This window comes from Pseudoalteromonas luteoviolacea CPMOR-1, assembly GCF_001625685.1.
In the GTDB taxonomy this organism is placed as follows: domain Bacteria; phylum Pseudomonadota; class Gammaproteobacteria; order Enterobacterales; family Alteromonadaceae; genus Pseudoalteromonas; species Pseudoalteromonas luteoviolacea_K.
In genome coordinates, this window is sequence record NZ_AUYC01000014.1 from 230,687 (window position 1) to 288,357 (window position 57,671).

Sequence of the window (57,671 nt, forward strand, 5' to 3'; positions counted from 1 at the left end):
ATGCCGTTGCAGCCGGCCGTACAAAAAATTGAACAAGCGTTTACTGCACTGCAAACCATGGCGTTTATCAGTATTGCTGCCGAAGTAATTATCTTAACTTTATTGTTTGCCTATTTTCATCGCAAAAATAAAGCTTACGTCAAGCATCTCAAAGACATCTCAGATAGCTTAGCGCGGGAAAAGGTTCGTTATGAAACCTTGGTTGATCGCATTCCCTCAATCGTATACCGCTGTAAGAATGACAAATACTGGACCATGATGTATTTAAATGGTGCCATTGAAGCGGCGACAGGGTACTTGGCTGAGGATTTCATTCAGAATAAAGCGCTGGCATTTGCTGACATTATCTATCCCGATGATCAGGGTATGGTATGGCAGGTTATCCAAGATGAGCTCGAGTCAACGGGGCGGTTTAAAGTAATTTATCGAATCATCCATCGTGTCGATGGGATCCGTTGGATGATTGAACGAGGCGGTTATAGTGAAGACAAAGAGAGTATCGAAGGCGTGATCACCGATATTACTGAATTGAAAGAAGCAGAGCAAAAATTAAAAATATCCAATATGACGCTCGATGAAAAAGTGGCCTTGAAAACCACGGAGTTACAGGTAGCCAACCTAGAGCTCACAGAAAAAACTGACAAGTTACAAACTTCATTGCAGGTATTGCAGCAGACGCAGAATGAGCTGGTGGAAGCGGAAAAAATGGCTTCAATGACGAGCATGGTTGTCGGCATGGCACACGAAATTAATACACCACTTGGTAATATTGCAACCGCTGAGTCTGTGATCTACTCAAAGTTAGAAGGCTTGCAGCAGGCTATAAATACAGGGCAGCTTAAAAAATCTGAACTGATAAATACGCTGGATGTGGTCGAGCAAAGTTTGCGCTCAAATCACACCAGTCTGGAGAAATTACTAGGATTAAGTGAAAAGTTTCAGAGCTTAGATTATCGACATGAAGTGGATACCGATCGTGTAGCATTTTCATTATCTGAACTCTGTGGTCAAATCATGGAAAAATACACGCAGCAATTTGCATTAAACAACATTGAATACAGCTTGAGTATAGATCCTGAAATTACTTTATATGGTCCTGCTGAAGCCATGGATGAAGTATTGAGCAAGTTAATAGATAACTCTATCAAATATGGCTTTGTTGAATCTCGTGGTGGCCGCATTGAGATATTGGCTCAGTTTAATGAAAGTGAAGAACAGCTGATGCAACTGACTTATAGCGATAATGGTTGCGGTATTGAACCTGCAGTGGCGAGCCATATTTTTATACCGTTTGCAGCTCAAGCGCTTGGCTCAGGCAGTAGTGGGCTTGGCTTGTCTCGAGTGTATAACATCATCAAAAATGAGTTTGCTGGCAAAATTGAACTGCAAACAAGCGCGCAATCAGGCACTCATTTTGTTATCCATTGCCCTGTCAAATGAGTTTCTGACCTGTAATATTTGATTATTCAAAAATAAATACCCAGATTTTTGTCACAGTTTTCTTCTTGAAAGTGGCTTTATATATAACGACAGTTGGAGGGAAAAGTTATGATAAAGTCAAAGGCATGCGCGCCTGTTTTGATTCAAGGAGAAAATACGATGGATATTGAAAATCAGCTTATTCAATTAGTGGAGAGTGCAAAAGCTGGCGACAAACAAGCATTTTCTGATTTGGTTGAGCAGCTTTCGGGCGTGGTCAGTAGTATCGCATTGGCAATCACCAAAGATGTTGCACACAGTGAGGATGTGAGTCAGAAGGTGTTCATTAAGGCATGGCATAAGCTGGAGGAGCTAAAAAGTAACGCCAGTATTTTACCTTGGATCAGGCAGTTAACGCGCTACACAGCCATCAACCACCTCCGTGATCAAGGAGCTGTGTCACACAAACTGGTGAGTTCAGCTCAGGCCGAACAGGTTTTACAACAGTTGGTTGATGGGGCAAGTCAGTTAGATGATATGCTGATTAGGAAGCAGCAATCAGCACTGTTGTACCATTTCTTAGAGAAGTTACCTGATGAGAGTAAAGAGGCTGTTTTACTTTATTATCGCGAAGGCCAAAGTACAGCGCACGTGAGTGCCTTATTAGGGGTAAGTGAAAGCACGCTGAGAAAGCGTTTAGAGCGTGTCCGTTCCCAACTGAAGAGCCAAATGATGGCAAACTATGGCAAGCTGATTTTAGCGACTGCTCCTGTTGGGCTGTCATCGCTGGTCTTATCCCTTGCCGTGACCTCCTCGCCGGTGGCTGCGGCGACGCTCAGTGCTGCGACACAATCTCAAGCATCATGGTTATGGAAGTTAATAAGTATGCTCGGTGGGGCTGCAGCTGGTGGGGCGATGGCCCTACTTGCAAATGATATCAGTGCCAAAAGAGCACTTAAGCACTTTGATGACCCAGATGTGGTTAAAAGGTTACATCGTGCCCGAAGAGTAACCAATGCATGGATCATTGTCAGTGCGCTGCTGATGGTACTGGCTTATCAATTTAGCGCAGGCTGGCTATTTCCTACCTTAAGTTATTTATTTTTGTTAATTGGTGTGACTCGGTTTACAGTGATCATGGCGGTCGCAAATAAGCAGCGTATCATCGAGCAGGCGCAAGGTGACGACCTTGCTTATAGGCAACTCTCAAAGCAAAATAAATATGGGTTTTTAGGTTGGAGCTTTGGCGTACTTGGAGGCACGGCCGGGTTACTCTGGGGGTTTGAATTGAGTGGTCGTTTTGCACAGTGGATATAATATTTTGAGTCAGCCAGCTTGAACATTGTATATAAAAGCCGTTTTATCGATAATGCGGCTTTTGGTTTTTTAGCAAGCCCAATAACAGTTTTGCCTTAAACTTAATGTGAGTGCTTAATCATTTAGGAGAGCAGTTTAAAATCGATGTTGTGTAATATGTTTATGCTTTTCAATGAGCGTAATTTATTTTCATGTACAATTCGTATTCACGCACATTCGCTACATAATTAAGGCAATCATAATGATTTTAGATTTTAAGGAATTATCTCCAAATCATGTTTACCATACACTGACTCAAACAGTGGTGCCTAGACCAATTGCTTGGGTATTATCAAAAACAGCAAAGGGCACACTCAATTTAGCGCCTTTCTCTTATTTTACTGCGATCAGCTCAGATCCGGCTATCCTCATGTATGCCGTTGGTCAAAAGCCTACAGGTGAATATAAGGATTCAGTGGTCAATGTTGAGGCGACACAAGAGTTGGTGATCCACATTGCTGACAGCACGTTAGCGCACGAAGTAACGCAATCTGCGGCGTCATTACCCAACGATGAGTCTGAACTGGACCTACTGGATTTGTCTTTAGTTGAATTTCCAGGATCGGCGTTGCCAAGATTAGAAAAAGCCAAAGTGGCATTTGCTTGTAAGCTGCACAAAGTGGTCGAGATGGGGGAGTTGCCAATGAAGTTAGTCTTTGTGGAAGTCAAGCATGCTTACATCGATGACAAGATTATGCAGGTTGACGAAAAAGGTCGCAGTAAAATCGATGCATTAAAGTTAGATCCATTAGCGCGGTTAGGTGGTGCTGAGTTTGCAAGTTTGGGTGAAGTGTTTAAATCTGCACGGCCAAAATAGCCGTGCAGTTAGAAGGGCGCTGGGTCGCCCTTAATTTTGGATTATTAAAAGTTAACGGTCACTTCAGGAGAACAAAGATCACCTGCTTGGCATAACTTATAGGTATAACTTGTTGCAGCTGCATTGCGAGAATAATCACGGTACTTACCTGTGTTATTCACAATATCGATTAATTCATCATTACGATAAATAGAGACTTGCTCAGCTGACGAGCCACTCCAACGTAATTCCACACGGATTGAGCCTAAACGTGTTTTATTCGCTCTGACGACTTCCAGTTGTGGGCTATCAGAACTCACAGACACAGTTTGTGTACTACTATGTGTGTGACCTTGGCTGTCAGTAACGGTCAATGTCACATCATAATCACCAGAGGCGGCAAAAGTATGTAATGGGTTTTGTTGGTCGCTGGTGCTACCGTCACCAAAGTCCCACGATGTGCTCACAATATCATCATTTACATCGGAGCTCGTGTCTGTGAAGGTGACATTTAGTCCGTCGCGTGTGAACTCAAATCCTGCTACAGGAGGTTGTTCTGAGACTTCACCAATACCTGTTAGAGTAACAGACCAGTTATTTAACGTACCTGTATCAACAGCTGCATTGTCCACGACTTTTAAAGTCCACTCACCTGTAGCTACTTCTCCATTGAATGCATCAGAAGCGAAATTGCCGATGATATCATCTGTACCACCACCGCTGAGGTTGTGAAGCGTTGCAACCGTGCCACTTGGCGATGTGAGTGTGACTAACAAGTCACCAATATAGGTATGGCTAATATTCAATGCTGTGTTTGAACCAAAGATAGTGATAGGGTCGACAATATTGATTTTTGATATCGCCCCTTCTGGCGCATTGTCAGGAATATCAATGCTTGTTGTATTCTCATAGGTAAAGTCGCGTAGCCCTTGTGGTAGTACTGAAAGCGATACTTGCTTTTGTTGGCTAAGCTGACCTGATGTAGCGTTTACTGTGAAGTTGTAAGCGCCCCATTGCGTTTCTGCTGTGGTTGGCACGCTCAGCACTGCAGTTTCACCAGGTGTCACCGTCGTTTTTGAAAGTGTGACGCCATTTAGGTCACCAGCTGCTGTGAGTGCAATTTCACCCTGCCAGTTTGCGATAGAGTTAAATGTTAACTGGTAGGTCGCGGTTTCGCCTGCGGTAATTTGTTGTGAAACAGGCGTTGCAATGACTCTGAACCCAGGCTCCGGATCTGCGTCAATAAGCGCTTGATGTACGTCTAAGCGTTTGCCAGATACAGTCTTGCCTTCTAAATCTGCAATCGGTTTACCAGATTGCATCAAGAGGTTTTTAAGTTCTAATGTTGTTAGACTTGGGTTCACTGCTAATGCTAAGGCTGCGGCACCTGCGACATGCGGTGTTGCCATAGACGTACCAGAAAACGAGGAATACCCGCCACCAGGTACCGTAGAAAGTACATCACTGCCCGGCGCACCTAAATCGACAGATTGAAGACCCCACTGAGAGAACGAAGACATGTTATCTGTATGAGTGGTCGAAGCAACCGCTAGAACACTGTCATGATCATAGCTTGATGGGTAGCCCGGTGATACGTCATTGTCTCTAGCGCTGTTACCTGCTGCTGCGACAAACAAAATACCTGCTTGTTCACTCGCAGTGATCGAATCATATAAAGCTTGGCTAAAGCCGCCGCCACCCCAGCTGTTATTTAAAACACTCACATTGTGGCCTGAATTTTTTAAACCCACCATGTAATCGATACATTTGATTGCATCAGCCGTTGAGCCACTGCCTGAAGAGTTCAAGAATTTACAACCAACAATAGAGACTTCGTGGTTAACACCGACAACCCCTGTGGTATTGTTGCCCGTTGCACCAATCGTCCCAGATACGTGCGTACCGTGACCTTGGTCATCCATTGGATCACCGCTATCAGTGATGGCATTGATACCATAGACGTCATCAACGTATCCGTTCCCATCATTATCGACGCCATCTCCTGCGATTTCACCAGGGTTTATCCACATATTTGCCGTGAGATCTGGGTGTGTATAGTCAACACCAGTATCGATAACGCCAACGATGACATCACGAGAACCGACACTGATATCCCACGCTTCAGGTGCATTGATGTCTGCATCGTTTGTACCACCTGTTTGGCCTGTATTATTCAGACCCCAAAGTTGATCAAATAGGCTGTCATCAGGGATGGCCATCGCTTTGACCATGTAGTTTGGTTCTACATAAGCAACGGCTGGGTGGTCTTCAAGTAACTTAATGGCTTCTTTAGGCGATACTGCACTAAGATCAAATTTTGCTAAGCGGCCTTTTAAAACATGATTGTAGTTATCATCTTTCTCGTCAGCATTACTGTCTGAGATACGTGCTTTTACAAGCTGACGAGCTTGCGCACGTTGCGCAATGCTTGCGTTGTCTTTGAATACAACGAGTACACTGTTATCAACTGTCTTTGTCGTAGATTGAATTTGCACAGCCGCTTGAGAAGAAAAGGCGAGCAAAGGCGTTAGCGCCAGAGTTAAAGCTGTAAGTTTTGTTTTCATCATTCTTCCAATATTAGTTGTTCTAAGTCTTCAGAAGTTGGGCGTATATGCACAACTGCTAATTTATTAGAGCTTCTATTTTAGAACTGATGACGGCATCGTTTTGGCAACGGATATCAACTTAGTATAGAGGGAGACCTGACATCAAATTGAAATGAGTTCATATCATGAATTTCATCTCTTTTTGTGACCTTTTGATGTGTTTAATTGGTTTTTCTCATGCTTTTTTTGTATTTGTCATATGGGGTGGGCTGACTTTTATGCGCTTTTTTTACTCATACTTTTTTTGTATACGATAGGGGGTAAATAGAATTTATGGAGCAGGTAATTGGTAAAGCTATGATAAATATGAATTTAATTATTCAATAAAATTTCTCATTTATCTTCATTAAATTGCAAATTAGAGTTAATACGTGACTCGCTTCAAAGTCTACGCAGTATAGTAAAAGTTAATACTGCACTAGATCAAAAAGCGACTAAACAATAATTAAAGAACTTCTAAATAAGAACAGGACGCATCATTAATTATTCTCAACTTATATTTGTTGAGAATAAAAACTTGGTTTTTACGTACCTTTTTTATTGTATGTTCTTTATTTAAATTTGAGTTTATTTGTCTTGGCAACGATGGGTTTACTCAGTGTTAATTTGAATAAAGTGACAGCTATATAGGTACTAATTCAAAATAAAAATGCTTAAACACTAAGGAGAAAAGTGTGAAGTTTTCTAAATCATTAATTAGCTGTGCGCTTGCTTTAGCTTTCACTCAATCAGTTGCTGCGCAAACGGTTGAGCAGACCAATAAAGTTCAATCTACTTCTAACCTAAGTCAATTAGAAAGAGGTTTAACGACAGGTAACTCGTTAACCGTGACTCAAAACTCTGTAGTGGGCGGCAATACGCTAGTCAGCTTTCAAGAAGGTACCAGCAACCAAGCTGACGTCACAACGACTGGTAGCTTTAACGAAACAACAACAAATCAAACCGGTACGAGCCACGCAATTGTAGTGACTACAACGGGTGACAACAATATTCAGAGCTATGTGCAAGAGGGCGACTCACATGGAGCAGAGACTGTAATTGCGGGTAATAGTAACCAAGTTGCTATTGCACAAAGTGGTGAAGGCTACTTCGGCATTAATAACGAAGTTGTAAATGCTATCAATGGTGATGAAAATGACGTACGTGTCTCTCAAACTACCGGCGGTCATTGGATGTACAATAAAAACATGCAAGGCAACCAAAATGCGGTTACAGCGACGCAATCTGGACAGTGGCATGAAGTACACCTAAACAATGTTTCTGGTGATCAGAACGCATTTTCGATAGATCAAAACGGCATCTACAGTACGGTCACGCTGGAAACGGTTGCTGGCAATGATAACGATATTGAAATATCTCAAATTGGTGATGAACACCGTATCGAAGTTTTACAGGTCACTGGCGATGATAATGACATCGATTTAGAGATGAGCGAAGGCAGTGAAAGTGCCATTAAAATTGCGGGTATCGTAGGCAGTGATAATGATCTGCGAGTTGACCAAGAAGGCAGCCGGAATGAGTTTGAAAGCGGTCTTTTCCAAGGCGATGATAATGATGTGACCGTCACGCAAAAGGGCGATGACTCATCAGTTGCTGTTGACCTTGAAGGTGACAACAACGCAGTCACAGTTGCACAGCAAGTGGTTAATCAAGATTCAGGGTTTAACTCGGTGTATGTTGGCCTTGCCGGTGACAATAATGAAGTTACCATGATGCAACTTGGTGAAGAAAATGATGCGCATGTGGCATTTTTTAACGGCGATGATAACGATGTAGATTTGGTTCAAAATGGCATTCAAAATGAATTCTTACTACAAACATCTGAACCAGATCCGAGCATAGAGTCAAATAACAATGACATTTCTGTTGTTCAAAATGATATCGGTAATAGCGCGGCTGTCACAATGGGGTATGTGGTTGCGAGTTCTGACAACCAAATTGATATTGCACAAGCTGGAGAGCTCAACGTGATCGATTTATTGCTAGAAGGCAGCAATAACTCAATCGACTTGGCGCAAGATGGCAATAATAACTTTGTAGCAGGTATTGAGTCTGGCGGCTTCATCGTTGCGGGTAATGATAATGTTGTCTCTATCAGTCAAACGGGTAATGGCAACTTGGTTGAGGGCGGTGTGTCTGGCAACGCTCAAACTTTGCATATTACGCAGATTGGTGACAATAACGTTGCGACCATCACGCAGCAATAGCAGGAGGGGGCTTTGCCCCCTTATCACAATGAAGTATATATTTTGCTTGACGATATTACTGGTACTGCATAACCACGCTGTTGCAAAAACACCCCCAGATCATGGCGAAGTTGAATTGAGCGGTCTTGTTATGGACCAAAGTATTAGTCGCTTTGGATACCAATTTTATTATGATTTCTCGCAACTTTGGCGAGAGGTACCGAATACTTCAGGAGTGAACATCACAATCAAAGAAACAGTATTACCCAGAGCGGGTACGAGGCTGGATGTGCGAATGAACCGCCGTTTGGTTTACAGTACCGCAATGGGGCGTCGAGGAGGTCCGATGGATGAGCGAGTCGAGGCGGCATTATTTGCAGTAATGGATGCCATGGCTAGCGATCGTTACCAGCAACGATCTCCAGATTTAGCTGAAAGTGGATGGTAGTAATGAAAACAATAATATTAACCTATTTATCTTTTTTCACGTTGAGCGCATCAGCAACTGAAATTGTATATAAGCCCATTAATCCCTCATTTGGTGGTAACCCATTAAACGCCAGTATGTTGCTCAATAAAGCCAATGCACAAAATATGCATCGAGCGCCAATTATTGAAAAGTCATATGGAGAGCGTTTTCAAGAATCATTAGAACGCACTTATCTTAATCGTATGGTCAGAGAGATTTCAGATATGGCATTTGGTGATGATGTGGAGGACAGTATTTTTAATGAAGACTCGACATTTACCAGTGGTGACTACGAAATTCAGGTGATCACCAGCACACCAGACTCCATCACAGTACAGATTAAACATATTGATAATGGAGATACTACCATCATAGAAGTACCGAGGTTTGGTTAATGTATAAAGTCGTCGTATTATGGTTTTTTGTATTATTAAGCGGGTGTAGTCGTATTGGTGCAGTGCTGCCTCCAGAGCAAAGTTTGCCAGTGCCACTCGAGCAAAGTCATGAATTCTCTTCTTTAAAAGCGCTTCCAGAGCCAATTGGCAAGATCCCCGTTGCCGTATATTCATTTCGAGATCAAACTGGTCAATACAAGCCAAAAGATAATGTAAGCTCTTTTTCAACAGCGGTCACACAGGGAGCAAACTCTATATTAATCCAAGCTTTGCATGAGACTGATTGGTTTATTCCCGTAGAGCGAGAGGGATTACAAAACTTATTAACTGAGCGCAAAATTACGCGAGCTGCCATGAGCGATGAACAAAAGAAATCGTCGAAATTGCCGCCTTTGACCATGGCAAAAATTATCTTCGAAGGTGGGATCATCAGTTATGATTCTAATGTCAAAACTGGGGGCTTAGGCATGGAGTATTTTGGTATTGGCGCATCAGAGTTATATCGAGAAGATGTGATTTCAATCTATATGCGCGCAGTCGATGTTCGTACAGGACAAGTCTTACTGTCTGTGGCTACGACCAAAACAGTTCTGTCAATGGAAATGAGAGCGGGTTTTTTCCGTTATGTGAGTTACAAGCGTCTTGCTGAAGCTGAAGCCGGTTTTAGTGAAAATGAGCCAATGCATATTTGTGTCACGCAGGCGATTGAAAAAGCACTAACGATGTTAGTCACTCAGGGTATCGAGAGGGGCGTGTGGGCAGCCAAAGATCAAGTAGCAGCCCAGCAAAGCAAAACTTAATGTCGGTGCAGAGATACAGGCACGGAGTTAAGTGGAATATGTTTTTGTGCCCAATTAGCCAACTCAATACGATTTCTTGAGTTGGTTTTTTTAAAGGCGCTATAAATATGTGTCTTAACTGTGTGGCTGCTGATGTTCAAAGAATCGGCAATGTCGTCATTTTTTGCACCGCTGGCAAGCAGTTTAATGACCGATTTTTCTCTGGCTGTGAGTGATGCAAGTTCTGTATCTTGCACATCCAGAGATTGAGGACGTGATATATTGGGGAGTTGTTGGATTAATTCATCAAACGCCTGTGATATTGAAGTACGACAGAACCATAACTCGCCATTAAGTACACGCTGGATCCCTTTAAAAATATTTTCAGCAGAAGTGTTTTGATATATGACGCCTTTTATTCGGGCTAACAATGCTGTTTGTTCATTGACTAAATTAGGTTGCGCATTAAAAAGTAATACGTTTTGTTGAGCGGCTAATGCGCTGACTTCTGCACTGAGTAAGTCTTTGCATTCGCGGTGACTTATATCAACCAAATATAAGTTGAATTGATCACGCGTTGTGATGTCGGGCAAGCGTGTATCTATTTTGATTTGGCTGCAGGTTGCCTCGAGAATTTTAACAAATCTCACAAATTCAATATTTTGTGTGTCGGTTTGATTGTGAGTTAAAACAAATAGACTAACTTCCTTGTTGCTAGCTTGAATCGCTTTCATATTATGCGACGACCTCTTATTGTTCCCATTACCTTAAATATACATATTTTTCACAATAAGTTTAGCTTTAATTTTCAATTTATTTTAATAGTATCATTAGTTAGTTATAAAGTATTATTCAATTGTGGCAGGTCAGGGCATGGTTTTCTGGTGTTAAACGCATGACAAAGCCGCATATATATGCGGCCCAAAAAAGTTTAATTAATGCATGAGTTTAATGATATAGCCTTGACCATGCGCACGTTCTATACCCATTTTTCTCAAAATAAAAGCGGTAGCAGTTATCGTCATAATTTGAATTACCCACATCGATCCGATAGCCGCTAATATAGGCGTTATGTAATGACACAAACCTACCATTATATAGAAGAGAAAAGTGTACATGTGGCCCGCTAGATTGACCGCCTTGGCATAAAGCCATATTGCGATTATTGGCGTAGCGCCCTAACCAATCTCCAGCAGAGATATAATCCCCAGTACTGTATTGTAGGTTATCCATATGATAGTACTGGGTAGCGTAACCACTTGAGTGAGTAACGCGTATATTACATGCAGAGTAACGTGTCACCCTGCCACCATGAGAGGCTTGTACCCAAGGCGTATTTGAGCCCCAACCACCCGAACCATTATTAAAATCTAACGACGAATAGGGGTAGCCAGAACCTGTATGTGAGTGTGCACCACCACTAAACCAAGCATATCCTGAAGGCCATGGTAAGTTCATTGAAAAGTTTACTTGTGGTGTGGCATTTGATGGTTTAAAGCTGACACCATGTGGAGCAAATAAGTTGATTGAGAATAATAGCCGATATTGATTTGCCAACTCGGCAAGCTTGGCAGAACCACCTAGCAGGCTTGATAACGCCGCCGTTGCCGCATTGCTCTGTTTCGATTTTTCATTGGTCGTATGATATTCAAAGGCGTAAAAGCGCTGGTTGAGTTTCAGTGCCACATCTTTTAGTTGCTCAGTAAATCCGATTTTATCTGTTAAACCTGCAAAAGGCGCGATGAGGGCGGCTTTACTCGGTGTGCTTATGAGTTGGCTCGATAGCTCCATTATTGCTAGTAGCAGCCGAGGGTTGATACTGGTGTGCCCAGCCCAGTGTAAAATCGCTTCTTCAAATTCAACTAAGTGGGGGGCGGTGTTGTATAAAACTGTTTGCCAGTCTTCGTCTACGAGTGCGTTATTTAAAATAAACTGTGACTCGTCTACTTGGATCAATGGATTTAACGCCAGGTGCTGCAAATGTTGTTGGTTGAAATGAAAGGGCTCGATATCAAGATGTTGGCCTTCAGCTTGCGCTGTTTTGGATAAAAATAATAGCGCGGGCAGCGCTGTGGTCATTATCGTTAAATATGGTTTCATGTTGTATCCTCTTGATTGTTTTTTGTACTACCTTTGCCTGTATATCGAGAAGTAATAAAAATGTAAAATAAGTGCTTTTGCACTAAAGGGCAGGGTTTGTACAAGAAAAAGTACAAAAAGAAGACATCATAAAAAATGTCGCAATAATCGTTTGATGATAGAAGCAAGCATCTTAATAGGAAGATGCTTGCTTTATAGAGAGGTTATTGATCTAATTGTCCAGTTAAGCGCAAGTACTTGTCTGCCAAAGTATCTAGGCTTTCTAAGTGATTAGGGTCTGGCTTAATACAATCTATGGGGCACACGCTGACACAGGTAGGTTGGTCATAATGCCCCACGCATTCAGTGCACTTTTCTGGGTCAATTTCATACACTTTACTACCCATATAAATCGCCTGATTTGGGCATTCAGGGTCACACATATCACAGTTGATGCATTTACTGGTGATGAGCAATGCCATGTTTATGCCTTTTTAAATGGATTTCTGGTGTCTTCATTGTTGCCTAAGTTGCGCATTAAAATCGCGTGGTCTAGGTTAATGTTCTCTGGCAATGGAATTTGCACTATATGTCCCGAGCCTTTGGCATCTGCAATGGCTTCACCTTTTTGGTTTTCCATATGTTCTAAGTTAAACGCTATATTTCCTTGTGGGGTCATGAGCTCTAAGCTGTGGCCAGTACAGAACTTATTTTTCACATCAATGTCTACCAAGCCATTATTATTTCGGCCTAAAACTTCGCCAACAAATTGCTGTTTGTCAGAAATAGAATGGCCATATTCATAGTTTTGATAATCCTGATGTGCATGGCGCTTCAAGAAGCCTTCGGTATAACCGCGGTGAGCAAGGTTTTCCAATGTACGCATTAGGTTCGGATCAAATGGCTTACCTGCGACGGCATCATCAATGGCTTTGCGATATACTTGAGCTGTTCTGGCAACGTAATAGAATGATTTTGTCCTTCCTTCAATCTTTAAGCTGTGTACGCCCATTTTGGTGAGTTGCTCAACGTATTGCACCGCGCGAAGATCTTTAGAGTTCATGATATATGTGCCGTGCTCATCTTCAAATGCAGGCATATACTCACCTGGGCGACCTTGCTCTTCTAGCATGAACACTTGATCGGTTGGTTGCCCCTCACCCAGCGTTGGGATCACCGCTTTTGGGTCAACTTTATGAACGACATCACCTAATTCGGTTTCTTGTCCTTGTTTGACATCATAGCTCCAGCGGCAAGCATTTGTGCAGGTTCCTTGGTTTGGGTCGCGTTTATTTATATAGCCGGATAGTAAGCAGCGGCCAGAATAAGCCATACATAGTGCGCCATGCACAAAGACTTCTAATTCCGTTTTCGGACACAAAGTGCGAATTTCTGCGATCTCTTCGAGTGAGAGCTCGCGAGACAAGATAACACGCTCGATCCCTTGATTCGCCCAAAATTGCACCGAAGCATAATTGACCGCATTGGCTTGAACAGAAAGGTGGATAGGCATATCAGGCCATTTTTCACGAACTAACATAATTAATCCAGGATCTGACATGATTAAAGCGTCAGGCTTCATGGCAATGACCGGTTCTATATCCCTTAAATAGGTTTTTACCTTGCTGTTGTGCGGTGCAATATTCGACACCACATAGAGCTTTTTATTTTGCTGATGGGCTTCGTTTATGCCGATCTCAAGGTTCGCTAAATCAAATTCATTGTTGCGCACACGCAAACTGTATCTTGGCTGTCCGGCATAAACCGCATCTGCGCCATACGCAAAAGCGTAACGCATATTCTTTAAACTGCCTGCTGGTGATAATAGCTCTGGTACAAACATTTCTAGACCTCATACATTGAACTGGGTACAAGCCAGCTGTTGGGGGAATTAAAAAGCGGCGCAGTATAAGTGAGATCGGAAAGCGGGATTTTGATGTAGATCAGAGTTATCTCAGGGCAACTCACGGTGTATTTTAACAAGGGTGTGGGCTTTTACGTCTAAAGCGCGTATAATTCGCGCCCGTAAATATCAACAATTATTATTGGAGCTAAAAAGATGGCTTTAGAGCGTACTTTTTCAATCGTTAAGCCTGATGCGGTAGCTAAAAACCACATCGGTGCAATCTACAACCGTTTCGAGTCTGCTGGTCTTAAGATCGTTGCTTCTAAAATGGTTCACCTTTCTCAAGAGAAAGCTGAAGGTTTCTACGCAGAGCACAAAGAGCGTCCTTTCTTCGGTGCACTAGTTGAGTTCATGACTTCTGGTCCAGTAATGGTTCAGGTTCTTGAAGGTGAAGACGCAGTTCGTAAGAACCGTGAAATCATGGGTGCTACTAACCCTGCAGAAGCACTAGCTGGTACTCTACGTGCTGACTACGCTGACAGCATCGACGAAAACGCAGTACACGGTTCAGACGCGACTGAATCAGCTGCTCGCGAAATCGCTTACTTCTTCAGCGACGAAGAAATCTGCCCACGTACTCGTTAATTTCGAGTTGAGCAGATTAAAAAGGGCTCTCGGGCCCTTTTTTAATCTCTCTAATACGTATTGATCGTTTTGAAAAGCAATTGGGGTGTTTTTGAAAGCGATTACATCATTGCGATGTTTGATTGATTTTTGTACAATTGCGCGCTTTTATTTATGTTGTTCAATCCGTCACCTGAACTGAGGTTGTTTCATGGCCACGACTGAGAAAAAAATTAACCTATTAGATTTAAACCGCGAGGGGATGCGCGAGTTATTTGCTTCATTTGGCGAAAAGCCATTCCGCGCCGATCAGGTGATGAAGTGGATGTATCACTTTGGGATCGATAACTTTGATGATATGAGCAATATCAATAAAAAGTTGCGTGCTAAATTGCAGAGCCAGTGCGAAATCAAAGCGCCTGAAATTTCAGTAAAGCAAGTCGCAAGTGATGGCACGATTAAGTACGCAATGATCCTTGAAGGTGGCCAAGAAGTTGAAACTGTTTGGATCCCAGAAAAGGACCGTGCCACTTTATGTGTATCATCTCAGGTTGGGTGTGCGCTTGAATGTACTTTCTGCTCTACCGCTCAGCAAGGCTTTAACCGTAATTTAAAGGTCTCTGAAATAATAGGGCAGGTATGGCGTGTCGCAACGGACATTGGTTTGCATGATGGCGATAGCACCAAGCGACCCATTACCAATGTTGTAATGATGGGCATGGGTGAGCCATTGTTAAACATCAATAACGTTGTACCTGCGATGGAATTGATGATGGATGACTGGGCGTTTGGCTTGTCTAAGCGTCGAGTCACTCTAAGTACATCTGGGGTAGTACCAGCATTAGATATCTTGAAAGAGAAAATTGACGTTGCTTTGGCGATTTCCCTTCATGCGCCAAATAACCCACTGCGTGATGAGTTGGTACCGATCAACAAGAAATACCCGATAGAAGAGTTTTTAGCTGCGTGTCGCCGTTATATCGATGGTTCGAAGGCAAACAAAGATGTCACCATTGAGTACGTGATGCTGCAAGGTGTGAATGACAGCACAGATCATGCACACGAGTTGGTGCAAGTATTGAAGGGTACACCGTCGAAAATTAACTTGATCCCATTCAACCCGTTCCCGGGGAATGAATACGGTCGCTCGAGCAATAGCAGAATCGATCGCTTCTCTAAAGTGTTACAGGCTGCAGGCCTAACTTGTATAGTTCGACGTACACGCGGTGACGATATTGATGCTGCTTGCGGTCAATTAGTCGGTGATGTTGTTGATAGAACCAAACGTGTGGTCAGAAAGCAGCAAAACCAAGATAATTCGATAGCAGTAAAAGTAGGCTAAAAAATAGATGAAACACAGTGGCATTCAGGTAAGATAGAGCCACTGTGTCTTAGCAAAAAGGTGGTCAATGCCTGCTTTAAAGGATGGTTTACTCTCTCAGTTAGCGTTTTGTACACCTCGGCGTTTGCTGAGCGGTATTTGTGGAGTCGCAATATTAGCGAGTTTAACTGGCTGTGTAACGGAAACGCGTTATGCAAATAACAACAAGCCAGTGGTGCAAAAAAAGACCAACAACCAAGATGCGGCTAAAACTCGTATTGCCCTTGCTTTACAATATCTTAATGCGGGTAATAATACCCAAGCGAAATACAACCTCGATAGGGCTTTGAATTTAGCGCCCAAACTGCCTGAAAGCCACTATGCGCTAGCTTATTATTTTGAGCAAGTTGGCGAAAATGAAAAAGCACAAAGCGCGTACATTAGCGCTCTAAAATATGGCCCGAATGATCCCAACACACGCAACAACTATGGCGCTTTTTTATGTCGTGTAGGCGATTATGATGCGGCGACGGAACAGTTTTTTAAGGCCATCGATATTCCCAGTTATTTGCGTGTTGCAGAGAGCTACGAAAATCTCGCCTTGTGTGCATTGCGTCAAGACAACTTTGACCTCGCGCTAGATTATTTGAAACGTGCTTTAGACCATAACTCGCAGCGCCAATCTGTACTGATTTTGATGGCCAGCGTGTTTTATGCAAAAAGTGAATTACACCGAGCTGAAGATGTATTAAAGGTCTATGCCAATAAAGGGTTTGTATCAGCACGAGGGATGCTGCTTGAACATTTATTGTCGGCCAGAATGGGTCGCTTGCAATATGCCCAAGAACTAGAGACGTTACTGTTACAAACTTATCCAAGTTCTGTTGAAGCACGTTTGGTACTAAATAACACGCTACAGCTGAGTGAATTTGAGCAATTGAAAGAGCAGTATCGCACTGCGCAGCTTAATAAAATCACCAAAATTGATGACAATAGAATGGTGGCGGATCCGCAAATTAAGATTAAGCGTAAAGTGCCTGACGTAAGGCAAAGTGTCGCACGTAAAACACTCTCAGAAACTGCAAGCCAAAAGCCGACCGCTTCTCGTTCTTTGTTGTCAAAAACAAAACGTATTGCACCTGAGGCGTCAGAGTTGAGCGAAAATGATAGACAGGATGGTGTTCAACGACGCGCGGTTAATGAGGACGTTACATTCACCGATGGTTCACTCGCAGTAAGTACAGTACCACTTCGTGAAAGTCGAACAGAAGATAAGGTTGTGCTTACTGAACAATCAGCAGAACCCAAAGTACGTTTTTCAACGACGGATAAGAAAGTTGCTGCTGAACAAGTGGTATTCCATCAAGTCGACCCGAGTGAGATAACGTTTTCTGAAGTGCCACAAGTGAGTCGCCTTGCGTTTGATAACTCTGGGCGCATGCTGAATGAAGAAATATTGCTTCCGAAGGTGCCGACACACCGTATTGAAATGGGTGAAAACCTATTCAGTGTGTCAGTAAAATATAATATTAAGCTCGAAAAGTTGCTAAAATGGAATGCGCTAGAGAAATCGGATCAACTTTCAATTGGGCAAGTTGTCTTTTTAAATGATCCTAATACGACACATGCAATCGTAAAGGGTGAATCATTGTTTGATATTGCCATAAAGCACAAGTTATTAATTGATGATTTGATGCGCTGGAACAGATTAACACCTGATGTTGCCCTTACACCTGGGCGACGCATTTTAATAGTAGACCCCAATAACTATATTTTATGAATCTAGAAGAGAATGAAACGACGACCGAGCTATTGTCGCTTGGTCAGACCTTAGCGAAAGCGAGAGCAGATCAGAGTCTAAGCTTTGAGGATATCGCTACCCGTTTAAAATTAAATCATAGCCAAATAACGAAACTAGAGAATGATGAATATCAAACTTTAGGGCCTGAGACGTTCGTAAGGGGTTACATCAAAAGCTATAGTGCTCTGTTAGGGCTTGATAGTGAGCAAGTCCTTGCTCTGTACCAGACTCCAGATGTGCCGGAGCAAAAGCGTAATATGAAAAGCTTTTCTCGACGTACAGAGAAAGAAGCGAATGATAACCGATTGATGGTTGTCAGTTACTTGGTGCTTATTGTATTTGTAGGTTTATCACTATTTTGGTGGTGGCAAACGGCAAGCAAGTCCGACACTGGTGAAGAGATCAGCGGCTTGAGTGAAGCCATTGCAACGCAAAACTCGACAGCGGCGCCTAGTTCTAAGAGCTCTGCTGCACAGGTGACAGAGCAAGCAAATACAGAGCAAGCCATAGAGACCATAACCAGCCAGCCAGCTGAAGCGATGGCATCGACTTCGCCTGCTGATGAGAATCCAACGTCAGCATCAGCAGCTAGTGATGTGCAACAAATCGCTGAGCCGAGCAGTAGCGCGGTTAATACGCTGACTAATGACGTCGTTAATGCACCAGAACAAAACTCAGAGGTCGCTGCACAATCTGAGTCTCAAAATGCACCCGTGGCACCGACTTTTAGTAAAGTGGTGATGTATTTTGAACAAGATAGTTGGGTAGAGATCTTTGATGCAACCCAAGAGCGTGTTGCGTTTGGTGTTAAAAAAGCAGGTTATACCATGACAGTAACAGGGCAAGCGCCGTTTTCTGTTGTGCTAGGAAAACACCAAGTGGTGAATATTGAATTGGATGGTCAACCAATTGATATTTCAGGGTTACCACGAAACCGTTTAGCAAAATTTAAATTACCGTTAGTAGAGTAGTCGTCATGTTTTCAGAATCTCCCATAAAACGAAGAAAATCCACGCGTATTAACGTTGGTAATGTCCCCATTGGAGATGGCGCTCCAATTGCAGTGCAATCTATGACCAATACGGATACTTTGGATGTAGATGCAACGGTTGCGCAAATCCGCGCTATTCAAGATGCCGGTGCGGATATTGTGCGTGTATCTGTGCCGACAATGGATGCTGCAGAAGCATTCAAAAATATTAAAGAACAAGTTGATATTCCACTCGTCGCGGATATTCATTTTGATTATCGTATTGCTTTAAAAGTGGCGCAATATGGCGTAGATTGCTTGCGAATCAACCCCGGAAACATCGGTAGTGAAGACCGAATAAGAGCGGTTGTTGACGCTGCACAGGAACGTAACATTCCAATTCGCATAGGGGTAAATGGCGGTTCACTTGAACGCGATTTACAAGAGAAATATGGCGAGCCGACACCTGAAGCATTACTAGAGTCAGCAATGCGTCATGTGGAAATTCTACAGCGATTGAACTTCGACCAATTCAAAGTCTCAGTCAAAGCATCAGATGTTTTTTTGGCTGTCGGTGCCTATCGCCTATTGGCCAAAGAAATTGATCAACCACTTCACTTGGGTATCACTGAAGCCGGTGGCTTTAGAGCAGGGTCTGTAAAGTCTGCGGTTGGATTAGGGATGTTACTTGCTGAGGGGATTGGTGATACATTGCGTGTATCACTGGCAGCAGATCCAGTACAAGAGATTAAAGTTGGCTTTGATATATTAAAGTCTTTGCGGATCCGCTCTCGTGGTATCAACTTTATCGCTTGCCCCAGTTGCTCAAGGCAAGAGTTTGATGTAGTTAACACCATGAATCAGCTGGAAGAAAGGTTAGAAGACATCATTTCACCGATTACCGTTTCTGTTATTGGTTGTGTTGTAAACGGACCTGGTGAAGCTCTGGTAAGTGACCTTGGTTTAGCGGGAGCAAATCGTCGCTCAGGCCTATATATCAATGGTGAGCGCCAAAAAACGCGAATTGACAACGATAACATCGTTGAACAATTAGAAGAGCAAGTACGAGATTACGTTGCTAAAAAAGAAGCTCAACCGAGCATAGATGTCAAAATTATCGAAGAATAGGTCTCTTTGAGACCGATTTAATTCGTTTACGTTTTAAGCGAGCTGGGTATAATAGACGCATTTTATCGTACCGTATTCAGGGTTTTGTTGTATCCTGCGCTTGTATTTTTAAGAAAAGAATAGATAAAAATTAGGAATTTCAGTGGCAAAGCAAATAAAGGCAATTCGTGGCATGAAAGATTGCCTGCCGGGCACGACTCAGATCTGGCAAAAAGTTGAAGCGACATTAAGAGATACGATGGGCGCATTTGGATATCAGGAAATTCGTTTTCCTACCGTTGAATCAACAGATTTGTTTAAGCGCTCTATCGGTGAAGTGACCGATATCGTTGAAAAAGAAATGTATACCTTTGAAGACCGCAACGGTGATTCACTGACTTTGCGTCCAGAAGGGACTGCTGTATGTGTGAGAGCTGGTTTGGAAGGTGGATTACTGTATAACCAAGAGCAAAGACTTTGGTATATGGGTCCAATGTTCCGCCGTGAGCGTCCACAAAAAGGTCGCTATCGTCAATTTCACCAATTTGGTGTTGAGACTTTTGGTATTGCGACTGCTGATATTGACGCTGAAGTCATTATTATGACTGCGCGACTTTGGAAGTCTTTTGGCATTTCAGAACATGTCAGATTGGAACTTAACTCATTGGGTTCTAACGAAGCGCGTGCGGCATACAAAGACATTTTAGTTGCTTATCTAGAGCAGCATAAAGACAAGTTAGATGAAGACTCACTGCGCCGTATGTATACTAATCCGCTTCGTGTTCTTGATAGTAAGAACCCAGAAGTGCAAGCTGTGGTTGCAGCTGCGCCTAAGCTGTCAGAGCACTTAGATGAAGAATCGGTTCAACATTTTGCAAATTTATGTGAACGTTTAGACGCGGCTGGCGTCGAATATCAAGTTAATGATAACTTGGTACGCGGGTTAGATTACTATAACCGCACTGTTTTTGAGTGGGTTACTGACAGTCTTGGCGCACAGGGGACGGTATGTGCCGGTGGTCGCTACGATGGTTTAGTTGATCAACTTGGTGGTAAAGGCACGCCTGCTGTTGGTTTTGCGATGGGTATGGAGCGTTTAATCTTATTGCTAGAAGAATTGAACAGTGTTGGTGAAATTCGTCGTAATGTAGATGTCTATGTTGCAGCGATGGGTGATGCTGCGAGTATCAAAGCGCCAGCAATTGCAGAAGAACTTCGCGACAGTGTGCCTGGGCTGAGGGTTCAAGTACATGCCGGTGGTGGTAACTTTAAGAAACAATTAAAGCGTGCAGATAATAGTGGAGCGGTTGTAGCGCTTATCTTTGGTGAAGATGAGATAGCAAACAATGCAGTGACAATTAAGTATTTACGCGAACAAAAAGAACAATTGACTTTACCTATGACTGAAGCGCACGCCGTTTTAGCACAATTGGTAGGGTAAGAGGTTAGAATGGAAATTTATTCAACAGAAGAACAACAAGCTGAAGCGATAAAGAATTTTTTTAGAGAAAACGGGACTTCATTAGTTTTAGGTGCTGTTTTAGCTCTAGGTGGTTTATACGGTTGGAAGGCGTATAACCAAAATCAAATTACATCAGCTGAAGCCAGCTCGGAAGCTTTCAACACATTAGTTGAAAGCGGTGAAGTATTGTCAAAAAGTGATGCGTTTTTAGCGGATAATGCAGATTCTAACTATGCAGTACTTGCGGCATTTGTCGCTGCAAAAGAAGCCGTTGATGGTGGCGAGTTAGCACAAGCTGCAACAAAACTTCAGTTTGTAGTGGATACTGTTAAAAATCCTGAATTGAAAGCAACGGCTTTACTCCGCTTAGCACGTATTCAAGCGGCACAGGGCGAGTCAGATAAAGCATTAAGTACGCTATCTCAGTCTGTTCCTGCGGGATTTACTGCTCAAATTGCTGAAGTAAAAGGCGATATTTATTTGTCTCAAGGTGAAAAAGATAAGGCGCGTGAACAATATCAAGCTGCAATCGATGCAGAAGGTGCAGAAAACAACGCGCTACTGCAAATAAAGCTGGATGACTTGGCAATCGCATCAAACTAAGGAGTAGCCATGAAGAAGTTGACAATGGCCTCACTGGCATTGTGTATGGCATCGTTAATGGGGTGTTCATCGAGTGATGACGAAGAGGAGTTAGTACTGCCTGAGATCGTTAATCAATTTGAACCTCAAACAGTTTGGCAAGAGTCTCTTGGTGATGGTGTTGAGCATTATTTCTCACGTCTGATACCCACAGCGCATGATGACCGCGTTTTTGCTGCAGAGCGAAAGGGCCTTGTGGCTGCTTACAATGCGGAAGATGGCGAGCAAATATGGGAAATTGATACTCGTAAAGACACTTCGATTTGGCCTTGGGCTGATGATGATTCTGCTAAGCTATCCGGTGGTATCTTACAAGCTTACGGTAAGGTATATATCGGTTCAGAGCACGGTGAAGTGATTGCATTGGATCGCGAAACCGGCGAGGTGGTTTGGCGCAAGTCTGTACCAGGTGAAGCGCTGTCGTCTCCAAGTGCTGGTGATGGTTTAGTATATGTCAACTTAGGCTCAGGAAAATTACTGGCTTTACACCCAGATACAGGTGAAGAGCGATGGAGTTATGAGCAGGAAGTACCAGCACTGACGTTACGTGGTCTGAGTTCTCCTACTTCTGCCAATGGTGGTGTTTTGGTTGGTGAAGAAAGTGGTAAGCTAAGTGTACTTATTGCAGAGAGCGGATTTACGGCTTGGAGCACGGACGTTGCCCTCGCTGAAGGCGCATCTGAGTTTGAACGTTTGGTCGATGTTGATACAAAACCAATAGTATCCGGTGCGTATGTTTACACGATAGCGTATAATGGCAAGCTTGCCGCTATTGATGTGCGCAACGGGAGTGTTGTTTGGGATCGTGAGTACAGTAGTTATCGTGATTTAGCGATTGAACTCAATACTATTTACTTGGTAGATAGTGATGGTGTGCTCTATGCTCTAGATAAAGACTCAGGTACTGAGCGCTGGAGTCAAGCTGGCCTGAGAGGCTGGTATTTAACAGCGCCTGCTGTTGCTGGTAATTACGTTGTCGTTGGTGATCAGGAAGGTAACCTGCATTGGCTCGATAAGAAAACCGGTGACTTGGTGTCTCGTCAAGAATTTGATGATTCAGGCTTTTTTGTAGAACCCATCGTGGTTGATGATAAGTTGATTGTATATACCCGAGATGGTGAGATCAGCGCGATAAGAATCCCTTAATCATCCCTGACGAAAAGGTTTTTGTAAGGCTTCGCACTGCGAAGCCTTTTGTTGTTTAATGAAGAGGTAGTCTATGCTTCCTGTGATCGCTCTGGTAGGGCGACCAAATGTGGGCAAATCCACATTATTTAATCGTTTAACGCGTACTCGTGACGCACTTGTCGCCGACTTTCCTGGTCTAACTCGTGACCGTAAATATGGTCAGGCTGACTATGATGGTTATGAGTTTATTGTTGTTGATACCGGCGGTATTGATGGCAGTGAAGAAGGCATTGAAACGGAGATGGCTGAGCAGTCGCTGTTGGCGATTGAAGAAGCTGATGTTGTGCTATTTTTGGTAGACGCGCGGGCAGGTATGACCGCGGCTGATCAAGCTATTGCACAACACTTAAGGAAGCAAGAAAAGAAAAGTTTCATTGTTGCCAATAAAACAGACGGCATAGACGCTGATTCTAGCTGTGCTGAGTTTTATCAACTTGCATTAGGTGACATTCATCAAATTGCAGCTGCTCATGGTCGTGGTGTAACGCAATTATTGGACGCGACGCTGGGTCCTACGATTGCGGAACTCGCTCAGCAAGAAGATGAGATAACACAGGACGATGACAGCATTGCAGAGCTTTACCTAGAAGGCGAGGAAGCGCCTGAAGAAGGAAAAACTGGTTTTGAAGATAAACCAGTAAAGCTTGCTATAATTGGTCGCCCGAACGTTGGTAAGTCAACACTTACAAACCGTATTTTGGGAGAGGAGCGTGTTATTGTATATGATATGCCAGGTACTACTCGCGACTCTATTTATATCCCGATGACGCGTAACGATCGTGAATATGTATTAATTGATACCGCGGGTGTTCGTAAGCGCAAAAAAGTCAGTGATGTGGTTGAAAAGTTTTCAGTGATAAAAACATTGAAAGCCATTGAAGATGCGAATGTTATTCTATTGGTGGTAGATGCGCGAGAGGGGATCTCTGATCAAGACTTAAGCCTTCTTGGTTTTGCTTTAAATTCAGGGCGCTCATTGGTAATTGCAGTAAACAAGTGGGATGGCTTAGATAATTACGTCAAAGAACGGATAAAATCTGAACTAGATCGCCGTTTAGGCTTTATCGACTTTGCTCGCTTACACTTTATTTCTGCATTGCACGGTACTGGGGTTGGCCATTTATTTGAGTCAGTTGATGAGGCATATGAGTCTGCAACCAAGCGTGTGAGTACAGCAATGCTGAGACGTATTATGGATATGGCTCAAGCGGATCACCAACCGCCACTCGTACGTGGACGTCGAGTGAAGCTTAAATATGCGCATGCCGGTGGATATAACCCGCCAAGGATTGTTATCCACGGTAACCAGGTACATGACTTACCAGATAGCTATAAACGTTACCTAATGAACTATTATCGTAAAGCACTTAACATCATGGGTACTCCGATAAAAATTGAGTTCAGAGAGGGTGATAACCCTTATTCAGGTAGAACAAATAAGATGACATTATCGCAAAAACGCAAATTGAGAGCGTTTACCAAAGAACAGCGAAATAAATCTTAATCGTGGCGCGTTATGCGCCACTTTCATTTTTAGTTATATTTGCTTTTCATATCAAAACTTTCCATACCTTAGTCTGACGTCAAATTTGGTACACTGTACTATGTTACGCTTTGTAATGATTGATTTTGCCACGGGCTTTACGCTGCTCATTAATTATGCTTTATTAGTTATATTATTGTTTAACTTATTGTAGTGATGCATTTTCTTAAAACAGTCATTTATGTTGATGATGTCGAAGAGGTTTTAGATTTTTATTTTCAAGCTTTTGGATTGAGCGCACACTCAGTGACTGAAAATGGCGATTATGGTGAACTAAATACCGGTACTGTATTACTTGCTTTTGCAACACACCCGGTTGCACAATCCCAGTTTAAGCAAAACTACATACGCTCTCAACCAAAGCAGCCTGCTTTAGGGTTTGAATTGACGTTAGGCTGTGAAAATGTGTCGAGCTGTTATGATAGGGCTGTGGCAGCAGGCGCAGAGCCTTTGTCAGCACCTTGTCAAAAAGGCGCCCATATACAAGCATATGTGCGCGCAATAGAAGGAACGTTGATTGCGTTAGTCAGCGAGTGCGCGAGCTAGGCTGACAGGCTCGATCTCTACGCAAACATTGTCATCATTCCAGTTGATACCGACAAGTGCGCTGTCGTCTCTTAAGTCTTCAACCCATTCATCGAGAAATGAGTCTAAATCAATTGCGATGGGCTTAAACTCATCCCACTCATCTTTACACTGTGCTTTCGCTGCTGCTTCATCGCCCCACAGTAGTAAAACATCTGACTCTTCAAATTGATTTGATTCAACAATGACAAAACCGCCATCTTCCGCGCCTAATGCCCATAATTGCTCACTTTGCTTAACCACAGTGACAAAATTGACCACTTCAGATTCTAATTCAAGATCATTCATATTATTTACCAGTAAAAAATTAACTGCGAGGATCCGTTTCTTTGGCAAGTGTGTGTTGTTGCCATGTTTCCAGATGATTTAGTAAGCCATTAAGGTGGCTAATATCTGCAAGGTCTCTGAATCGGATCCAATCTAACAAGCAGTATAAACTGATCTGCAAATACTCGCAGTTCAAAAATACATCTGTTGTACATTGCTTATCTAAATAAGCCAATGTTTCAGTTATTCGTTCGCGTTGCAAATTAAAAAACAAAACATCCGCTTGGGTATCAAAGCCAGAGCGATCTCCTAAGAGCATCTCCACCAGAGAATCATTGCATGCGTTAATGGTGGTAAGTAAATTTTCTTGCTCCCAGTTTAAATGTGGTAGAGAAAATTTATCTTGTAGGTATCTAGCGATTACATTTGAGTCACAAATCGCTTGTTCTGCACTGATTAAAAAAGGGATTTTTCGTGCAGGGTTGTGTTTGATGAGGATTTCTCTGTCGTGTTCATTAAAAATATCGATGGCTTTATATTCAATGCAAAGGTGGTGAATACCACAGTAGATTCTTAACCTTCTGACATAAGGCGATGTGTTTGAGCCGTACAAAATCATGGTGTGTTCCCTCATTTATTATTTGATTATGAGTGTAGCACGTCATGGTTTGAGTTTGAGGGAGGAATTGTGAAATATTAAATTTGTAGAATTAAGAGGCCAATAAGGTCATGGGCAACACAATGTGCTGCCCACTCAAACTAATCTTGACGAGAAGTCACCTCAAGTAGGTGATATCCGAATTGCGTTTGTACTGGCCCTTGAACTTCGTTAAGTGGGGCTGAAAATACCACTTTATCAAACTCTGGTACCATCATACCCGGTCCAAACTCTCCAAGTGCGCCACCATCTTGCCCAGAAGGACAGTTTGAAAACTCTTTTGCTAACTCTGCAAAGTCTTCACCACCTGCGATCCGCTGCTTTAACTCCAAGCACTGTGCTTCGCTATCTACTAAAATATGTCTTGCACTTGCTAATGTCATCTTCTCTCCATGCCTTGCCTGATTTTTATTCATACCTTATTCTAATATATAAGTGATAAAAACGCATTCTTTTACCTGATTTGCTTCTCAATGGCTGTTGTTAACTCGTCTGAAAGGGGTTTGATACGACTGCCAAAACGCTGGATTTCCTTCCTGTCTGCTGAAACTAAGTATTTGTAAAAGTTCCACTTTGGAGACCCAACTTGATTGCCAAGATGTTTAAAAATAGGGTTTGCATCGTCACCACGTACAGGGCTTGTTGCAAGCATAGTGAAGGTCACACCGTAATTTACAAAGCATACTTTCGCTGTGTCGGCCTCATCGTTTTCCTCTTGGAAAAAGTCATCAGATGGAAAACCGAGAACAACAAGTCCCTCGTCTTTGTACTTTTGATGTAATGCTTCTAGGTCTTTAAATTGTCCAGTAAATCCGCAATTGCTCGCAGTGTTGACGATGAGTAAAGGCTTGTCCTTAAATTGGCACAAGTTTACAGTTTCTTTTGAGCGTAACTTTCTTACATCAACATCGGTAAAGTCGTCGCAATTAGCAAAAGCGAATGGGCTACTCAAGGCGAAAGCAAGGCTGATAAACGTTCTTTTTAACATGGTTAATTCCGTTGTTTATTGTTATTTACGAGCGACAAAAGAAATAGTTCATTTTGTTGGCAATTAAAGCGCATGGTTTTCCATATACTTTTACCAATATGTTAAACACATGACTTGATGCGTATTTGACTTCAGAGGTTACCATAAAAATCAGGAAAGAGTTATTACTCTAATTTGTACCGGAATCCGTAATCCTTTGAAGCGTGTCGTACTGTTGTATATCAAGTAGTGAAGATTAACGGGATCTGCATTACTTTTATTTATTTGGGCTACACTTTGTTTTACCACGGATAAAGGGTATCACTATGTCAAATAAGGTATTGATCATTGACAGTAATAGCGTGCTTGCCATGCGTATCAAGGTACTGTTTGAATTATTGGGCAGTGACGTTGAGCACATTCACTATGAAACGTTAGACAGCCAAACTTGCTTCTCTCACTTCGATGTTATTGCCATTGCACATGGTATCCCTCAAGAGTATTTTGAGATTCTGGACGAACTCAGTCAGCATGAAAAAATTATTCTTCTGGCGCCAAAACCAGAAAATTCAGAGCATCTGAGTGCTTTTAGTCAGCTCAACCGAGTATTATCCAATGCCATTGTCATTTATCCCTTCTTTGGTAATAAAGAAATAACAGGCTTGTTAGAGCGAGTGTTAGAGATAGGGGAGCAGGCTCAGTTACTATTGCCCAAGGTGTTGTTGGTTGATCACATGCCGTCCAGGCTAAAGCAATTATCCGTGAGCTTAAGGGGGGCTCAATTGGATGTTAAAACGGCCATTAATGCGAGTGAAGCGGGCAAGTTAGCAAAGGATCATCATTTCGATTTACTGATTTGTGACTTTAACTTGGAAACAGAAACCGGACTAGATGTCTTTGAACAAGTGCGTATGCATCGGATCAACTGTCGCTGTTTGTTGATGACCTCTCGTGAAAGCCAAGTGGATACTTTAAAGGCCATTCGCCAGGGGGTCGAAGATGTATTGACCAAGCCGGTTGATGAAAATGCCCTGTTGCAATCTTTACATAAACTCTGGCAAACCGAGCTACTTCGACGACATAATCAGGAGTTAGTTGAGCGCTTGCAAGATACGGTGGATGCGTTAATTGAACGAGACAGCTTGTTACGTGTTATCTACAAGCACACCCCTGACCCTATAATGCTTTTTAATCTCAAAGGTTTTGTCATTGAAGCCAACGATGCATGCTTAAATTTGTTTGGCTTAAATGCCGAAGAGCTTGAATCTCACTCTATTTTTAATCTATTTGAACGCCAGTCTGTAGAAGCGTTGAAAAGTCGCATAGAAACCGGCTTGATAGCGAGGCACTTTGATTGTGATTTAGTCCTACCAAGACAAGAGGGCGTGTCTATTCCTCTTATGGGGACGTTTATTGAAATTGATCATCATGGTGAAATTGCATTGGCAGCTATTTTTAAAAATGTCGCACATTTAAAACGCAAACAGCAATTACTTGAAGAAGCGAAAGAAGTATTGGAAGCGGAAGTACAAGCGAGAACAGCACAGCTTCAGTCTGCAAAAGACGCTGCTGAGCGGGCTAATATCAGTAAGTCAGAATTTTTAGCTAATATGTCCCATGAGTTGCGCACACCCATGCATTCTATACTGAGTTTTGCTCGCTTTGGGTTAGATAAATTAGCTGCCCATGAAGCACCTATAGAAAAGCTCACTAAGTATTTGTCTAGAATTGAAACCAGTGGAGAAAGGTTGTTGTTACTTCTGAATAACTTACTCGATTTATCTAAGCTAGACGCAGGCCGTTTCCCGTTTAACCCGGCCATGCATAACTTTGCATCGATCTTAGCGGAAGGGGTCGAGGATGTATCCGGTTTAGCAATGGAAAAGTGCATTACGATTAATTTACACACACAAGATCCTTGCGCTGACATCTATTGTGACCGAGAGCAGATGGTCCAAGTCGTGAGAAATTTGCTCGGTAATGCGCTCAAGTTCAGCCCACAGCAGAGCCAAGTGCAAGTTTATTTATCTGCCAACGAAGAAGCCTTGCACTTGTCTATTTGCGATCAAGGTGTTGGGATCCCGAGTGATGAATTGGAACACATTTTTGATAAATTTGCGCAAAGTAGTAAGACCAATAGTGGGGCAGGAGGAACTGGGCTTGGTTTAGCAATTTGTAAGGAGTTTGTCTTGTTACATAAAGGGTGTATTTATGCGCGTAACAGCGACAGTAGTGGTGCAGAATTTGTTATTGAGTTGCCTTATACGCAAGGCAACTAGCGTCATATTAAATCCCCGTCTATAACTATATGGAAACAGCACAAGGAACTTAAATTATGGCATTACAACGTATTTTAGCAGTGGATGATGAACCGTTTAACCTCGAAATCATTGAAGAAATCTTGGAAGATTTAGATTTTGAAATTCAAACTGCAACCAGTGGTCAGGAGTGCCTTGAGGTTGTTGAGTCTTTCGACCCCCAAGTGATATTGCTCGATGTGAGTATGCCTCAAATGAGTGGCTATGAGGTTTGTAAAGCCATTAAAGCGAATCCTAGTTTAAGCCATATTATTGTGATGTTTGTATCCGCAAGGGGGTCAGTCGAAGAGCGTATGGAAGGGTATTCTGTAGGTGCGGAAGATTATATTGTTAAACCGTTTGGTCACAGCGAACTTAAAGCAAAGTTACTCCATCTAGGTCAGATGCTGTTAGAAAAAGATATCTTAGAACAGCAAATTGAAGATGCGACGACCACCGCATTTAGTGCGATGGCAACCAGCAGTGAAATGGGACAAATAGTAAACTTTGTAGAACAGGTCGGAACAATTCAAGATGTCCCAGAACTGGCAAATGCGCTGATAAGCTGTTTAGCAAACTTTGGCTTAAGTTGTAATGTTGAAATGCGTGTAGACAGTGAAAGATTGCATTTTGCCACCGCGGGTATGTGTTCACCGATTGTGATTGAGTTATTTGAGATCCTGCACTCTAAGGGTCGGTTACATGAGTTTACCAACAGGATTTTAGTTAACTATGAATTACTGAGCGTATTGATTTTAAATATGCCGTCTGATGATCCTGATAAGCATGGGCGGATCCGTGACCACATTTGCTTTATTGTCAGTGTAACAGAGCAACAATTGTTGTCTATTTTGACAAAGAATACCTTGATAAACCAACAACGAGAGCTCAATAGTGCAATAAAAACCATCCACAGTAAATTTACGGGATTATTATCAATGCTCAACAATAATCGCTCTCAAAATGAAGCCATTTTTAAGCGGCTACAAGAGTTATTTGAAGCACGTATTCCCTCTATGGGGTTAGATGAAGATCAAGAAGTATTTATTTTTACACATATTGATCAGGCAATTCAAAGTTCAGTTGCGAGAGAGGAAGCGATAGCACAAGTAAAAGATGCGTTTGCTGAAATAGAGCATGATCTGTGTAATTTGACCACGGATGATAATTAGCTGACACGAGGTGCTGATCAAGCATCTCGAGGCAAGCCTTTTTCAACGATACGAATGAGTCGCGCTTTTTTGCGTTCATCATGTTGTTTGAGGTGTTGCTGGTCTATTGCCCACTGTATATGCTCTTGCACTAAGTCGCTGACATGAGGTAACTTTTCATTCAGTACGGTGACTATTTGTGCATCATAATTGGCATTGCCAAGGCCGACAGCAAGGTTACGCTGCCAGCGCTCGTGTCCAATGCGTCTTATTGGGCTACCTTCGGTATTTTTTAAAAAAGTGGCTTCATCCCAAGCAAATAACTCAAGTAACTCCCTATCTTTAAGTGTTTTTCTCGGATGAAAGTCCGCTTCTTCAGTCAATTGACCAAAGCGGTTCCATGGACAGACGAGTTGACAATCGTCGCATCCATAAATTCGATTACCCAGCAAAGGACGAAACTCTTCAGGTATTGCGCCTTGCAGTTCAATAGTCAGATAAGAAATGCAACGCCTAGCGTCAACGACATAAGGCTCTACAATGGCACCCGTTGGGCATAAGCTGATACATGCGTTGCATTTGCCACATCCTTCTTCCACTTTTTTGTCATCCGCCGGAAGGGGAAGGTCGACAAATAGCTCGCCAAGGAAAAACCAGGAACCGGCTTGTTTATGGATCAGCAGACTATTTTTACCACGCCACCCAAGACCCGCTTTTTCTGCGATTTGCCTTTCAAGCACAGGCGCGGAGTCGACAAATGGACGAAAGCCGTATTGCCCAACTTCTTGCTCGATGCGCTGTCCGAGCTTTTTGAGTCGATTACGTAGCACTTTGTGGTAATCTCGTCCAAGTGCGTAGCGACTAATATAGGCCGTTGTGCTGTTTTTCAAGGCTCGGGCGAAACTGGCGTCTGGTGGTAGGTAGTTCATTTTGACTGACACGATGCTTTTTGTGCCAGGCACTAACTCTGCTGGACGGGCTCGTTTCATACCATGCGCTGCCATATACTCCATTTCACCATGGTAGCCTAAGTCTAACCATCGTTGGAGTTGCTTTTCGTGTTCGCTTAGGTCGATATCAGTGATCCCGACTTCTGCAAAACCTAATTCTTTGCCCCAACACTTAATTTTTTCGGCAAGTTCAGTATAGTTAATAGTAGAGATGGCTTTATTCACGGAATGTCTATTTTGCAAGGTCAATACACCCATAATTTACCACAAATTGCTTATTGCGCCCAAGAGGTAAAGCTGCATGAGGAGCAGGCAGCTTTAAATTCAGGCACCACACTTAGCGAATTAATGCAGCGAGCAGGTCATGCGTTGTTTGAATTAACGCGCAATAAATCGGTTAAAAATATATTGATTCTTACTGGTAAGGGAAACAATGCGGGCGATGGTTTTATGCTTGCAAAACGTTGCCTACATGCCCAAATTCACGTCACTGTGTGCGCACTGTTTGAGCCCGCTTTGCTTAAAGGGGATGCGGCAGAAGCTTATCAACTATTTTGTCGCAGCGGTGGTCGTGTCGTTTCACTACGCTCGTGTGTTGATGGAAATTATGATGCAATCGTCGATGCGGTATTTGGTACTGGGTTCAGAGGAGAATTGCCTGAACAGGTTAAGGAAGCATTTAGCCACTTTAAATCCAGTAAGGCCTGGAAATTGGCTGTGGACATCCCAAGTGGAGTCAATGGCAGCACTGCAGAAGTGTCTCCTGATACCTTTCAAGCAGACACTACGTTGACATTTATCGCACTTAAACAAGGGATGTTAACGGGTAATGCGCCTAATTTATGTGGTGAATTGTTGCTGGCTGATTTAGGCATTGCAGATGCTTTTGCTGATCTTTCTCATACCAATTGTTGTTACCCTGGAGGAAAGTATTTACGTTCACTGCGACCGGTAAGAGCCGCTGACAGCTATAAAAATCAGTGTGGGCACGTACTGTTGGTTGGTGGCGGAAAAGGTATGGCTGGCGCCATAAGATTAGCTGCAGAGGCATGTTTGCGGACCGGAGCAGGATTGGTGAGTGTTGCGACGCATCCTGAAAATCAAACGGCTGTGTTGCATGGCCGCTACGAGTTAATGGTACATGGTGTCGCGGTCGCCGCACAGCTAGAGGCTCTGCTTAATAAAGCGGATGTAGTGGTCATAGGCCCAGGGCTCGGTCAAGATGCGTGGGCGAAAAAAATGTATACCGCAGTCAAAAAGTATAAAGGTTTGGTGGTTTGCGACGCAGATGGCCTCAACCTGCTTGCTCAATCGCATTTGCCATGGCATCGCGCAATCTTGACGCCTCACTTTGGCGAAGCAAAGCGGTTGTTAGGTGATTCAGCGTTAAATACGTCCAAACGGTTTGAAATGGCAGAACAGCTGAGCAAAGAGTATGCAGCTTGTATTGTCTTAAAAGGGCCTGGTAGTTTAATTGTTGATGGGAAAAGAATAAATATTAACCGCTCAGGATGTTCTGCTATGGCTAGTGCTGGGATGGGTGATGTATTATCTGGTATAATCGCAGGTTTATTAGCACAGGGCTTAAGCCGGTTTGAAGCGGCGACGCTGGGTGTGTATATTCATGGCCTTGCAGCTGAGCAGGCAGCTCGAGATGGGCAGCTCGGTACGTTAGCAAGTGATTTATTTGTCCATATTAGAGGTATTATGGGATGAGCCAAAACAGTACTTTAACGCTTTCTTTGGCCAATGAAGAAGCGACTGTTGAGTTAGGTAAAAAGCTTGCATCTTCAATTGTGGAAGGTGCGGTGTTTTATATGCACGGTGATCTCGGTGCTGGTAAAACGACCACGACTCGAGGAATCGTGCAGGGGCTTGGGCATACAGGCAATGTAAAAAGTCCAACCTATACACTCGTAGAGCCCTACGAATTACCTGAAAAGTCAGTTTACCATTTTGATCTATATCGCCTAGGAGATCCTGAAGAGCTTGAGTTCATGGGGATCCGTGATTACTTTGCCGCTGATGCGGTATGTATCGTTGAGTGGCCAGAAAAGGGTCAAGGTTTTATTCCTGAGCCTGATATTGATATTTATCTTGCTTATGATGGTGATGCGAGAAAAGTGACTTTAAAAGCGCATAATGAACGTGGGCTGCAGGTATTACTGACCATTGGTAGTTATGCGTAGTGTTATCATTAAATATAGCTATTTAGTTACAATGTTTGTGCTGCTGATGTTTGCAGCACAGGCATTTGCAAACAATACCATAAAAAATGTGCGAATTAGCCCGTCGGCTGAAAGTACGCGAGTGGTGTTTGATTTATCAAAAAAACCTGAGTTCAGCTACTTTGTACTACAAAAGCCACTGCGTCTGGTGATTGACTTTGAGAATACAAAGCGACTTCCCAATTTACCTGCAATCCCAAAGCAGCACCGTGTTATAAAAAAGATGCGTTATAGCTCACCAAAAAAGCGCAGTAGTACACGGGTTGTATTTGAGTTAGACCGCCCGACCAAACCTGTTATTTTTGCTTTGGCGCCAACGGGGAAAAGCTCAGACAGACTAGTGGTTGACCTGTATGGTCAAAAAAAGCCGCCCGCGACTAAAAAAGCCAGCACCAAACGTAATATGAAGCGTGATAGAGACATAATTATCGCGATTGATGCTGGTCATGGGGGTCAAGATCCTGGCTCTATAGGCCCAACCGGCACCTATGAAAAACACATCACATTACAAATAGCGAAACGATTGGAAAGGTTAATCAACAAACAACCGGGCATGAAAGCACAATTAACCCGTTCTGGTGATTACTTTTTAAAACTTAATACGCGTACTGCAAAAGCGCGCAAAAAACGGGCAGATTTTTTTGTTTCAATTCATGCTGACGCATTCTCTAGTCCTCGTCCTCGGGGGACGTCTGTGTGGACTCTATCACTGCGCCGCGCCAATTCAGAAATTGGTAAATGGTTGGAAAATAGAGAAAAGCAATCTCAATTGTTGGGCGGGGCCGCAGGTGTGATCAAAGACACCGCAAATGAAAAATACCTCGCTAAGACACTATTGGACATGTCGATGGACCATTCAATGAAAACCGGTTTTCAAGTGGCTGAAAAAGTGGTTGATGAATTACAAAAAGTGGCAAAATTACACAAAAAGCGTCCTCAAGCTGCAAATTTTGGTGTATTGAAGTCGCCAGATATACCCTCTATATTGGTCGAAACCGGGTTTATTTCTAATCCTCAGGAAGAAAAGCAATTAAAATCCGGGTATCATCAACAAAGACTGGCTAATGCTGTTTTTGTGGCAATTAAACGCTATTACCAACAAAATCCGCCGGATGATTCATTATTTGCTCGTTTAAAAGAGAAAAAGCCTCTACGACATAAAGTAAAGCGTGGTGAATCACTCAGTGTGGTCGCGGCGAGGTACGGTACTACGGTATCGGCATTAAAACGTGCTAACAGTCTGAAAAATAATATTTTACATGTCGGTCAAGTGTTAACTATTCCCAAGGCATAAAGATGGCAATTGAGATTTTACCAGCAAGGCTGGCTAACCAAATAGCGGCAGGTGAAGTGGTAGAGCGTCCAGCTTCAGTTGTTAAGGAGTTGGTAGAAAACAGCATAGATGCTGGTGCTACTCGGATCCAAGTCGACATTGAGCGCGGTGGACACAAGTTGATTCGTATCCGTGACAATGGCTCTGGTATTTATAAGGATGAGCTTGCGCTGGCTCTATCTCGGCATGCCACCAGTAAACTTAAAAATTTGGATGATTTGGAAGCCATTGCTTCTTTGGGCTTTAGGGGGGAAGCTCTGGCTTCAATTAGCTCGGTGTCTAGACTGACATTAAGTTCAAAGCCGGAATCTCAAGATACTGCTTGGCAAGCATGCGCTGAAGGGCGAGATATGGCTGTGCAAGTGCAGCCGACTGCGCATCCCAACGGTACCACAATTGAAGTTAAAGACTTATTTTTTAATACTCCAGCGCGCAGAAAGTTTTTGCGCACGGAGAAAACAGAGTTTAGTCATATTGATGAATTGGTAAAGCGCATTGCTTTGAGTCGTTTTGATATCGCGATAACGTTGACGCACAATCAAAAAGTTGTGCGTCAATATCGAGCGAAGCAAGATCCTCGCAGTATTGAGCGTGTAGCGCAAGTTGCAGGCAAAGTATTTCAGCGTGAAGCTAGTTTTATTGAGTCTGGCTATGAGGGATTAGAACTATACGGATGGGTATTACCGCTTGGCAGTAATACTCAACCACAATATACCTATGTCAATGGCCGAATGATGCGTGACAAGTTGATCTTGCATGCCATTAGACAGGCCTTTGAAGAAGCGACAGGCAGTCCAGAAACGCCAGGGTTTGTGATTTATTTAGAGCTAGATCCAAGGCAAGTTGATGTCAATGTTCACCCTGCAAAACATGAAGTGAGATTTCACCAAGCTCGTTTGGTCCATGACTTTATTGTGCAAGCAGTGAAACAAGTGGTGGAGCCCTGTAGTTCAGTATTGCCATATACAGAAGAGGGGGTTCAATTAGAGTCTAGCCTGGCTGTGAGTGAACCGGATATTGAGCAGCAAGCGCAGCAGCATCAGTCCTATCGGACACCACTTCGACAAGCGCCTACAAGATCGGCGCCTTCGGCAAGCTCGACATCATTGAGCCCAAGGAACGAGAATGGTTTTGGCAGCAACGCCAGTCGCTCATACCAATCAGCGCCTCGGCATGATGGTTTAGGTTCAGCCACAGGTCAGACAAAACAAGTTAATGTGAATCAGCTTTATCAAGCTTTCACAACTGAATCTGATAACCGTCCTGTTGAGGGCACGATTCAAGTTCAAAGCGTTGAACCCACTGATGTGTATGTGGATCAACGTGTTGAACAAGCGGCTTGGATGGCGCTGCCTGAGGGGGCTGTACTATTGCAAAGTGCAGATAATTTAATGGTTGGGCATACGCGTGACGGTTTATCTACATTGTGGTTAGAACAAATCGAAACAGATGGCACATTGTTGGGCAAAGCACTGTTGCTGCCTGTGCGAGTGAATCAGTCGCAACAAGAATCTGAGGCAATCAATAATGTAAACTCATGGCTGACCTTACTTGGCTTTGATTTAACGTTTTCAGGGACTCATATCATGGTAAAAAAGGTGCCTGTGAGCTTGTATAGTGTAGATGTAGGACAATGTGTTTCACGACTAGTGGAGACGTGTCAGACCAACAGCAATAATATGGATACACTCGATTTTTGGGTTGATTGGCTGTTGAAAAATACACCAAAGGGGTACTTTGGTTCACAACATTTTGTGAAAGCACGTGAAAAAATGCTAAAAAAACAAAAAAGCAGAGCAGCAATTATGACAAAAGCCGTTAAAATAGAGCCAAGTTATATATTAGATTTATTACCAAAAGGGTATTAGTTTGCAGAATAAACCCGTCATTACGCTAATGGGGCCAACCGCAGCAGGAAAAACAGCGCTGGCGATAGAGCTATGTAAGCATTTAGATACTGAAATTATCAGTGTGGACTCTGCACTAGTATACAAAGGTATGGATGTGGGCACTGCTAAACCGGATGCCAATGAGCTTGCACAGGCACCACATCACTTAATCGATTTGATCGATCCGCGAGAAAGTTACTCTGTTGCTGATTTTCGTCGTGATGCCATCGAACTCATTGATAAGCTTCATGCACAGGGGAAAGTGCCTGTGTTGGTCGGCGGCACCATGATGTACTTTAAAGGGCTCATTGAAGGGTTATCTCCTTTACCTGAAGCCTCTGAAGCTGTGCGTGCCCAGCTTGAAAAAGAAGCGACAGAAAAAGGATGGCAGGCCCTTCATGCTGAGTTGACTCAGATCGATCCAGATGCAGCTGCAAAAATATCGGAAAATGATTCACAGCGGATAAATCGCGCACTGGAAGTATATCGTATAACTGGAAAGCCCATGTCGTTATTGCAAAAGCAAAAACAACCTGAGCTACCTTACACCTTTCATCAATTTGCCATTGCGCCAAATGATCGTAAAATACTGCACGAGCGAATTGAGAAAAGATTTAAAATAATGCTCGATCAAGGGTTTAAAAACGAAGTTTTGGCCTTATATAATCGAGATGATTTACATCCTGATTTGCCGTCTATCCGTTGCGTTGGATATCGACAAATGTGGGAGCATTTGAGCGGTGAATGCGATTACGATGAAATGGTATTCAGAGGTATTGCCGCTACCAGACAACTTGCAAAGCGACAGTTGACCTGGCTTCGTAGTTGGCCAAATGTAACTTGGCTAGAGACCGGAGAGCAAGAAAACTTGCAACGAATTTTAAGTTCGCTAAGCTAATAGTAGTTGAACCATTAATTTGTTTTGATTTATTCAACTAACTCAACATAATAACACCTAGAACGAAGGATAAGAAAATGGCAAAAGGCCAATCGTTACAAGACCCGTTTTTGAATGTCTTGCGTCGTGAGCGCATTCCAGTTTCAATTTTTTTAGTTAACGGCATCAAATTACAAGGCAAAATCCAGTCTTTTGACCAATTTGTAATTTTACTTGAAAATACTGTGAACCAAATGGTTTACAAACATGCTATCTCAACCGTTGTTCCTGCTAGAGCTGTAAATTTCCAAAATACACAAGGAAATGAAGGCGCAGAACAAAATGAAGATGGAAATTTTTAATAGATATTAGGAGCATATTGCTTGTTTGACCGTTATGAAGCCGGCGAACAGGCAGTCTTAGTGCACATAGAGTTTCCTAATGAAGGAGATCGTGAAGATCTGCAAGAATTGGAAATGCTAGTATCTTCTGCTGGTGTTAGTAGCGTGGCGGTTGTGCAAGGCAGCCGTCAAGCACCTCACCCCAAACTATTTGTTGGTACCGGTAAAGCAGAAGAAATTGCCGAGATTGTCAGAACTTATAAAGCAGACGTCATTATATTTAATCACCAACTAAGTCCTTCTCAAGAACGAAATTTAGAGCACATTTGTCGATGTCGTGTGCTAGATAGAACGACGCTGATTTTAGATATCTTCGCGCAGCGCGCGAGGACGCATGAAGGTAAGTTGCAAGTTGAGTTAGCTCAGCTTAGACATATTTCAACGCGCTTGATCAGAGGATGGACACACTTAGAAAGGCAAAAAGGTGGTATTGGTTTACGTGGTCCTGGTGAAACACAGCTAGAAACAGACCGTCGATTACTTAGAGAGAGAATTAAGAGTATTCGAAAACGGCTTGATAAAGTTGCTGTTGTTCGAGAGCAAGGGCGCAGAGCGAGAAGCCGTAACGAAATACCAACAGTGTCGCTAGTTGGCTATACCAATGCGGGTAAGTCCACGCTGTTCAACCGAATTACGAATTCTGACGTCTATGCGGCAGATCAGCTATTCGCAACGCTGGATCCAACGTTACGAAAACTCGAAATAGCAGATGTTGGCCCTGTTATTTTAGCTGATACTGTTGGTTTTATAAGGCATTTACCTCATGACCTAGTTGCGGCGTTTAAAGCAACATTGACAGAAACACGTGAAGCCGATTTACAGCTTCATGTTGTTGATGTGGCAGATCAGAGAAGAAAAGAAAACATAGAACAGGTACAATCGGTTTTAGAAGAAATTGAAGCTGACGAGATCCCCCAACTATTGGTCTATAACAAGATAGATTTAGTTGAAGAGATTCAGCCAAAGATCGATCGAGATGAAAACGGCGTACCAATTAGAGTATGGCTTTCCGCTCAGGCAAATACAGGCACAGAGCTGCTATCTCAGGCAATTTCTGAGTTACTTGCTAAGAAAATGTTTTGTAATCAGCTGGTTGTGCCACCTGCTTTTGGCAAGTTGCGCGGCGCATTGTTCAATCTGAACGCGGTGTGTGATGAAAGCTATGATGAGCAAGGTAATTGGCTGCTTGATGTACGATTACCACAAGCAGATTGGGAACGCCTGAAAAAAGAACAAGGGCCGGAAATAGAACGGTTTGTTGCTCAAGATTGAAAAAAATACTAATTCGACCTAATTCGCTATAAGAATTCGGTAAATTTTGTTAGATTTAATTTAATTCATTTTATAACAATGGAGTATAGCTATGGCCTGGAACGAACCGGGTAATAATGGCAATGATAACGACCCGTGGAAAAATCGCGGTGGACGAGATCAAGGGCCACCAGATCTGGACGAAGTATTCCGCAAGTTTAACAACAAGTTCGGTGGGATATTTGGCGGCAAGCCAGGAAATAATAAAAACGGGCTTGGTGGTGCAGGGATCACCTTTATCTTCATCATTGCTTTGATTGTGTGGGCACTCAGTGGTATTTACACGGTTAAAGAAGCTGAACGAGGTATTGTACTTCAGTTCGGACAGTTCGACCGTATTGCGGAGCCTGGTTTACGCTGGAAAATGACTTTCATTGAGCGTGTAATCCCAATTGATATTGAAGCTGTTCGTTCATTATCGGCATCAGGCTTCATGCTTACTGAAGATGAAAACGTGGTGAGCGTCGAATTTGAAGTTCAGTACCGTGTCGTTGACCCGACTTTATATCGTTTCAGTGTGACTGATGCTGATCACAGTCTGCAGCAAGCATTAGATAGTGCACTACGTTATGTTGTCGGTCACTCGCGCATGGACCAAGTTTTGACAACTGGCCGTGAGCTAGTGCGTCAACGTACGTGGGATGAACTTAATGAAATTATTGAACCGTATAACCTTGGCTTAATCGTCACAGACGTTAACTTTAAAGATTCTCGCCCTCCAGCAGAAGTTAAGGATGCGTTTGATGATGCGATTGCAGCACAAGAAGATGAGCAACGTTTTATTCGTGAAGCAGAAGCTTATGCCAGAGAGATTGAGCCAAGAGCACGTGGTCGAGTGACACGTATGACTCAAGAGGCTGAAGGTTATAAAGAACGCATTATACTGGAAGCGCAAGGTGAGGTGGCTCGTTTTGAAAAGCTATTACCTGAATATGCAGCAGCAAAGCAAGTAACTCGTGAGCGTTTATACATTGAGACGATGGAAGAAATCTTAGGCCGTAGTTCTAAGGTTATTGTTGATGTGAAAGGTGGTAATAACATGATGTACTTGCCACTTGATAAGATCATGCAGCAATCTCAATCGTCTTCACCTGTTACTCTGCCGAGTCGAAATGACATTAACCAGTTACGTCAAACACTGGGTCAGTCTCAAAATAGCAGTGTGAATAGTAGCAGTGACAGATTTTCACAAGATCGTTTTAACAGCGGGAGATAATTGATGAGAAATTTTGGTTTTATCTTTTTGATACTTCTCGCCCTGTTAGGGTTCTCTTCAGTCTTTGTAGTGACTGAAGGTCAAAGAGCGATTGTATTGTTATTTAGTAAGGTTCAAAAAGACAGCTCAGATAACGCGGTCGTGTACGAACCAGGTTTACACCTTAAAGTGCCTTTCTTTAGTCAGGTTCGTCACTTAGATGCGCGTATTCAAACGCTCGATGGCGCGCCGGACCGCTTTGTAACTAGCGAGAAAAAAGATCTTATCGTTGACTCTTATGTAAAGTGGCGCGTAAGTGACTTCTCTAACTATTACTTGCGTGCGCGTGGTGATAAGCAATATGCAGAAACACTACTTAAGCAGAAAGTGAACAACGGTCTAAGAACAAACTTTGGTTCTCGCACAATCAAAGAGATTGTATCGGGTGAGCGTAGTGAATTGATGGCAGAAGCGCTTGTTCAGGCGTCTGAGAGTGCACAAGAGCTAGGTATTGAAGTACTGGATGTACGTGTGAAGCAGATTAACTTACCCAACGAAGTAAGTAACTCTATTTTCCAACGTATGCGTGCTGAGCGTACCGCAGTGGCTAAAGAGCATCGCTCTGAAGGTCAAGAGAAGGCTGAGACAATCCGTGCTGAAGTTGACCGCCGTGTAACGGTTATGCTTGCAGATGCTGAGCGTAATGCACGTACTGTACGAGGTGAGGGTGACGCTGAAGCAGCAAATATATATGCGCAAGCTTACAACCAGGACCCTGAGTTTTTCGGTTTTATTCGCTCTTTAGAAGCATATAAGAAAACTTTCACAAGCAAAAGTGACGTGATGGTACTTTCTCCGGACAGTGAGTTCTTTGACTACATGAAGCAAAAAGACAGTAAGTAACCTTTTCGCTTATCATGTCATTTAAATGAAATAAAAAGCCCGCATTATGACGGGCTTTTTTGTATTTATTTCAAATGGTTTTATCTAATATCAAAATGACTGAAGAAAAATCATTCGAAACAGGGTGATTTTCACCTCCCTTTTCTGGTAAAATCTGCGCCTAATTTTTTCTAAGTGATATTGCAATGGGTAAAAACGTCGTTGTATTAGGCACCCAATGGGGTGACGAAGGTAAAGGTAAGGTTGTAGACTTACTTACGGATAAGGCTTCTTTAGTTGTACGCTATCAAGGTGGACACAACGCAGGCCATACTTTGGTAATTAATGGTGAGAAAACTGTATTACACCTAATTCCATCAGGTATTTTACGTGATAACGTAAAATGTGTGATTGGTAACGGCGTGGTATTGGCACCAGATGCGTTAATGCGAGAAGTGAAAATGCTTGAAGAGCGTGGCGTACCTGTGCGTGAACGCCTGCTTATCAGTGAAGCATGCCCTCTAATTCTTCCTTACCATGTTGCGCTAGACCAAGCGCGTGAACTAGCACGTGGCAACAAAGCTATCGGTACAACTGGTCGTGGTATCGGTCCAGCTTATGAAGATAAAGTTGCACGTCGCGGTCTTCGTGTTGGCGATCTATTCAACCCAGAGCAATTCGCTGCAAAGCTTAAAGAAGTTATTGAATACCACAACTTCTCATTAGAGCACTATTACAAAGTTGAGCCTGTTGATTTCCAGAAGACATATGATGATGCAATGGAAATTGCAGAGATCCTTAAGGCTATGGTTGTTGATGTTACTGAGCTACTTGACCAGACTCGCGAAAAAGGTGACAACATCTTATTCGAAGGCGCACAAGGTACATTGCTTGATATCGACCACGGTACTTACCCGTATGTTACATCTTCGAACACGACGGCAGGTGGTGTAGCAACAGGTGCTGGTTTTGGTCCTCTGAACCTAGACTATGTACTAGGTATTGTAAAAGCCTACACAACACGTGTTGGTTCAGGTCCTTTCCCTACAGAGCTTTACGACGGTGTAGATAAGCAAGATCCAGTTGGTAAGCACTTAGGTGAAAAAGGTCACGAGTTTGGTGCAACGACAGGTCGTTTGCGTCGTACTGGTTGGTTTGATGCAGTTGCTATGCGTCGTGCAGTCCAAATCAACAGCATCACAGGCTTCTGCTTAACAAAGCTAGATGTACTTGATGGCGTTGAGACAATTAAGATTTGTACGGGCTACCAGCTTGAAGATGGCACAGTGACTAACGTGACGCCATTGGCTGCTGAAGGTTACGAGAAAGTGACACCTGTATATGAAGAAATGCCAGGCTGGAGCGAAAATACGTTCGGTGCAACATCTGTTGAACAACTTCCAGAAGCTGCGATCAACTACATTAAACGCTTAGAAGAAATTACCGGTGTACCAATTGATATCATTTCAACAGGTCCTGACCGCGTAGAAACGATGATTGTTCGCAACCCATTCGGCGAATAATCAAAGTTAAGAAAAAGCTGCTTCGGCAGCTTTTTTTGTGCCAGGCGTATGCTCAGATCGAGAATTTGGTATGCTTTTTGTATTCGTATTATGAGATTCCAAATAATTGCCAAGTATTATGACTAAAACTCTTCGACTATCTTTATTGCTATTAGGCTGCTCTTTTACTGGTCAACTTGTTGCAAACGAGCAAATTGAAGCGGTGCCTTTATACACGCAAGACGAGTTGATTACTTTAATCAACAATAATAAACATTTACAGCGAGTAAAAGACGACGATTGCCAGTTAGTCCAAGATATTGAAGCGCGCGCGGAGATAATGGGCTTACCTTCCTATCAATTCTTGTATGGTGATATGTTAGCGTATGCTGTATGTGTTGAGCGTGATGTTGAGTTAGGTTTGTATTATATGCGTCAAGCTGCACAGCAAGGTTTAGCCGCAGCGCTTGAGCAATTGGGCAGATATTATGATGTCGGTCAGCTTGTGCAAGCAGATAAGTCTATGGCTATTGTGTATTTACGAGAAGCCGCAGCATTAGGTAATTTAAATGCTCAGCTGCGTTTAGTCGGCTTATTTAATCAAGGGTTTGGTAGTCCTAGGGACTACGAAGATGCATATCGTTGGTTATTTCATGCGGTTGTTGCCGATAAAGAAATACACAAACAAATAGAAATATCGTTGGCCAAGCTAGCCCAAAAAATGCCCGAGAGTGTCATCAAACGGGCAAGAATGTTGAATTAGATAACGTGTTTAGCTATTGAGCTTTTCTCCAATAGATGTTTCTCTGTTCGTTGTATCCTTTAAGATGGACATTTTTGGTGGTTGGAGAGCCAAAATTCTGTCACCCTGTTCAGGCAGCTTTTTATCTTCTGATGTAAAAGGCCTGATAGAAAGTGGATCGTCCTCTTTTTTCTGCTCAGAAATAATAAATAGGGGGATAGCCTCTTTATTCACCTCTAAATATTGTTCCCAACTAAACTCCTCTGATAATCTAGTTGCACTGACTTTGCCTCCTTTTGCCATTAAACTGCTGAGTTTGGCATAGTTGCCAGTATCTCCAAATAATATTTGACGAGATAAAAAGGTCGCACTGTCCTTATTGGCTTTGGCATGGTTAGTTGAAGATTTTAATGAGTAAACACTCTGCTCATCAAGTAGATGAGAGAAGTATTGCACACCCAATGCGTTATGGTGTCTGTTGGGTGATAACGCCAATACAGAGTGCAGACTGGTCAGGGGCAAGTAGCGCTCAGCATGCTCTGATTGCGGGTTTCCGTAATAGCAGGGTAGGCCATCCATTCTCGCCATTTTGCAGTTTTCCCACGCAGGATCTGATAAATAGACGTCAATATTTTGTTCCTTTAAACCACATGCGATCGCTCTGGCTACATGGTTGGCTCCAATAATGAGTAACGTATTTGGGCTGGGTTGTCTCACGCCAAGTAATCGCGCAAGTGGTGTTGCTGTGAGACTTTGCAGAATGACGGTGACTATAATGACGGTAAAAATTAAAGGTACGATCTGTGCTGCATCTGGATGTCCTGATTGTGCCATACTGAGTGCGAAGACAGAGCCTACTGCTGCAGCCACGATGCCGCGAGGCGCAATCCAGGCCAACATGAGTCTAGATTTAAATGGAATATCACTATTGAATGTCGATACCGCAATACTCAATGGTCTTGCAACAAACAGTACCACGGCTAAAAACCAAAAAATGCCGCTGTCGAGCATCATCAACTCTTCAAGTTTTAAGCGTGCTGCAAGTAAAATAAACAAGCTAGAGATCAATATCATTGATAAGTCTTCTTTAAACTCAAGCACTGCATCAATTTCTAAATCATCCTGGTTGGCAAGCCATATGCCAAAAATAGTAACTGCAAGCAGGCCGGATTCATGACTTAAATGATTTGAGAGTGTAAAGCTCATCAGGACCAAGGCTAATATGCCAAACTTGTGTAATTCAAAAGGTAGCCACTCTTTTCGAATAATAAAACTGGTAAACCAGCCAGCGATAACACCAACACTCAGGCCTACACCGAGAGTGGACAGCAAAGCCATTAGGGTATGGCTAAACACGCCATCTTTATCGACTAAACTAACGGCTTCAAATACCAAAACTGCGAATAGAGCACCAATAGGGTCGATGACGATACCTTCCCAGCGTAAAATTCTGTCGATATCTTTCGTTGGGCGCATAGCATTCAGCATTGGGGCAATCACAGTTGGCCCTGTGACAACTAATACGGCACCGAGTACAGCTGCTACCGGCCAATCCAGTTCCAATACATAGATAGCGCAAGCTGTAATGATGATAAATGTGGTGAGCATGCCGATTGAGCAGAGGTTTCTAACGACCTTTCCAATCCCTTTTAGCTCACGAAAATGCAGGGTCAAAGAGCCCTCAAATAGGATGATTGCCACAGATAAAGAGACGACGGGAAAGAGCAAGTCTCCCAGTAACTGATCAGGGTCTAATACGCCCGAAACCGGCCCCAGTAATAAACCTGTCAATAATAAAAATAAGATTGCAGGTACTTTAGCAACCCATGCTAGCCATTGGGCAAATACAGAAAATATGGCAATCGCGGCAATATAGATAGCCGACATAAACTCTCCAGCTTAGTTAGCTCATTGAATATTAGTATAGTGTTAGCCTCGTTATATCATAGTAAATAAGTCAAAAAAGAGAATAAGCTGTTAAAAGTTAGTTGTTTTTTTCACTTTTTTGCGATGGGTTTGATAGTAGCCAAAACACAGGGGAGGCCGTTATTTAAGCAATATTCACTTTACCCAAAGCTTTGAACGTGCGTATTATCACTACGAGTGTGATGGGGTTAAAACATTTGCACTCAAGTGTCAGGAATGAGGGGAGATAGAATGACGTTAATCACAAATTTAGCAAAAAATGCTGCGAGTGCTGCGAAAAAGCTCGCGATTTTGGATACTGAACAGAAAAATACCATATTGAAAGCAATGGCTGCCGCCATTAGAGCGAGTAAGAATCAAATTCAACAAGCCAATGAATTAGACTTGCAAGCGGCCAACGACAATAACTTGTCCGAAGCGATGATAGACCGCCTAACGTTAACACAGAGTCGCATTGAGGACATGGCCTCAGGATTGGAGGAGGTTGCAGCTTTACCTGATCCTGTGGGAGAAAGAAGAGCGCTAGGTAAACAACCTAGCGGCATAGAAGTACAGAAAATACGCGTACCACTTGGTGTTATTTGTATGATTTATGAAGCAAGACCAAATGTGACCGCTGATGCGGGTGCTCTGTGTTTTAAGTCGGGTAATGGCGTGATTTTACGGGGCGGTAAAGAAGCGTTAAATAGCTCTCTCGCGATTGCGCAAGTAATGCATAAGGTGCTTGATGAATACCATTTACCTAAAGAGCTGATCACGGTTGTACCAGATCCGGATAGAGCCCTGTTGCTAGAATTGATGCAGCAAAAAGAGTATGTTGATTTGGTGATACCACGCGGTGGTGAAGGACTGATTGAGTTTGTAACGGAACATAGTTCTATTCCTGTGATTCAACACTTTAAAGGCGTGTGTCATTTATATGTTGATAAAGATGCTGATCTTGATATGGCTGTGGCGCTTTTACTCAATGGTAAGACTCAAAGAACTGGCGTGTGTAATGCATTAGAAGGGCTATTGGTTCATCAATCTGTTGCGCAGGCGTTTTTACCAAAAGTACGTGAGGTACTAAGCCAAGCAGGAGTTCAGGTGCATGCTTGCCAGTCTTCAGCAGCTTATTTTAGTTGTGCCAATGTATTAGATGATGATGAGTTTGGTCAAGAATATTTAGGCCTAGAAATTGCCATTCGTATCGTTGAAGATTTAGCGGGTGCGTTGGCGCATATTGATCAATTTGGCAGTCACCACACTGAAGTGATTTGCACTGATTCACAGCAAGCGGCACTGCAATTTCAAACACAAGTTGATGCATCTGTTGTGATGGTGAATGCGTCTTCTCGCTTCAGCGACGGTGGTCAGTTAGGGTTAGGCGCAGAAATTGGCATTGCAACAACAAAATTACACGCGTATGGACCGATGGGGCTTGAATCTTTGACTACTGAAAAGTATTTGGTAAATGGTTCTGGTAATATCAGAACGTAGAGAAGTGGTGGAGCTAAGCAGGATCGAACTGCTGACCTCCTGCGTGCAAGGCAGGCGCTCTCCCAGCTGAGCTATAGCCCCACTTTCATTGGGAATGTCAAAAGAAAAATTGGTGGAGCTAAGCAGGATCGAACTGCTGACCTCCTGCGTGCAAGGCAGGCGCTCTCCCAGCTGAGCTATAGCCCCAACATGTCTTTTGGACGAGGCGAAATTTAAAGACTTTTCCGCCTCGCGTCAAGTTTTTTTCTTAAAAAACTCAAAAATACGACCAGCTTTGATACACTGAGGCAAATTTATGGATAGGAAAATTATGAGTCGTTTATTTTTATTGCTCCTGTCAACCGCTTTAGTCGCCTGTAGCACTACGTCTAAACCAGACTATGAAGTTGAACAACAAACATTACACAAACGTCAGAATGCACAAGGAAAATCAGAGTTTGCGTTTATTGTGACGGTCAAACCTACACCGCAAATGGAACTTGCCAAGAACAAACCAATATCAAAAAAGCAGCTAGAAAAGTTTTCCGAGTTTAAGCGTGTGGAAGAATCTCCAGAGTTAAAGCTTGCGCTTGAAGACCAAGCTGTGAGCTTGCTACAACAGGCATTAAAAAAAGATGGATATTGTCGCGCCGGTTATAGTATTAAGAATGTTTATTGGCGTCAGAGGAGTGTGCAGTTACGAGGATATTGCTTGTGATCCTATCTAACGTCCAAACTTTGGCAGACCATTTAGCTAATTTACATATCAATTACTTAAGCTATGAACATGCGCCTTTAGTAAATTGCTCTGTTGCGAAAGAGATAGGGTTAAAACGAGCGGGGACAGGTCTTAAAAACTTATTTTTAAGAGATAATTATGGGAAGCAGCACTTTCTTATTGTTACGTTAGCCGAAAAGCAGCTTGATTTAAAAGCGCTCTCGAAGCAACAAGGTATATCTCGGTTGGGGTTTTGTTCCAGTGAGCGGTTGGAAAAATATCTAAAAGTAAAACCTGGTTGTGTATCAGCGCTGGCAACTTTTAATGATGATAGTAATCAAGTTCAACTTTGGTTAGACAGTGAGTTGATGGATAAGAAGCAATGGCAATGCCATCCTTTTGAGAATGATAAAACGTGGGTCCTACAGCTCGAGGACTTAAAAGTTTTCTGGGCACATAGCGGTCACACACCTATCTGGGTTACTTTACCTGAACGTTGATTGAGTATGGCCAAATACCCGCCAATAGAACACACAAGTAATAAACTCAATAAGAAAAAGTGCATACCATAGGTTTGATAAATCAAACCGGGCACAAATGTACCCAGTGCGCCTCCACTGTAGTAAAAAGAGACGTACGCACCATTTGTCACACTACTTTGAGCCGTACTTATCTCATTTGCTAACGGGGCGGCGTTGGCGTGTATCATAAACATGCATGCACAAAATAGTGTAAACATGGCAACAAATAAGGCCAAGTTGTGCCATTGCATCATGAGCAATGTTAATGAATATACGATAAATAAAATACTGACAATGAGCCAATTATCACGACAAAGACGAGATAGAAAAGGGGTGGCCATGGAGATAACCGCACCGACTAAATAGCCACTGTATATCCATGCGATAAGCGCAGGATCTTGAATTTGATACTCATTGCTTAATATAAAGGGCAGGTAATTCAGTAAGGCAGAAAAACAAAAAAACATACAAAATACCGCGCCATATAATCGCAATAGCGAGATTGACTTTAATGGTTTTAAATATGCGTGGGGCGAATTTACTTCATTGTGAGAATCGATATTGTTACGTGAGGGAGTGATTTTCAACGCAAGTATGATGAGTAATAATGCATTAAAGAGATAAAAGCTCTCAAACCCCCACCAAGTGCTGAAGTTTGCAGCCAACGCCCGTCCCAAATACCCTCCTACAATGGTACTACCAACATACCAAGTCATTTTTGTTCGCAGGTTTTCTCCTTGCCAAATTTGGCCAATATATCCGGTCATGGATGTGAGTGCGGCCGGTAGCAGTAAGCCCTCAATAAAGCGCATTATTAAGAACAACTGAAATTGTTGAACCTGGCTAATAACGAGACAACAGGCTGCTAGGGCAAGCATGGTATATTTCAGAGCGGCCAACTTACATATTCGTGTTAAAACTAAGCCGTAAAATATGGGCGCAATGGCAAGTGGCAACATGGTCACTGTCATTAATAAGCCCGCTTTAGCTGGTGCGACAGAGAAATGCTCCGCAAACATGGCGAGTAATGGCTGAGGGGCGTAAAGTACAAAAAATATAACAATGGAACACAATAACAAATGAAATATGGACATGTTCTAACTTCTAAGTCTAGGCGCAATATTATTATCTCTCTTTGACGACGTTTTTGCTCTAAAAAGAAGTAAAAACTTGTTGTATATCATAATTTTCTTTTCTTAACTTGGTAGATTAGTGCGCATAGGATAAAAGTAGCGCCTTATTTTGTGTATGTATTCATGTTGTTTTGCTTCGTCTTGAGAGAAATTATTTAGAGATTTGCCCAGTTTGGTATTAAAATGGCGGCAAGTTTAGATTGATGGAGTGACATGATGGGTTCTCTACAGGATCAGCTGTTAAAAGCCGGTTTGACAACTGAGCACAAAATGAAAGTTGCTAAAACGGAAAAGCGCAAACAGCAAAAGAAGAAAAAGAAAAAAGGCGCAACAAGCGACCAAACGGATCTGCAAAAACATATTGAGCAGACCAAAATTGCACAGCAGCAAAAAGCAGAAGCGCTGAATAAAGCAAAGCAAGATGAGTTAAAAGAACGTGAGCAAGTTGCTCGTGTTAAACAAATTCTTGAGCATCATAATCAAGAAGAAATTAGAGGTGACCGTACATTCAATTTCACATACGAAAATAAAGTGAAGGAATTGGATGTTAATGAGTCGACACAGCAAGCTTTATCTAAAGGCCGCTTGGCCATTTGTGTATTGGAAAGTCAGTTTTATGTACTGGAAGATGAGCCTGCAAGAAAAATTGCCGAAGTCGATGAAAAGTATATTGTTTTCCATGTAGAAGACGCTAATGATAAAAAGGACGATGATGATCCGTATGCGGATTTCGAAGTCCCTGATGACTTAGTCTGGTAGTTTACTTATCTCATTTTTCTTTATTGACTCGGTTCATTTTTTAAATCCGAATAAGTAATTGTGTAGAGCGGCTTTGGGTCGACTACACTGTTCAAATAACCGTCAAAAAAGAGAAATGATATGATGAAGATAAAGCAATTTGTGTTCGCATCGATAACGACAGCAACCGTGTTGGCATCGGGTAGTGTGGCCGCGGCAGATGGTAAGGCTTTGTACACCGCTAAGATGTGTCAAACTTGCCATGGAGCGGAAGGAAAGGCGCCTATTATGCCACTGTATCCGAAGGTCAATGGGCAAAGCAAAGAATACACGTTAGCGCAGATGAAAGACATTAAATCTGGTAAACGCAGTAATGGGATGTCTGCTGCAATGAAGGCCATGGTGGCAAGTGTCTCTGATGCTGAACTTGAAGCTATTGCTGAGTATCTATCAACAATCAAATAAGTAATTCAAATTTAGAATTAATATGAAAGCCACCTATGGGTGGCTTTTTAGTACCGAATTAATTTACGCAGTATCCCTTCTGTGTATTGAACTATTTTTTTTTGTGATTTAGACTTCTATACATCTAAAATCACTATGATGAGTGTAAGGAGCCATGATGTTCGAACTACCAGAACTAAACTTGAAAGGAAAAGTAAGTGATGAAGAGTGGAAATTGCGCGTTGACCTCGCAGCTTGCTATCGCTTGGTCGAGCATTTTCGTTGGGGTGATTTAATTTATACTCATATGTCAGCCAGATTACCTGGGACAGATCAGTATTTGGTGAATGCATTCGGATTGAGTTTTGATGAGGTCACTGCATCTAATCTTGTTAAGGTAGACTTGCAAGGCAATATTCTTGATGATACCCCATTTGAGATAAATCCCGCAGGCTTCACAATTCACAGTGCAATTCATGAAGTCCGAGAAGATGCACATTGTGTGATTCATTTGCATACCAAAGAGACGATTGCTGTGGCGAGTCTGGAAGGAGGATTGGAACCTCTGAGCCAGCACAGCATGTTTTCATTGCCATCATTATCTTACCACGGGTATGAGGGGCTTGCTGTGAATGATGATGAAAGAGCTCGCTTACAGTCTGACTTGGGTGATAATAATCACATGCTCCTAGTCAATCATGGTGGTTTAACAGTGGGGCCAACAGTTGGTGATGCCTTTATGCGCTTTTTTGATTTACAACGCGCATGTGAAATTCAAGTCGCAATTATGTCGACTGGTCGGCCAGCGATACAAGTCCCACAGCCAATTCAAGATAATATATACAAACAAGCTAAAGTCGTGCATAGCGGCAGTACCGGTGGTCAAGTCGCTTGGCCAGCAATGCTGAGAAAAGCATATCGCTTAGATCCAGGCTTTGCCCAATAGGAGTCATAATGAAAGTAAATCGCGTCGAAGTATTTGATATACATTGTCCAGACAGACCGGCTTGGACACCTGTTTTTGTGAGAATTCACACCGATGAAGGGATTTCAGGAGTGGGTGAAGCTGGACTTGCTTACGACCTAGGTCACAGTGCAGCTGCTAGTATGATTAAAGAGATGGCAGAAGCATTCTTGATTGGCCATGACCCATTCCAAACTGAGCTTTTATGGTCTCGTATGTTGAGAGAAAGTTTTTGGGGACTGGGTGGCGGACCTGTGGTATATGCGGCGATGAGTGCGATTGACACAGCGCTTTGGGATATTAAAGGTAAGGCGTTAAAGTTACCGGTTTATCAATTGCTAGGTGGTAAAGTAAACCCAGAGCTGCGCACTTACGCATCACAGTTACAGTTTGACTGGGATGATGAATTCAAAGCACTTGTACAGCCACATGAATATGCTGAAGCCGCGCATAAAGCATTGGCTGAAGGCTATGACGCGGTGAAAGTTGACCCTATCATGTATGATAAGGATGGTAATACATATTATGATCGCACTAAGCTTATTTCTCGTGGTGAAATGAAACTGTATCGTTCACGTATGAAAGCTATTCGTGAGGCGGTTGGCGATGAAGTGGACATTATTTTTGAGTGTCACAGCTTGCCGGGGGCAACATCTGCAATTCAAATTGCAGAAATTGCAGAAGAGTTTGACTGCATGTACTACGAAGAGCCGGTGAACTACTTAAACCACTCATTGCATGCGAAGGTTGCCAACAAAACGGCTGTGCCGATTGCCGGTGGTGAGCGCTTGTATAATCGTTGGGATGTGAGACCTTACTTTGAAGATCAAAGTATTGATGTATTACAACCTGATATTGGTCTGTGTGGTGGCTTTACTGAAACGAAAAAAGTTTGTGACTACGCCGATATTTTTGATATCCGTATTCAAGCGCACGTATGTGGTGGCCCAGTTGCAACTGCAGCTTCATTGCATTTAGAAACGGCCATTCCTAACTTCTTAATTCATGAACATCATACTTATGCGATTAAAAAGTGGAATAGAGAGCTTTGTCTTCAAGATCCACAGCCAGAAAAAGGCGTGTTTAAAGTCTCGGAAGAACCAGGTATTGGTATTGAGCTGAATGATGAAGTTGTGATGCGCTCACAGCGTGTAGAAATTAAATAACACGTATGATTTGTAAATAAAAAAACCCAGGCTGTGCCTGGGTTTTTTGTATTCAAAGAATGCGTTTGCTTACTTAAGCAGAGACTCTGTAAGTACAGGGCGGATCTCTTTAACAATTGCTTGACACAACTTTGGTGCGCCACAGATGATGTTACCGCTGTTGTTGTAGTTTGCACCACCTGCAAAGTCCATTAACATGCCGCCAGCTTCTTTTACTAATAGCTCACCTGCCGCTGTATCCCATGGCTTAAGACCAATTTCATAGAAGCCGTCAATACGACCAGCTGCAACATATGCCATATCTAGTGCAGCAGAACCTGCACGACGGATATCTGCTGTGTGAATGAATAGCGCTTTAAATGCTTCAGTGTATGCATCTAAGTGATGTTTTTGTTTGAATGGGAAGCCTGTTGCTAACACGCTACCAGCTAATTCGTTGCTTTTAGTAACACGAATACGTTTGTTATTTAGTTGTGCACCTTGACCACGAGACGCTGTGAATAGCTCGCTGCGTACAGGATCATAGATAACAGCCTGCTCTACGCGGCCTTTAACTTTAAGTGCAATTGAAATTGCGAAATGAGGGATCCCCTTGATGAAGTTAGTTGTGCCATCAAGTGGGTCGATAACCCAAAGGTAATCATTATCTTTGCCATCTGTATGGCCAAGTTCTTCTCCAACGATTGCGTGATCAGGGTAAGATTTTAAAATAGTGTCACGGATCACACGTTCAGCTTCTGTATCAACACTGGTCACGAAGTCGTTAGTACCTTTTTGAGTCGCTTCGACTTGAGACAGATCTTCAGTTGCACGTAAGATCACTTTACCCGCGTTACGCGCAGCGCGTACCGCAATGTTTAACATTGGATGCATAGCATTACCTTTGAATTGTAAAAGAACTAAATTTTTTGAGCCGGCGTATTCTAGCGATTTTCTCGATAAAGTAAATAACTTTGCAGTAAAAAGATTGGTGTTTTTTTGTTCAAATGGTTTTGTGGTTTGATCCTGTCATCCTATGGTAAACTACGCCATTATTTTTGTCTGAGATAAATAGCATGGCATTACAAGATATTAGAATCGTACTTGTGAACACTTCACACTCGGGAAATATTGGCTCAGTTGCGCGCGCAATGAAAACCATGGGCTTTTCAAAACTGTATTTAGTAGACCCTGCTTGCGAGGTGGATAGCCACGCGAGTGCACTGGCTGCTGGTGCGACAGATGTGCTTGGCGATGCTGTCACGGTAGATAAGCTTGAAGATGCTATTGCAGATTGTAGCTTAGTGATTGGCACCAGTGCGCGTTCTCGCACCTTATCTTGGCCGATGGTTGATCCAAGAGAGTGTGCGCAAAAATTAGTAACAGAGTCGAATGATGGTCCTGTTGCACTTGTGTTTGGTCGAGAAAACAGCGGCTTAACCAATGAAGAATTACAGTTATGTAATTATCACGTTTGTATTCCAGCGAATCCAGATTATAGCTCATTGAATTTAGCAATGGCTGTGCAAACACTGACATATGAAACGCGTATGACCTTCCTAGATACGCAAGATGCTAAGCCTGAAGAAGACGATACAAAGTATCCAACATCAGAGCAAATGGCATTGTTTTACGAGCACCTTGAGTCAACATTAAATGATACAGGCTTCATTGTTAAACAGCACCCCGGCATGGTAATGACCAAACTAAAACGCCTATTCAACCGTGCAAGACCTGAAGATCAAGAATTGAATATCCTTCGTGGCATTCTAAGTTCGGTGAATAAATCGACAAAATAAAGCTGTGTAGCAAGATTAGATACTTTCATCACAGTAATACTTGACTAAATTACTCGGGTAATTACAATACCAATAATACCTGATTAAATTAGTCAGGTATTTTAGAAAAGACACTGAGTAAGTAGTAACTTATTTTATAAGCAATAGATGTCGTTAATACTTGACTATCTTAGTCAGGTAATTACAATTTGCGGCATTTGATGAAGGTAACCTAGAGGCGCGTATGAAACTGACTTCAAAAGGCAGGTATGCAGTAACTGCAATGCTCGATGTTGCGTTACATGCCAATATTGGACCTGTGCCTCTGGCAGATATTTCTGAACGTCAGGAAATATCTCTATCATATTTAGAACAATTATTCGCACGTCTTCGTAAAAATGGACTCGTCAGTTCAGTTAGAGGACCAGGTGGTGGCTATTTACTGGGCCGCGATGCACATACGATTTCTGTTGGTGATGTGATTAATGCAGTCGATGAGTCTGTGGACGCAACAAGGTGTCATGGTGAAGGAGGCGGTTGTCAAAGTGGCATGCGCTGTCTAACACACACACTATGGTCGGACTTAAGTGTGCGAATAGAAGAATTTTTAAACAGTATTTCCCTTGCCGAGCTTGTTTCAAATTCTGATGTGCAATCAGTTGCATCACGTCAGGACAGAAACGTAAGCGATGCGATGAAGCAATTAGATAATATTCAAGTGAGTTGCCAATTATAACTTGGCGTCTAGCGGAGAAAGAAATGAAATTACCGATATATTTAGATTATGCTGCAACCACGCCGGTTGATCAGCGTGTTGCAGACGAAATGATGCAATGCCTGACAATGGATGGTAACTTTGGTAATCCTGCGTCACGTTCACACCGTTTTGGTTGGCAAGCAGAAGAGCTAATTGACCAAGCGCGTAATGATATCGCTGATTTAATTAATGCTGACCCGCGCGAAATCGTATTTACATCTGGCGCGACTGAGTCAAACAACCTAGCAATTAAAGGTGCTGCGAATTTCTACCAGAAGAAAGGTAAGCACATCATCACAGTAAAAACTGAGCACAAAGCAGTTATCGACACATGTCGTGAGCTTGAGCGTCAAGGTTTTGAAGTCACATATATGGACGTTGAAGAAAACGGCCTTTTAGATCTGAAAAAGCTTGAAGATGAAATTCGTGAAGATACGATTCTTATTAGTGTAATGCACGTAAACAACGAGCTAGGTGTTATCCAAGACATCGCAACAATTGGTGAAATGTGTCGTGAACGTAAGATCATGTTCCACGTTGATGGTGCTCAAAGCGCAGGCAAAGTGGCAATTGATATGAAGCAGCTTAAAGTTGATTTCATGTCATTCTCAGGCCACAAAGCATATGGTCCTAAGGGCATCGGTGCATTATATGTTCGTCGTAAGCCTCGTGCACGTCTTGAAGCACAAATGCATGGTGGTGGTCATGAGCGTGGTATGCGCTCTGGTACACTTGCGACGCACCAAATCGTTGGCATGGGTTCAGCTTTTCGTATTGCAAAACAAGATTTTGATAAAGATTACGCACACATCAGCGCACTTCGTAAGCGTCTGATCGATGGCATCATGGATATGGAAGAAGTGTACTTTAATGGCACTGTCGACCAATCTGTACCAGGTATTGTAAACATCAGCTTTAACTATGTTGAAGGTGAGTCTCTTCTGATGGCTGTAAAAGATATTGCAGTATCATCAGGTTCTGCATGTACGTCGGCAAGTCTTGAACCGTCTTATGTACTTCGTGCGCTAGGCCGTAACGATGAGTTGGCACACAGCTCGATTCGTTTCAGTATTGGCCGTTTTACGACAGAAGAAGAAATTGATTACACCATCAAACTTATCAAAGACTCTATTGGTCGTTTGAGAGAAATGTCTCCTCTGTGGGAAATGTTTAAAGACGGTATTGATTTAGATTCAGTTGAGTGGGCACACCATTAAACAAGACAGCTTGTATGAACTGTAGCAAGTATATAGGCGGTTAGTGAGGAAAGAGTTATGGCATATAGTGATAAAGTAATTGACCACGTGGAAAACCCACGTAACGTAGGCACGTTAGATAAGAATGACCCAAATGTAGCAACCGGTATGGTTGGTGCCCCAGCTTGTGGTGACGTGATGAAGCTGCAAATTAAAGTGTCTGATGAAGGTGTTATTGAAGACGCAAAATTTAAGACGTATGGCTGTGGTAGCGCGATAGCTTCATCTTCTCTTGTAACTGAGTGGGTGAAAGGCAAAACACTAGATCAAGCAGCAGAGATCAAAAACACAGACATTACTGCTGAGCTTGAGCTTCCACCGGTTAAAATTCACTGCTCGATTCTTGCGGAAGATGCAATTCAAGCAGCGATTGCAGATTACAAAACCAAGCAGGCGAAGTAAGAGATAAATTATGGCAGTGACATTAACTGAAGCAGCTGCAAATCGTGTGCAGACGTTCCTTGCTAACCGAGGAAAAGGTCTTGGCTTGCGGGTAGGTATTAAAACGACTGGTTGCTCAGGTCTTGCGTATGTACTCGAATTCGTTGATGAGCTTGCAGAAGGCGATGAAGTGTTCGAAGAAATGGGCGTAAAAATCATCGTTGACGCAAAAAGCTTAGTTTATATTGACGGTACTCAGCTTGATTACACCAAAGAAGGTCTTAATGAAGGGTTTAAATTTACCAACCCGAATCAGAAAGACGAATGTGGCTGTGGTGAAAGCTTCACCGTTTAACCATCTGTAATAGATAGTTTGCTAAAGCCCTGCCTTGGTAGGGCTTTGCTGTATTAGGTCCTTATGCGATATTTTGAATTATTTAATTTACCAGTGAGCTATGACGTCGATTTGGCCTTACTAAATCAGCGTTATTTAGAATTACAACGTGCTGTTCACCCTGACAAATTTGCAGGGAAAAGTGAACGTGAAAAATTAATGGCTGTACAAAAGACGTCTGAGATCAATGATGCTCTTGCTGTTTTAAAGCACCCAGCCAAGCGCGCTGAGTAT

Annotated in this window: 56 protein-coding genes and 2 tRNA genes (2 of these 58 running past the window's edge); 43 read left to right on the forward strand and 15 right to left on the reverse strand. The window is 42.7% G+C overall.

Annotated elements, in window-relative coordinates; translation table 11 throughout:
- From N473_RS04265 to N473_RS04275, 3 genes are all read left to right on the forward strand, one after another.
- A protein-coding gene (locus N473_RS04265; RefSeq protein ID WP_196766365.1) for an ATP-binding protein crosses the window boundary here: on the forward strand, window positions 1-1,440 show its 3' portion. 978 nt of this gene lie to the left of the window's left edge; only the last 1,440 of its 2,418 coding nucleotides appear in the window; the start codon falls outside the window, past its left edge; it ends in the stop codon at window positions 1,438-1,440.
- Between the two features lie 108 nt (window positions 1,441-1,548).
- On the forward strand, window positions 1,549-2,736 hold the full coding sequence (locus N473_RS04270) for an RNA polymerase sigma factor (protein ID WP_081220940.1): 1,188 nt from the start codon (window positions 1,549-1,551) through the stop codon (window positions 2,734-2,736).
- Window positions 2,737-2,977: 241 nt separating this feature from the next.
- Window positions 2,978-3,592: a flavin reductase family protein gene (locus tag N473_RS04275; RefSeq protein ID WP_063366861.1), complete on the forward strand. Its 615-nt coding sequence runs from the start codon at window positions 2,978-2,980 to the stop codon at window positions 3,590-3,592.
- Window positions 3,593-3,636: 44 nt separating this feature from the next.
- Here the strand turns inward: N473_RS04275 and N473_RS04280 are convergent, their stop codons facing one another.
- Window positions 3,637-6,135: a S8 family serine peptidase gene (locus tag N473_RS04280; RefSeq protein ID WP_063366862.1), complete on the reverse strand. Its 2,499-nt coding sequence runs from the start codon at window positions 6,133-6,135 to the stop codon at window positions 3,637-3,639.
- Between the two features lie 716 nt (window positions 6,136-6,851).
- Here N473_RS04280 and N473_RS04285 point away from each other — a divergent pair.
- From N473_RS04285 to N473_RS04300, 4 genes are read left to right on the forward strand one after another with little or no spacing between them, the layout of a single operon-like run.
- A complete protein-coding gene (locus N473_RS04285) occupies window positions 6,852-8,384 on the forward strand; it encodes a curlin (RefSeq protein WP_063366863.1) in 1,533 nt (510 codons plus the stop codon).
- A gap of 46 nt (window positions 8,385-8,430) precedes the next feature.
- Window positions 8,431-8,811 (forward strand): curli production assembly/transport protein CsgE, encoded by a 381-nt coding sequence (locus N473_RS04290; RefSeq protein ID WP_231099518.1) that lies wholly within the window; start codon window positions 8,431-8,433, stop codon window positions 8,809-8,811.
- Window positions 8,805-9,227 carry a curli assembly protein CsgF gene (locus tag N473_RS04295; protein ID WP_419555132.1) on the forward strand — a complete coding sequence of 141 codons (423 nt, stop codon included), beginning with the start codon at window positions 8,805-8,807 and terminating at the stop codon, window positions 9,225-9,227. Before N473_RS04290 ends, N473_RS04295 begins: the two co-directional genes overlap by 7 nt.
- Window positions 9,227-10,027 carry a CsgG/HfaB family protein gene (locus N473_RS04300; protein ID WP_063366865.1) on the forward strand — a complete coding sequence of 267 codons (801 nt, stop codon included), beginning with the start codon at window positions 9,227-9,229 and terminating at the stop codon, window positions 10,025-10,027. The genes N473_RS04295 and N473_RS04300 overlap by 1 nt, the downstream gene beginning before the upstream one ends.
- Here the strand turns inward: N473_RS04300 and N473_RS04305 are convergent.
- The 4 genes from N473_RS04305 to yegQ all read right to left on the reverse strand — a co-directional run bounded on the left by N473_RS04305 (window position 10,024) and on the right by yegQ (window position 13,928).
- Window positions 10,024-10,740: a helix-turn-helix transcriptional regulator gene (locus N473_RS04305; protein ID WP_063366866.1), complete on the reverse strand. Its 717-nt coding sequence runs from the start codon at window positions 10,738-10,740 to the stop codon at window positions 10,024-10,026. The genes N473_RS04300 and N473_RS04305 overlap by 4 nt on opposite strands.
- 214 nt (window positions 10,741-10,954) lie before the next feature.
- Window positions 10,955-12,106 (reverse strand): M23 family metallopeptidase, encoded by a 1,152-nt coding sequence (locus N473_RS04310; RefSeq protein WP_081220943.1) that lies wholly within the window; start codon window positions 12,104-12,106, stop codon window positions 10,955-10,957.
- 203 nt (window positions 12,107-12,309) lie between these two features.
- Complete coding sequence (locus N473_RS04315) at window positions 12,310-12,567, reverse strand: YfhL family 4Fe-4S dicluster ferredoxin (RefSeq protein ID WP_063366867.1); 258 nt, start codon at window positions 12,565-12,567, stop codon at window positions 12,310-12,312.
- A 2-nt stretch (window positions 12,568-12,569) separates the two neighbouring features.
- Entirely contained in the window at window positions 12,570-13,928 is a 1,359-nt protein-coding gene (yegQ, locus tag N473_RS04320; RefSeq protein ID WP_063366868.1) for a tRNA 5-hydroxyuridine modification protein YegQ, read from the reverse strand.
- A 216-nt stretch (window positions 13,929-14,144) separates the two neighbouring features.
- Between yegQ and ndk the strand changes: the two genes are divergently transcribed.
- From ndk to N473_RS04370, 10 genes are all read left to right on the forward strand, one after another.
- On the forward strand, window positions 14,145-14,576 hold the full coding sequence (ndk, locus tag N473_RS04325; protein WP_023399882.1) for a nucleoside-diphosphate kinase: 432 nt from the start codon (window positions 14,145-14,147) through the stop codon (window positions 14,574-14,576).
- Window positions 14,577-14,766: 190 nt separating this feature from the next.
- The gene (locus tag N473_RS04330; protein WP_063366869.1) at window positions 14,767-15,897 is read left to right on the forward strand and encodes a bifunctional tRNA (adenosine(37)-C2)-methyltransferase TrmG/ribosomal RNA large subunit methyltransferase RlmN; all 1,131 of its coding nucleotides are present in this window, start codon (window positions 14,767-14,769) and stop codon (window positions 15,895-15,897) included.
- A 67-nt stretch (window positions 15,898-15,964) separates the two neighbouring features.
- Window positions 15,965-17,656: a type IV pilus biogenesis/stability protein PilW gene (pilW, locus tag N473_RS04335; RefSeq protein ID WP_081220945.1), complete on the forward strand. Its 1,692-nt coding sequence runs from the start codon at window positions 15,965-15,967 to the stop codon at window positions 17,654-17,656.
- On the forward strand, window positions 17,653-18,648 hold the full coding sequence (locus N473_RS04340; protein ID WP_063366870.1) for a RodZ domain-containing protein: 996 nt from the start codon (window positions 17,653-17,655) through the stop codon (window positions 18,646-18,648). Before pilW ends, N473_RS04340 begins: the two co-directional genes overlap by 4 nt.
- A 5-nt stretch (window positions 18,649-18,653) precedes the next feature.
- Window positions 18,654-19,775, forward strand: coding sequence for a flavodoxin-dependent (E)-4-hydroxy-3-methylbut-2-enyl-diphosphate synthase (gene ispG / locus N473_RS04345; RefSeq protein WP_063366871.1), 1,122 nt, complete (start codon window positions 18,654-18,656; stop codon window positions 19,773-19,775).
- A 142-nt stretch (window positions 19,776-19,917) separates the two neighbouring features.
- A complete protein-coding gene (gene hisS, locus N473_RS04350; RefSeq protein ID WP_063366872.1) occupies window positions 19,918-21,195 on the forward strand; it encodes a histidine--tRNA ligase in 1,278 nt (425 codons plus the stop codon).
- Between the two features lie 9 nt (window positions 21,196-21,204).
- Window positions 21,205-21,819, forward strand: a complete 615-nt coding sequence (locus N473_RS04355) for a YfgM family protein (RefSeq protein WP_063366873.1) — start codon at window positions 21,205-21,207, stop codon at window positions 21,817-21,819.
- 9 nt (window positions 21,820-21,828) lie between these two features.
- Window positions 21,829-23,004 (forward strand): outer membrane protein assembly factor BamB, encoded by a 1,176-nt coding sequence (gene bamB / locus N473_RS04360; protein ID WP_063366874.1) that lies wholly within the window; start codon window positions 21,829-21,831, stop codon window positions 23,002-23,004.
- A gap of 73 nt (window positions 23,005-23,077) precedes the next feature.
- Window positions 23,078-24,550: a ribosome biogenesis GTPase Der gene (der, locus tag N473_RS04365; protein ID WP_039611835.1), complete on the forward strand. Its 1,473-nt coding sequence runs from the start codon at window positions 23,078-23,080 to the stop codon at window positions 24,548-24,550.
- A 195-nt stretch (window positions 24,551-24,745) separates the two neighbouring features.
- Window positions 24,746-25,135 carry a VOC family protein gene (locus N473_RS04370; protein WP_039611833.1) on the forward strand — a complete coding sequence of 130 codons (390 nt, stop codon included), beginning with the start codon at window positions 24,746-24,748 and terminating at the stop codon, window positions 25,133-25,135.
- On the opposite strand, the gene N473_RS04375 is transcribed toward N473_RS04370, so the two are convergent.
- The 4 genes from N473_RS04375 to N473_RS04390 all read right to left on the reverse strand — a co-directional run bounded on the left by N473_RS04375 (window position 25,112) and on the right by N473_RS04390 (window position 27,087).
- Window positions 25,112-25,462: a DUF2750 domain-containing protein gene (locus tag N473_RS04375; RefSeq protein ID WP_063366875.1), complete on the reverse strand. Its 351-nt coding sequence runs from the start codon at window positions 25,460-25,462 to the stop codon at window positions 25,112-25,114. The genes N473_RS04370 and N473_RS04375 overlap by 24 nt on opposite strands.
- 19 nt (window positions 25,463-25,481) lie before the next feature.
- Window positions 25,482-26,060, reverse strand: coding sequence for a glutathione S-transferase family protein (locus N473_RS04380; RefSeq protein WP_063366876.1), 579 nt, complete (start codon window positions 26,058-26,060; stop codon window positions 25,482-25,484).
- Between the two features lie 140 nt (window positions 26,061-26,200).
- Window positions 26,201-26,482 (reverse strand): peptidylprolyl isomerase, encoded by a 282-nt coding sequence (locus N473_RS04385; RefSeq protein WP_039611830.1) that lies wholly within the window; start codon window positions 26,480-26,482, stop codon window positions 26,201-26,203.
- A gap of 71 nt (window positions 26,483-26,553) precedes the next feature.
- Window positions 26,554-27,087, reverse strand: coding sequence for a glutathione peroxidase (locus N473_RS04390; RefSeq protein WP_063366877.1), 534 nt, complete (start codon window positions 27,085-27,087; stop codon window positions 26,554-26,556).
- A gap of 305 nt (window positions 27,088-27,392) precedes the next feature.
- Here N473_RS04390 and N473_RS04395 point away from each other — a divergent pair, with 305 nt between their 5' ends.
- On the forward strand, window positions 27,393-29,345 hold the full coding sequence (locus N473_RS04395) for an ATP-binding protein (protein WP_063366878.1): 1,953 nt from the start codon (window positions 27,393-27,395) through the stop codon (window positions 29,343-29,345).
- Window positions 29,346-29,401: 56 nt separating this feature from the next.
- Window positions 29,402-30,535, forward strand: coding sequence for a response regulator (locus N473_RS04400; RefSeq protein WP_063366879.1), 1,134 nt, complete (start codon window positions 29,402-29,404; stop codon window positions 30,533-30,535).
- A gap of 17 nt (window positions 30,536-30,552) precedes the next feature.
- Here N473_RS04400 and queG read toward each other — a convergent pair whose 3' ends face one another.
- Entirely contained in the window at window positions 30,553-31,707 is a 1,155-nt protein-coding gene (queG, locus tag N473_RS04405) for a tRNA epoxyqueuosine(34) reductase QueG (RefSeq protein WP_419555133.1), read from the reverse strand.
- Between queG and N473_RS04410 the strand changes: the two genes are divergently transcribed.
- The 11 genes from N473_RS04410 to N473_RS04460 all read left to right on the forward strand — a co-directional run bounded on the left by N473_RS04410 (window position 31,693) and on the right by N473_RS04460 (window position 43,845).
- Window positions 31,693-33,180, forward strand: coding sequence for an NAD(P)H-hydrate dehydratase (locus N473_RS04410; protein WP_063366880.1), 1,488 nt, complete (start codon window positions 31,693-31,695; stop codon window positions 33,178-33,180). The genes queG and N473_RS04410 overlap by 15 nt on opposite strands.
- Window positions 33,177-33,653 (forward strand): tRNA (adenosine(37)-N6)-threonylcarbamoyltransferase complex ATPase subunit type 1 TsaE, encoded by a 477-nt coding sequence (tsaE, locus tag N473_RS04415; protein ID WP_063360949.1) that lies wholly within the window; start codon window positions 33,177-33,179, stop codon window positions 33,651-33,653. The genes N473_RS04410 and tsaE overlap by 4 nt, the downstream gene beginning before the upstream one ends.
- Entirely contained in the window at window positions 33,646-34,986 is a 1,341-nt protein-coding gene (locus N473_RS04420; RefSeq protein ID WP_063366881.1) for an N-acetylmuramoyl-L-alanine amidase, read from the forward strand. Before tsaE ends, N473_RS04420 begins: the two co-directional genes overlap by 8 nt.
- A 2-nt stretch (window positions 34,987-34,988) precedes the next feature.
- A complete protein-coding gene (gene mutL / locus N473_RS04425; protein WP_063366882.1) occupies window positions 34,989-36,893 on the forward strand; it encodes a DNA mismatch repair endonuclease MutL in 1,905 nt (634 codons plus the stop codon).
- A gap of 1 nt (window position 36,894) precedes the next feature.
- Window positions 36,895-37,812 (forward strand): tRNA (adenosine(37)-N6)-dimethylallyltransferase MiaA, encoded by a 918-nt coding sequence (gene miaA, locus N473_RS04430; RefSeq protein ID WP_081220948.1) that lies wholly within the window; start codon window positions 36,895-36,897, stop codon window positions 37,810-37,812.
- Window positions 37,813-37,889: 77 nt separating this feature from the next.
- Window positions 37,890-38,153: an RNA chaperone Hfq gene (hfq, locus tag N473_RS04435; protein WP_039611821.1), complete on the forward strand. Its 264-nt coding sequence runs from the start codon at window positions 37,890-37,892 to the stop codon at window positions 38,151-38,153.
- Window positions 38,154-38,174: 21 nt separating this feature from the next.
- Window positions 38,175-39,464 carry a ribosome rescue GTPase HflX gene (hflX, locus tag N473_RS04440; RefSeq protein ID WP_063366884.1) on the forward strand — a complete coding sequence of 430 codons (1,290 nt, stop codon included), beginning with the start codon at window positions 38,175-38,177 and terminating at the stop codon, window positions 39,462-39,464.
- A gap of 91 nt (window positions 39,465-39,555) precedes the next feature.
- The gene (gene hflK / locus N473_RS04445) at window positions 39,556-40,719 is read left to right on the forward strand and encodes an FtsH protease activity modulator HflK (protein WP_039611819.1); all 1,164 of its coding nucleotides are present in this window, start codon (window positions 39,556-39,558) and stop codon (window positions 40,717-40,719) included.
- Between the two features lie 3 nt (window positions 40,720-40,722).
- On the forward strand, window positions 40,723-41,601 hold the full coding sequence (gene hflC, locus N473_RS04450) for a protease modulator HflC (protein WP_063366885.1): 879 nt from the start codon (window positions 40,723-40,725) through the stop codon (window positions 41,599-41,601).
- A gap of 185 nt (window positions 41,602-41,786) precedes the next feature.
- A complete protein-coding gene (locus N473_RS04455) occupies window positions 41,787-43,103 on the forward strand; it encodes an adenylosuccinate synthase (protein ID WP_039611817.1) in 1,317 nt (438 codons plus the stop codon).
- Window positions 43,104-43,221: 118 nt separating this feature from the next.
- Window positions 43,222-43,845 carry a tetratricopeptide repeat protein gene (locus N473_RS04460; protein ID WP_063366886.1) on the forward strand — a complete coding sequence of 208 codons (624 nt, stop codon included), beginning with the start codon at window positions 43,222-43,224 and terminating at the stop codon, window positions 43,843-43,845.
- A gap of 9 nt (window positions 43,846-43,854) precedes the next feature.
- Here the strand turns inward: N473_RS04460 and N473_RS04465 are convergent, their stop codons facing one another.
- Window positions 43,855-45,711 (reverse strand): cation:proton antiporter, encoded by a 1,857-nt coding sequence (locus N473_RS04465; protein ID WP_063366887.1) that lies wholly within the window; start codon window positions 45,709-45,711, stop codon window positions 43,855-43,857.
- A gap of 270 nt (window positions 45,712-45,981) precedes the next feature.
- Between N473_RS04465 and N473_RS04470 the strand changes: the two genes are divergently transcribed.
- Window positions 45,982-47,229, forward strand: coding sequence for a glutamate-5-semialdehyde dehydrogenase (locus tag N473_RS04470; RefSeq protein ID WP_063366888.1), 1,248 nt, complete (start codon window positions 45,982-45,984; stop codon window positions 47,227-47,229).
- A 5-nt stretch (window positions 47,230-47,234) separates the two neighbouring features.
- On the opposite strand, the gene N473_RS04475 is transcribed toward N473_RS04470, so the two are convergent.
- Together N473_RS04475 and N473_RS04480 are read right to left on the reverse strand one after the other, a co-directional pair.
- Window positions 47,235-47,310: transfer RNA gene (locus tag N473_RS04475), tRNA-Ala, on the reverse strand.
- Window positions 47,311-47,339: 29 nt separating this feature from the next.
- Window positions 47,340-47,415 (reverse strand) — tRNA-Ala (locus N473_RS04480).
- A 109-nt stretch (window positions 47,416-47,524) separates the two neighbouring features.
- Between N473_RS04480 and N473_RS04485 the strand changes: the two genes are divergently transcribed.
- Both N473_RS04485 and N473_RS04490 read left to right on the forward strand, forming a co-directional pair.
- Window positions 47,525-47,926 (forward strand): hypothetical protein, encoded by a 402-nt coding sequence (locus N473_RS04485; protein ID WP_063366889.1) that lies wholly within the window; start codon window positions 47,525-47,527, stop codon window positions 47,924-47,926.
- Complete coding sequence (locus N473_RS04490; protein ID WP_063366930.1) at window positions 47,926-48,426, forward strand: prolyl-tRNA synthetase associated domain-containing protein; 501 nt, start codon at window positions 47,926-47,928, stop codon at window positions 48,424-48,426. The genes N473_RS04485 and N473_RS04490 overlap by 1 nt, the downstream gene beginning before the upstream one ends.
- On the opposite strand, the gene N473_RS04495 is transcribed toward N473_RS04490, so the two are convergent.
- Window positions 48,390-49,541 (reverse strand): MFS transporter, encoded by a 1,152-nt coding sequence (locus N473_RS04495; RefSeq protein ID WP_063366890.1) that lies wholly within the window; start codon window positions 49,539-49,541, stop codon window positions 48,390-48,392. The two genes, N473_RS04490 and N473_RS04495, sit on opposite strands and share 37 nt — an antisense overlap.
- Window positions 49,542-49,796: 255 nt before the next feature.
- Between N473_RS04495 and N473_RS04500 the strand changes: the two genes are divergently transcribed.
- The 4 genes from N473_RS04500 (at window position 49,797) to N473_RS04515 (ending at window position 52,892) form a co-directional block, all read left to right on the forward strand.
- Complete coding sequence (locus tag N473_RS04500) at window positions 49,797-50,339, forward strand: DUF2058 family protein (RefSeq protein ID WP_063366891.1); 543 nt, start codon at window positions 49,797-49,799, stop codon at window positions 50,337-50,339.
- A 123-nt stretch (window positions 50,340-50,462) separates the two neighbouring features.
- Window positions 50,463-50,783, forward strand: a complete 321-nt coding sequence (locus N473_RS04505) for a c-type cytochrome (RefSeq protein ID WP_419555136.1) — start codon at window positions 50,463-50,465, stop codon at window positions 50,781-50,783.
- Between the two features lie 157 nt (window positions 50,784-50,940).
- Window positions 50,941-51,708 carry a class II aldolase/adducin family protein gene (locus N473_RS04510; protein ID WP_063366893.1) on the forward strand — a complete coding sequence of 256 codons (768 nt, stop codon included), beginning with the start codon at window positions 50,941-50,943 and terminating at the stop codon, window positions 51,706-51,708.
- A gap of 8 nt (window positions 51,709-51,716) precedes the next feature.
- Window positions 51,717-52,892, forward strand: a complete 1,176-nt coding sequence (locus N473_RS04515) for a mandelate racemase/muconate lactonizing enzyme family protein (RefSeq protein WP_039611808.1) — start codon at window positions 51,717-51,719, stop codon at window positions 52,890-52,892.
- 69 nt (window positions 52,893-52,961) lie between these two features.
- Here N473_RS04515 and suhB read toward each other — a convergent pair whose 3' ends face one another.
- Window positions 52,962-53,765 carry an inositol-1-monophosphatase gene (suhB, locus tag N473_RS04520; protein WP_039611807.1) on the reverse strand — a complete coding sequence of 268 codons (804 nt, stop codon included), beginning with the start codon at window positions 53,763-53,765 and terminating at the stop codon, window positions 52,962-52,964.
- Between the two features lie 182 nt (window positions 53,766-53,947).
- Here suhB and trmJ point away from each other — a divergent pair, with 182 nt between their 5' ends.
- The 6 genes from trmJ to hscB form a co-directional block, all read left to right on the forward strand.
- Window positions 53,948-54,670, forward strand: a complete 723-nt coding sequence (gene trmJ, locus N473_RS04525) for a tRNA (cytosine(32)/uridine(32)-2'-O)-methyltransferase TrmJ (RefSeq protein ID WP_063366894.1) — start codon at window positions 53,948-53,950, stop codon at window positions 54,668-54,670.
- Window positions 54,671-54,893: 223 nt separating this feature from the next.
- The gene (gene iscR, locus N473_RS04530; protein WP_039611805.1) at window positions 54,894-55,385 is read left to right on the forward strand and encodes a Fe-S cluster assembly transcriptional regulator IscR; all 492 of its coding nucleotides are present in this window, start codon (window positions 54,894-54,896) and stop codon (window positions 55,383-55,385) included.
- Window positions 55,386-55,408: 23 nt separating this feature from the next.
- Window positions 55,409-56,623 carry an IscS subfamily cysteine desulfurase gene (locus N473_RS04535; protein WP_063366895.1) on the forward strand — a complete coding sequence of 405 codons (1,215 nt, stop codon included), beginning with the start codon at window positions 55,409-55,411 and terminating at the stop codon, window positions 56,621-56,623.
- A gap of 57 nt (window positions 56,624-56,680) precedes the next feature.
- On the forward strand, window positions 56,681-57,064 hold the full coding sequence (gene iscU, locus N473_RS04540; protein WP_039611803.1) for a Fe-S cluster assembly scaffold IscU: 384 nt from the start codon (window positions 56,681-56,683) through the stop codon (window positions 57,062-57,064).
- Window positions 57,065-57,074: 10 nt separating this feature from the next.
- On the forward strand, window positions 57,075-57,398 hold the full coding sequence (gene iscA / locus N473_RS04545; RefSeq protein ID WP_063366896.1) for an iron-sulfur cluster assembly protein IscA: 324 nt from the start codon (window positions 57,075-57,077) through the stop codon (window positions 57,396-57,398).
- Between the two features lie 63 nt (window positions 57,399-57,461).
- Window positions 57,462-57,671: the 5' end (the start) of a co-chaperone HscB gene (gene hscB / locus N473_RS04550; protein ID WP_063366897.1), read on the forward strand. It continues 315 nt past the right edge of the window; only the first 210 of its 525 coding nucleotides appear in the window; it begins with the start codon at window positions 57,462-57,464; its stop codon lies off the right edge, out of view.

What these genes read in the sequence shown, in the direction of transcription:
- iscR (WP_039611805.1), top strand. Translation starts at nt 54,894, where the DNA reads ATGAAACTGACTTCAAAAGGCAGGTATGCAGTAACTGCAATGCTCGAT.
- N473_RS04300 (WP_063366865.1), top strand. Translation starts at nt 9,227, where the DNA reads ATGTATAAAGTCGTCGTATTATGGTTTTTTGTATTATTAAGCGGGTGT.
- hfq (WP_039611821.1), top strand. Translation starts at nt 37,890, where the DNA reads ATGGCAAAAGGCCAATCGTTACAAGACCCGTTTTTGAATGTCTTGCGT.
- N473_RS04460 (WP_063366886.1), top strand. Translation starts at nt 43,222, where the DNA reads ATGACTAAAACTCTTCGACTATCTTTATTGCTATTAGGCTGCTCTTTT.
- N473_RS04270 (WP_081220940.1), top strand. Translation starts at nt 1,549, where the DNA reads ATGATAAAGTCAAAGGCATGCGCGCCTGTTTTGATTCAAGGAGAAAAT.
- N473_RS04390 (WP_063366877.1), bottom strand. Translation starts at nt 27,087, where the DNA reads ATGTTAAAAAGAACGTTTATCAGCCTTGCTTTCGCCTTGAGTAGCCCA.
- bamB (WP_063366874.1), top strand. Translation starts at nt 21,829, where the DNA reads ATGAAGAAGTTGACAATGGCCTCACTGGCATTGTGTATGGCATCGTTA.
- mutL (WP_063366882.1), top strand. Translation starts at nt 34,989, where the DNA reads ATGGCAATTGAGATTTTACCAGCAAGGCTGGCTAACCAAATAGCGGCA.
- N473_RS04465 (WP_063366887.1), bottom strand. Translation starts at nt 45,711, where the DNA reads ATGTCGGCTATCTATATTGCCGCGATTGCCATATTTTCTGTATTTGCC.
- N473_RS04280 (WP_063366862.1), bottom strand. Translation starts at nt 6,135, where the DNA reads ATGAAAACAAAACTTACAGCTTTAACTCTGGCGCTAACGCCTTTGCTC.
- N473_RS04455 (WP_039611817.1), top strand. Translation starts at nt 41,787, where the DNA reads ATGGGTAAAAACGTCGTTGTATTAGGCACCCAATGGGGTGACGAAGGT.
- N473_RS04380 (WP_063366876.1), bottom strand. Translation starts at nt 26,060, where the DNA reads ATGATTTTGTACGGCTCAAACACATCGCCTTATGTCAGAAGGTTAAGA.
- N473_RS04510 (WP_063366893.1), top strand. Translation starts at nt 50,941, where the DNA reads ATGTTCGAACTACCAGAACTAAACTTGAAAGGAAAAGTAAGTGATGAA.
- N473_RS04505 (WP_419555136.1), top strand. Translation starts at nt 50,463, where the DNA reads ATGAAGATAAAGCAATTTGTGTTCGCATCGATAACGACAGCAACCGTG.
- iscU (WP_039611803.1), top strand. Translation starts at nt 56,681, where the DNA reads ATGGCATATAGTGATAAAGTAATTGACCACGTGGAAAACCCACGTAAC.
- N473_RS04470 (WP_063366888.1), top strand. Translation starts at nt 45,982, where the DNA reads ATGACGTTAATCACAAATTTAGCAAAAAATGCTGCGAGTGCTGCGAAA.
- N473_RS04275 (WP_063366861.1), top strand. Translation starts at nt 2,978, where the DNA reads ATGATTTTAGATTTTAAGGAATTATCTCCAAATCATGTTTACCATACA.
- N473_RS04420 (WP_063366881.1), top strand. Translation starts at nt 33,646, where the DNA reads ATGCGTAGTGTTATCATTAAATATAGCTATTTAGTTACAATGTTTGTG.
- ndk (WP_023399882.1), top strand. Translation starts at nt 14,145, where the DNA reads ATGGCTTTAGAGCGTACTTTTTCAATCGTTAAGCCTGATGCGGTAGCT.
- der (WP_039611835.1), top strand. Translation starts at nt 23,078, where the DNA reads ATGCTTCCTGTGATCGCTCTGGTAGGGCGACCAAATGTGGGCAAATCC.
- N473_RS04310 (WP_081220943.1), bottom strand. Translation starts at nt 12,106, where the DNA reads ATGAAACCATATTTAACGATAATGACCACAGCGCTGCCCGCGCTATTA.
- N473_RS04305 (WP_063366866.1), bottom strand. Translation starts at nt 10,740, where the DNA reads ATGAAAGCGATTCAAGCTAGCAACAAGGAAGTTAGTCTATTTGTTTTA.
- N473_RS04515 (WP_039611808.1), top strand. Translation starts at nt 51,717, where the DNA reads ATGAAAGTAAATCGCGTCGAAGTATTTGATATACATTGTCCAGACAGA.
- N473_RS04370 (WP_039611833.1), top strand. Translation starts at nt 24,746, where the DNA reads ATGCATTTTCTTAAAACAGTCATTTATGTTGATGATGTCGAAGAGGTT.
- N473_RS04535 (WP_063366895.1), top strand. Translation starts at nt 55,409, where the DNA reads ATGAAATTACCGATATATTTAGATTATGCTGCAACCACGCCGGTTGAT.
- N473_RS04355 (WP_063366873.1), top strand. Translation starts at nt 21,205, where the DNA reads ATGGAAATTTATTCAACAGAAGAACAACAAGCTGAAGCGATAAAGAAT.
- yegQ (WP_063366868.1), bottom strand. Translation starts at nt 13,928, where the DNA reads ATGTTTGTACCAGAGCTATTATCACCAGCAGGCAGTTTAAAGAATATG.
- N473_RS04395 (WP_063366878.1), top strand. Translation starts at nt 27,393, where the DNA reads ATGTCAAATAAGGTATTGATCATTGACAGTAATAGCGTGCTTGCCATG.
- trmJ (WP_063366894.1), top strand. Translation starts at nt 53,948, where the DNA reads ATGGCATTACAAGATATTAGAATCGTACTTGTGAACACTTCACACTCG.
- hflC (WP_063366885.1), top strand. Translation starts at nt 40,723, where the DNA reads ATGAGAAATTTTGGTTTTATCTTTTTGATACTTCTCGCCCTGTTAGGG.
- ispG (WP_063366871.1), top strand. Translation starts at nt 18,654, where the DNA reads ATGTTTTCAGAATCTCCCATAAAACGAAGAAAATCCACGCGTATTAAC.
- N473_RS04340 (WP_063366870.1), top strand. Translation starts at nt 17,653, where the DNA reads ATGAATCTAGAAGAGAATGAAACGACGACCGAGCTATTGTCGCTTGGT.
- N473_RS04410 (WP_063366880.1), top strand. Translation starts at nt 31,693, where the DNA reads ATGTCTATTTTGCAAGGTCAATACACCCATAATTTACCACAAATTGCT.
- N473_RS04385 (WP_039611830.1), bottom strand. Translation starts at nt 26,482, where the DNA reads ATGACATTAGCAAGTGCAAGACATATTTTAGTAGATAGCGAAGCACAG.
- N473_RS04400 (WP_063366879.1), top strand. Translation starts at nt 29,402, where the DNA reads ATGGCATTACAACGTATTTTAGCAGTGGATGATGAACCGTTTAACCTC.
- suhB (WP_039611807.1), bottom strand. Translation starts at nt 53,765, where the DNA reads ATGCATCCAATGTTAAACATTGCGGTACGCGCTGCGCGTAACGCGGGT.
- N473_RS04295 (WP_419555132.1), top strand. Translation starts at nt 8,805, where the DNA reads ATGGTAGTAATGAAAACAATAATATTAACCTATTTATCTTTTTTCACG.
- pilW (WP_081220945.1), top strand. Translation starts at nt 15,965, where the DNA reads ATGCCTGCTTTAAAGGATGGTTTACTCTCTCAGTTAGCGTTTTGTACA.
- N473_RS04315 (WP_063366867.1), bottom strand. Translation starts at nt 12,567, where the DNA reads ATGGCATTGCTCATCACCAGTAAATGCATCAACTGTGATATGTGTGAC.
- N473_RS04495 (WP_063366890.1), bottom strand. Translation starts at nt 49,541, where the DNA reads ATGTCCATATTTCATTTGTTATTGTGTTCCATTGTTATATTTTTTGTA.
- N473_RS04485 (WP_063366889.1), top strand. Translation starts at nt 47,525, where the DNA reads ATGGATAGGAAAATTATGAGTCGTTTATTTTTATTGCTCCTGTCAACC.
- iscA (WP_063366896.1), top strand. Translation starts at nt 57,075, where the DNA reads ATGGCAGTGACATTAACTGAAGCAGCTGCAAATCGTGTGCAGACGTTC.
- tsaE (WP_063360949.1), top strand. Translation starts at nt 33,177, where the DNA reads ATGAGCCAAAACAGTACTTTAACGCTTTCTTTGGCCAATGAAGAAGCG.
- hflK (WP_039611819.1), top strand. Translation starts at nt 39,556, where the DNA reads ATGGCCTGGAACGAACCGGGTAATAATGGCAATGATAACGACCCGTGG.
- N473_RS04375 (WP_063366875.1), bottom strand. Translation starts at nt 25,462, where the DNA reads ATGAATGATCTTGAATTAGAATCTGAAGTGGTCAATTTTGTCACTGTG.
- N473_RS04330 (WP_063366869.1), top strand. Translation starts at nt 14,767, where the DNA reads ATGGCCACGACTGAGAAAAAAATTAACCTATTAGATTTAAACCGCGAG.
- N473_RS04500 (WP_063366891.1), top strand. Translation starts at nt 49,797, where the DNA reads ATGGGTTCTCTACAGGATCAGCTGTTAAAAGCCGGTTTGACAACTGAG.